Consider the following 57,671-nt stretch of genomic DNA (forward strand, 5'->3'; position numbering starts at 1 on the left):
TGATACGGATTTCGAGGAGGTGCCCCGGCCCGGCACCGACCAGGCACAAGCGGCACCCGCAGACGACAAAACACCCGCACGGGTGGGCGGGCGGGAAAAGGAGGCAAGACACGAAGGGCGGAGGCGGGTTCGTTAGGGTGCGGGAAGGGGGTGAGGGGCGGTGGTGGACGGTGGAACCGTCGCAGGAGTCGCCGCGTCCACCGCGGCGCTGCTGACGCTGCACCTGCTCGCCAGCCACCGCACCGCCGGCCTCGCCGCCGCCGCCGCGGCCGGCGCCGTCGCGATGGCCACCGCCACCGCCGCCGCGGCCGGCCTGAGGCCGTGGAACGTCGCGGGCACCGCCCTCGTGGCGGCGGGCGCCGCGGCCGTCGCATGGGCCCTGGGCCGCTCGCGGAAACGCAGGCGCGCCGAGCGCTCGGCCCTGGCCGCGTACCGTACCGGCGCACCCCAGATCCCCCGCTTCGCGGCCCTCGCGGAACGCGACCGGCTCGCGGTCGAGTTGCACGACGTGGCCGCCCAGCGCCTGACGGCGATCGTGGTCTCCGCCGCGGCGGCGCAGCGCCTCGCCGACCCCGAGCGCACGGCGGCGGCGCTGCGCCACGCGGGCACCGCCGCCCGCCAGGCGATCGCGGAACTCGACGTCCTCACCGACCACGCGGACGAAAGGGCGGCGGACCTCGACGCCGTCGCGGCCCTCGCCGCCGAGGCCGGCGCCCATTACGAGTGCACCGCCGCGGCGGTCCCCGCGCCGACCGCCGCCCTCGCGTACCGCGTCGTGCGCGAGGCCCTGACCAACGCGGCGCGCTACGCCCGCGGTTCGGCGATCCGTATCGCCGTCGAGGCTGCCCCCGGCGTGGTCACGGTCACGGTCGGCGACAGCGGCGGCACGGCGCTCGAACCCCGCCTCGGCACGGGCCACGGCCTGGCCGGTCTGCGGACGACCGTGGCCGCCGCCGGGGGCACGCTCCGTTACGGCCCGGACGGCCCCGGCTGGACGGTGCGGGCCGAACTCCCGGTCGCACAAGCCGCGTCCGGCCGGACGCCCGGCGGGACACCCGACCGCCGCCGCCCCCTGTGGCGGGGTCCCACCGCGCTCGACTGGGCGCTGGTCGTCCTGGCCGTCGCGCTGTCGCTCGGCGCGAGCCTGCTCTCGGACGACGTGCCCGACTCGTTTCGCGGGCTGCTGCCGAGCGTGTCGGTGGTGGTCCTGTCCGGGCTGCACGCGGTGCCGTTGGGGTGGCGGTCGCGGGCGCCGGGGGCGGGGCTGGTGGCGGTGCTGTCGGCGCTGGTGCTGTGGTGGGGGTGCGACAGGGCCGGGTGGACCCGGCCGCCGGTCAGTGACATTTTCCTGGTCTATTGGTGGGTCGAGCTGACGTTCGTCTTCAGCGCGGGCGCGTATCTGGCGGTGCGGCGCGGGCTGATGGCGCCGGTGGCGGTGGCCGTGACCGGCGGTCTCGCGCTGGCCAGCGCGGACGGCATCACCGGCAGCAGGACGGCGGCCTGGGCGGCGCTGACCGGGCTGCTGGCGGTGCCGTCGTTCGCGCTGTGGTGGCTGGGTCTGGCCACCGCCCGGCGGCGGGAGCGGCGCGGGGCGGTGGCGGCGCGGGGGCGGGAACGGCTCGAACGGGACGCCGACGCCGCCGTACGCGACCAGCGCCGCCTGATCGCGGCGGGCCTGCTGCGTACCGCCCGGCAATACGCGGCGAATGTGGCGGACGCGGCCGACGCGGGACGGCTCGACACCGTTCTCGACGAGGCGCGCGCGGCCCTGGGCGCGCTCCGCGAACTCCTGCGTGACCTGCGCGGCCGGGACGGCGTGAGCACTCCGCCGCCAACGGTGGCGGGGATCGCCGCACTGGCGGGCCGGTACGGCGCGACCGTCCGCTACCGGGGGCCGCACCGGGCGGTGACCGTCGTCGTGGGGGTGGCCGCGTACCGGGTCGCGGCGCTGCTGCTCGCCGAGGGCGTCACCCTCACCGTGCTGCGCCTGGACGCGGGTGTCGAACTCACCGCGCCGCCGCCCGGCGGCCCCGGCGCCCTGCGCCGGGTACGGGCGGTGGCCGACGCGGTGGGCGGTACGCTCACCAGGACCGACGACGACGCGGTGCGCGTGTGGCTGCCGGAGGTGTTCCCATCACGATCAGGGTGACGGTCGCCGACGACCAGGCGGTCGTACGCGCGGGCATCGCGGCGATCGTCGACGCGGAGCCCGGCCTGTCGGTCGTCGGCCAGGCCGACGACGGGGAGTCGGCGGTGGCGCTCGCTCTCGAACTGCGCCCGGACGTCGCGCTGATGGACATCAGGATGCCCGGCACCGGCGGTCTGGCCGCCACGGCCCGGATCGTCGCGGGCGCCCCCGCCACCCGTGTCATCGTGCTCACCAGCTTCGACCTCGACGAGTACGTGTTCGCCGCGCTGCGCGCCGGGGCCGTCGGCTTCCTGCTCAAGGACGCCGAGCCGGAACGGGTCGTGGACGCCGTACGGGTGGTAACCGGCGGGGCCGCCCTGCTCGACCCCGCGGTGACCGGACGGCTGATCGAGCGGTACGCCGCCGGGCCCGTCCCCGCCGACCCGGCGCGGCTGGCGCGCCTCACCCCGCGCGAGACCGAGGTCCTGCGGCACGTGGCGCGCGGCCTGGCCAACGCCGAGATCGCCGCCGTCCTGGGCATCAGCCCGGCCACCGTCAAGGACCATGTCGCCGTGGTCCTCGGCAAGCTGGGCGTACGCGACCGGGTCCAGGCGACGATCGCCGCGTACGAGACGGGTCTGGTCCGCCCCGGAGCCGGCTGAATCCGCCGCCCCCGCCCCCGTACGAGACAGATCTGAGCCGCCGCGGCCGGTCGGGCCCCCCGCCGCGCGGCGGGGGTCGGGACCCCGCCGACCAGCGGATTTCGCCGAACGCCGGTCGTCCGGGCGCACGACGACCGGGTGACCCGCGCGTACCTAGCCTCGGCGGCATGGCACTGAGACTTCCCCCGCTTCCCGCGCTTCCCCCGCTCGCCCGCCGCATATTCGGCGGCGTCCTCCTCGTCGTCACCGTGGCGCTGACGCCCGTCACCGCGACCGCCGGTTTCTTCGCGGCGGCGTTCGCGACCGCGAACGTCCCGTTGCTCGCCCTGTGCGGCCTGGTGGTCGCCGCGGGGACGGCCGCGGCGCTCGGCCGAGGGGCGTTCGCCCTGCTCGGCAAGGGCGGCCTGCGGGCGACCTGCGTCCTCACCGGCGTCCTGCTCCTCGGCGTCTGCGCGCTCGCCGCCGGTACGGTCTTCCGCCCGATGCCGACCTCCGCCTCGGCCCCGGTCCCGGCGGACGTCAGATTCTGGAATCTGCCGACCGGCTCACGGATCGCCTATGTGCACGCACCCGCCGTCGGCACCCCGAGGCCGACCCCGGTCGTCTTCCTGCACGGCGGCCCCGGCACCCCGTCTGAGGGCATCCCCACCGGCGGCCGGGAGTTGGCCGCGGACGGCTTCGACGTCTACGCGTACGACCAGGTGGGCGCCGGACGCTCCACCCGGCTCTCCGACGTCACCGGGTACACGGTGGCGCGCCAGGTCGCGGACCTCGACGCGATCCGCCGCACGATCGGGGCGGACCGGATCATCGTCGTCGGCCAGTCGTGGGGCGGTTCGCTGGCCGCCCAGTACCTGCTGGCGCACGGCACGCACGTCGCCAAGGCCGTGTTCACCTCGCCCGGCGCGCTGTGGGGCCACGAATTCCCCGGCTCCGCGGCGGGAGACCCCTGGGACCACCTGACACCGGCCCAGCGGGCGGCCCGTGACCGGCTGGACAGCAAGCCGCGGCTGATCGCCGCCAGTCTGCTGCTCCAGATCAACGCGCGCGCCGCCCACGCCCTGGTGGGCGACGGCGAACTCGACCACTGGATGCACGAGGTGGCCCTGCTCGGCAAGGACACCACCTCCTGCGCGGACGCCGCGGCCTCGGAGGCGCACGCCAACCCCCAGGGCTTCTACAGCAACCAGATGACCGTCAAGGACTTCGAGCAGCTCCCCGACCCGCGCCCGAGGCTGCGCGCGATCCGCGTTCCGTCCCTGGTCATGCGGGGAAGCTGCGACTTCATCAAGCCCGCCGTGACCGAGGAGTACCGGCAGACCCTCCCGGACTCCCGCATCGTGCACGTCAAGGACGCGGGCCACGCCATCTCCCACGACCAGCCCGCCCTCTACACCGCCCTCCTGCGGTCCTTCCTCCTGGACCGCCCCCTGCCGACGCCCGCCTCCTGAGCCGAGGACGCGGAGGGGACGGCGCGGGGCGCGGTCAGGGCGCGGTCAGGGCCTCACGCCAAGTGACCGGTGTCGTTCCAGCGCTCGATCGCCGGGGCGCCGTAGGCCCAGCCGAGGATGGACAGGGAGGCGGGGTCGAGGCGGAGGGCGCCGGCGAAGGACGGGGCGAGGTCGAGCCAGCGGGCCCCGAGGACGCGCAGGAAGTGCCCGTGGGCGAAGACGAGGACGTCGCGCTCGGCGGACCGCGCCCAGGAGACGACCTGGTCGGCGCGCGCGGCGACCTCGGCCAGCGCCTCGCCGCCCGGCACGCCGTCGCGCCAGATGGTGAAGCCGGGCCGCAGGTCCTGGAGCTGGGCGGGCGTCAGGCCCTCGTAGTCGCCGTAGTCCCATTCGACCAGCGCGTCCCACTCCTTGGCGGCGCCGCCGAAACCGGTGAGGTCACAGGTCTCGGCGGCCCGCAGCAGCGGACTCGTGCGGACCTCGACGTCGGGAAGTCCGTTCCAGGGCCCGCGCGCGAGCCGCTCCCCGAGGATCCGGGCGGTGCGCCGCCCCTCCTCGGTGAGGGGGATGTCGGTACGGCCGGTGTGCCGCCCGGACAGGGACCATTCCGTCTGGCCGTGTCTGACCAGAAGAATGCGCGGAGCCATGCGGCGGTGCCTTTCCTAGGAAACGGGCCCCCATCATCGCTCACGGCCCCGCTGTCCCCGCCCTCACGGCCCCGCCGTCCCCGCCCTCAGAGCCCCTGGCCGCCGCCGAGCAGACCCTCCAGCAGCCCTTCGAGGCCGAATTCGTACTGCGCGGACCCCTGGTCCTGGGCGCAGAGGAGTTCGGGCGCGAGGCTGACGAGGGCGGGGTAGACGTCGGGCGGCAGGGCGTCGATCTTGGCGCGGACCCGGTCGCGTACCCCGTCCTCGCACAGGGCGCGGGCCCGCCGGGTGTTCCACAGGGCGGAGCCGACGGTGTACTGCATGAGGGCCACGTGCGCGTGGGCCGCGTCGGCGCGGCCGAGCCCCGCGCGCCTGAGCAGGTCGAGCATGCGGTCGATGACGGCTATGGCGTCGTCGCCGCGCAGCGGCCTGATGGTGAGGAGCTGGAGCGCGGAGGGGTGCTCGGTGAAGAGCCCGTAGACGCCGCGGCAGACCTCCCGCAGCTCACCTCGCGGGTCGCCCGTGCCGGTGGGCGGAAGCTCTATCGTGTCCATCAGACGCTGTGCCACAGCGTCGCTGATCTCGTCCTTGCCCCGGAAGTGGGAGTAGACCGCCATGGTGCCGACGCCGAGTTCCTGGGCGAGCGCGCGCATGGTGAACGCCTCGGCGCCCTCGCGGTCGAGGAGGGTGATCGCGGCGTCGAGGATACGGTCGGGGTTGAGCGAGTTGCGGGGAGCGCGGCGCCGTGGGGAGCGGACCGGCTGGGTGACGGACATCCGATTCTCTTGTTTCTCGTACTCAGTCGTACTTCAGTCGTACAACAGTCACGCTGGGGTGCCTCGTGCGACGGGGTACGCCGAGGCCGGAACGTCGCCAACACGTCGAGGAATACGCCGAGGAAGGCAACCCGGAGAGCGGACCGGGCGTCCTCGACTGCACATACCCCTGCTACGGAACGTTGAACACCGTACGATGTCGGAGTTTCTTCCGTAGTTCTGGGCCGGTGTACGTGGCGTTTAGCGTACGTCGTACGGTAGAGGGTACGCGCCAAGACCATGACCGCCCGCCCGCGGCCTTCGGAGAACCTGGAGAGACGCCCGCATGACGATCACCGCCACCGCGCCGCGCGCCGCCGCCTACCGGGGGAAGCTGCGCTGGTGGACCGAGCTGCCGCTCATCGCGGTGATTTACGCGCTCTACTCCGGCGCCCGCCTGCTGGTCAGGGGGGATGTGGACGACGCCGTCGAACACGGCGCGGACATCCTGCACTTCGAGCAGCTCCTGCACATCGATCCGGAGCGCTGGTTCAACAAGCTCTTCACGCAGCACGCCTTCCTGGGCGTGCCCGCGGACTTCGCGTACGCGTCGCTGCACTATGTGGTGACGCCGAGCATCCTGATCTGGCTGTGGCGCCGCCGCCCGACGCACTACAGGGTGGCGCGCACGTGGCTGATGATCTCGACGCTGATCGGTCTGGTCGGCTTCACCGTGGCGCCCACCGCGCCGCCGCGGCTGATCGGCGGCGGGCACGGCTTCATCGACACGATGGCGCAGTACGGCTCCTACGGCTGGTGGGGCACCGACGCGAGCGCGCCGCGCGGTATGGGACATCTCACCAACCAGTACGCGGCGATGCCCAGCCTCCACGTGGGCTGGTCGCTGTGGTGCGGGATCATCCTGTGGCGCTACGGGCGGAACAGGGTGGTGCGCACCCTGGGCGTGCTCTACCCGGTGACGACGGCGTGTGTCGTGATGGGCACCGCCAACCACTATCTGCTGGACGCGGTGGCCGGTGTCGCCGTGATGGGCCTGGGCTATCTGCTGGCGAAGCCCGCGCTGCGGGTCGCCGACCGGCTGCTGGCGCGCGTGAAGGAAGCCCTGGGCAGGCAGACGGCCGAGGAGACGGAGCCGGTGTCCGGTGCGTCGTCCGCGGTGGTCGCCGCGCACGTCGCCAATACGGCGCAGGTCTCCAACGGCACTCACGTGTCCAACGGCACGCAGGTGTCCAACGGCGCGCATGCCACGGGCGTCAGCGGTGTCGCCGCGAGCATTCCGGCACCCGGCGGTGGCGCCTCCGTACCGAAGCCGCGGACCGTGTCCGTACCGCCCGGCGCGGACGGGCCGGACGACGCCGACGACCCGCGTGCGGCGGGCGAACACGCCGGACAGAGCCGGATGTCGTAGCCGAGTGCCACACTTTCGCGGGTGAGCACTACGCACCACCACCACTCGCTGCGGGAACGGCTGGCCGCGCTGCGCGGCCCCGACACCGCGCCACGGCCGCTCGACGCACGGGCGCTGGCCGCGCTGGCCGCCAACCCCGGCTGCCGCCGCCGCGCGCTGCTGGACGCCGCCGGGGTCGACAAGGGCGCGGTCGCCGAAGTGCTGGGCGCGCCCGCCCGGTTCGGCCAGTCCCGCTTCGCCTTCTCGCGCGGCCACGCCTTCGAGGCCCGCGTCAAACGGGACGGCTGCGCCGAGTTGCTGCGGCTGCTGGGCGCGGCGGAGACGGCGGCGGGGATTCCGGAGTCCGCCGAGGTCCCCGATCTGTCGGCGGCGGGGCCCGAGGGCCGGGCGGCCCGTACGCGGCTGGCGCTCGCCGAGGCACCGGCCGGTTCCTGGACGCTGCTCGACCATCCGCTGCTGGCCCTCGAGGTCGCGGGGTCGCTGGCGTATCTGGAGCCGGACGCGGTGGCGGTGCGGCCCGACGGGTCCTGGACGGTGGTGGAGATCAAGTCCTTCCCGATCCTGGACGGCGGCGCGGACGCGCTGAAGGTCGGCGCGGCGGCCCGGCAGTCCGCGGTGTACGTGCTCGCGCTCGACGAGGTGGCGGCCGGCCGGACCCGGCCCGACGTCCTGCTGGTCTGCCCGAAGGACTTCTCGAATCTGCCGACCGCCGAGTGGGTCGACGTCCGCAAGCAGCTCTCGGTCACCCGGCGGCAGTTGGCCCGGCTGACCCGGATCGAGGAGATCGCGGCGGCCCTCCCCGAGGGCACCACCTTCGACCTGCGGTACGGCGCGGACGGCAGTACGCCGACCCGGCCGCGGATCGACCTGACCGCCGCCGTGGACGCGGTGCCCGCCGCGTACGCGCCCGAGTGCCTGTCGACCTGCGAGCTGGCGTACCACTGCCGTGACCGGTCGCGGGCGGACGGCTGCGTGGAGTCGCTCGGCCGCAGTCTGCGCGGCGAGCTGGGCACCCTGACGACGGTGGAGGCGGTGCTGTCGGCCGCGCACGGTGAGGCCGGTGACCCGGCCGACCCGGCGGTGGCGGCCCTGCGCAGGGCGGCGGCCCTGCGGGCCGAGGCGCTGTCCGCCCGGGAAGAGGCACCCGCGCTGCCCGCCCAGGCGGCCGTACGGGACCAGGCACCGGACGACGCCGCCGTACGGGACGGTGCCGCATGTCGTTGATGAACACGCTCGCGCGGGCCGAGGCCGTCGCGACGGGCCGGGCCGTGCCCGCGGCGACCGTACGCCACCGGCACCTGGCCGAACGGCCGCTGGTGCTGGTGCCGTTGACGACGGCCGGTGAGGCGGGCGCGCCGCTGGGCGCGATGGTGGGCACGGACCGGGCGGCGCCCGAGCTGCTGGTGGTGCCGCAGCCGCTGGACCGGGAGCTGCGCTTCGGCTTCTTCGCCGGACTCGCGGGCGCCGTACTGCCGTTGATGGACGCGTACGCGGACGACGTCGAGGTGGAGCCCGCGACCCGCAACCGCGTGGGGGCACCTCCCAGCCGCCGGGCTGGGGGAGAGTCGGAGGTCTGCGCGGACGCGCCGCAGATCGTGGTGCCGAACAGCGCGGCGCTGGAGTACGTCCGCCTGCTCGGCCGGTCCACGCGCTTCCTGCGGACGGTCGAGGACCCGGACGCGCCGCACCCCGTCCCGGTGCCGGTGCCGCTGCTCGGCCGCTGGCTGACGCATTACGGGGAGCGGGCGCGTACGCCGGGCAGCGCGCTGCTGGTGGCCATGACGGAGCTGCTGACCCGGCACTGGGCGACCGGGCAGAGCTCGATGGAGGACCAGCACCTGGGCGGCCTGCTCGGCTGGATCGACCCGCCGGACGGGCTGGACGGGGCGGTCGCCGCCGAGCGCGCGCAGACCGACCGCGCCGCCGACGGGCTGCTGCTGAGCCCGCCCGCGGGTCCCGCGACCGACCCGGTCTTCGACAACCGTGTGCTGGCCCCCGCGATGGCCCGCTACGACGCGGCGCGTACGGCGGCGGAGGCCGACCCGGCCGGGGCCGCCGCTGAGCTGGCCGCGGCCGAGGCGGAGGTACGGCGGCTGGTCGGCTCCCAGCTCCGGCCGACCTGGGACGACGTGTGGCGCGGCCTCGACCTGCTGCGGGCGCTGCCCGAGGGCGCGCATGTGGCCGACCGGTGGAAACGCGACCGCTGGTCGTTCACCGGGCACCGCGACCGGCTGCGCGCGGGTGAGCCGCCGCAGCCCAAGCGGGACGGCGCCATCGCCGCCGCGCAGAAGCTCGCGGGCCGCGAGACGGCCCAGGCGCGGGTCTCCGCGCAGGAGGCGCTGGACGACCCCCTGACGATGGCGGCCAGGCGGCTGGCGGGCGAGGCGTTCGCGGGCGAGGTCATCGGCGTCGAGATGACGTACTCCGAGGGCAAGCGGCCGATGCCCCGCCCCCTCCTGACCATCCGCACCCACGACCTCCCCCAGGCCGAGCCCGGCACCAAGGCGTACCGCTCCGTGCCGGGCGCCAAGTCCGCGCAGAGCGCCGAAGTGGTCTCGGTGGCCCCGGACGGCAGCGGCGCCACCGCGCCGGGCGGCGGTCCTGCGGCCGGGCCGGAAGGCCGGTTCGTGGTGGTGGTGCGGCTCACCGGGGGGATGGGGAGCGGGCGGACGCCGAAGGAGGGGTCGGTGCCGGGGGCCGGTGACCGGGTGGACTTCACCTTCTTCGAGCACGATCCGCGCGGCGGCCCCGGCCTGCCGGAGCCGGAGCAGACACCGTGGACGCACGGCGGCCCGCCCGACGCCGGGACGCCGCCCGGCACACCGCCGACCGCTGACCCGCCCGACCCCGTGACCGCGGAGGACTACCTGTGACGCAGCCCGTGCGAGCCGACGGCCCGGACACGGACGGACACGTACCGGAGAGGTGGGACAGAAAGGACGGGTTCGACGCGGGCAGGGCCGCCGCCGAGGCGACGGCCGCGATCCTGGAGAGCACGCTGCACGGCACCGCCCGCGGGGTCGTGGTCGACTCGCCGCCCGGCGCGGGCAAGTCGACGCTCGTGGTGCGCGCGGCACGCGAACTGGCGGCGGCGGGCGAGTCGTTGATGATCGTCGCGCAGACCAACGCGCAGGTCGACGACCTCGCGGACCGGCTCGCCACCGCCGAGCCCGACCTGCCGGTGGGCCGGCTGCACGGCGCCGAGTCGCCGCCCGACAAGGCGCTCGACCGGCACCCGGCGCTGATGAAGTCCAGTTCGGTGGCGGATCTGCGGGCCTGCGAGGTGGTGATCGCGACCGCGGCGAAGTGGGCGTACGTGAAGGACACCGAGCCGTGGCGGCACGCCATCGTGGACGAGGCGTACCAGATGCGGTCGGACGCGCTGCTGCAAGTGGCGGGGCTCTTCGAGCGGGCGCTGTTCGTGGGCGACCCCGGGCAGTTGGACCCGTTCAGCGTGGTCGGCGCGGAGCAGTGGGCGGGGCTGAGCTACGACCCGTCGGCGAGCGCGGTGGTGACGCTGCTCGCGCACAATCCGGGGCTGCCGCAGCACCGGCTGCCGGTGTCCTGGCGGCTGCCCGCGTCGGCGGCGCCCCTGGTGTCGCGCGCCTTCTACCCGTACACCCCGTTCAGGAGCGGTACGGACCACGGCGACCGGCGGCTGGTGTTCGGGGTGCCGGGCGACGGCGGCGGGCCCGACCGCGTCCTGGACGAGGCGGCGGCCAGCGGCTGGGGGCTGCTGGAGCTGCCCGCCCGGCACACCCCGCGCACCGACCCTGAGGCGGTACGCGCGGTGGCCGCGGTGGTGCGGCGGCTGCTGGACCGCGGGGGTCTGACGTACTCCGCGCCCGATCCCGGCCCGGCGCCGCTGACCGCGGACCGGATCGCGGTCGGCACCGCGCACCGGGACCAGGCGGCGGCGGTGCGCGCCGCGCTGGCCGACGTCGGCGTCGCCGGGGTCACGGTGGACACCGCGAACCGTCTCCAGGGCCGCGAGTTCGACGTGACCGTGGTGCTGCACCCGCTGTCCGGCCGCCCCGACGCCACGGCGTTCCATCTGGAGACCGGGCGGCTGTGCGTGCTGGCCTCCCGGCACCGGCACGCGTGCATCGTGGTGTGCCGCGCGGGCGTGGCCGAACTCCTCGACGAGCACCCGTCCTCCGAGCCGGTCCAGCTCGGTGTCACGGTCAAGTTCCCCGACGGCTGGGAGGCCAACCACGCGGTCCTGGCGCACCTCGCGGAACACCGGGTGAGCTGGCGGCCGTGAGCGCGGTCGCTCACCCGAATGGAGGGGGTCTTGCGTGGGCGCGGGACAATGGTGTGCGTGATCGATTCCGGAGGTAGCCGTATGTCAGAGCCGCAGTCGGCTCAGAACGCGCAGGGCGGTGGGTCGCGGGAGGCGGCGCCGCGGCCCAGGCGGCCCGCGTCGCTGAGCTTCGAGCCTGCCGCGACGGTGGAGGATCCGGAGCACTTCTTCGACCTGGAGTCGATGGACGATCCGGGACGGATGCTGGCGCGGGCGACGGAGCTGGCGACGGCTTTCCGTACGGCCGCCGACCGGGCCACGGACTTCCAGGCGATAGCCGCCGCGCAGCTCACCGATCCGCGCCGCTTCGACCGGCTGACGTACGCGGGCCTGGCCGAGCGCGCGGGGTGGACCGAGGACTACGCGAAGCGGATGGTCGAGTACGGCGAGGGCCTGATCGCGGGCGGCGGCGCCCCCTAGCGCCTGATCGCGGGCGGCGGCGCCCCCTAGGACGTGTCCGCGGGCGCTTCCGGCTCCCCTGGCGGCTGCCGTGACCGTCACGCCGCCGGGGGCCGCCGCAACCGTGCCCCGCATATGCGTCGCGGCAAGGTACCCCCTCTCCCACCCTCCTGTCCCGAATTCGTCCGATTGCGCCGACCGCGCCGGAAGCGGCCGGTACCTGTAGATGCCATGGAAGAATGGCAAGGGACCGGAAGCATCGCGGCCGTGACGCATGCCGTCACCGAGGTCGTCACCGAAGCCCAGCGGCGTCGGCACACGTCGTACGTCACCCCGGAGGGCGCCGAGTGGCTGGCCTCGGCCAGCGCCTTCCCGCGCAGCGTGCGGGCGCTGTGGTCGGCCCGTCCGACGGCGCCGAGCGTGCTGCCGTGCGGTACGGCGTTCGATGTGGTGAACCTGTCGGCGCTGTTCGGCCGCAGACTCCTGGAGCAGTTATGGGCGTCGGGCCCCGGCAGCGGCCCGGTGGCCGTGCACCGCGGGCGGCTGCTGCTGCTCGTCGCGCCGGGTACGGCGCAGCGGCTGCCGTACCTGCTGGACTGGGAGGAGTGGGGCCAGGCGGTGCCGCCGATGCTCTGTCACGGCAGCGGCGACGCGGTGACCGTACCGCCGCTGTACGCGCCGCAGGACGGCGCCGAGGCCGGCCAGGACTCCGGTTGCGATCCGGGGGCAGGGCTGTCCCGCTGGCTGGTGGCGCCCGACACCCGGCACCCCTGGCTGCCGGGCGCGGACGTGGTCCTCTGGGCGTGCGTGCGGGCGGCCAGGTCGGCGCCCGCGAAGACCGTTCCCGCCCTGGTCAGCACCCCTGGAACGGCCTGAGTCATATCGATTTCCGCTCCCCGTGGCCGGATGCTAAGGTCTACGACGTCAGCAGGCGCCGCTAGCTCAGTTGGTTAGAGCAGCTGACTCTTAATCAGCGGGTCCGGGGTTCGAGTCCCTGGCGGCGCACAGACGGTCGAAGGCCCCTCGCGGAAGCGGGGGGCCTTCTTCGTATGAACGTCCAGGCATGCGGACGCGCCGTCCGGGTGGCCGACGGCCCGCACCACGACGACCCTGGAGCCATGGTGGACTGGCTGGCCGACGCGCACCGGACGCGGATCGCGGACACCGGCCGTGAGCCGCTCTTCCTGCTGCTGGTCGGACTGATCGGCTCCTTCCTGTTCATCCGGTTCAGCGTGCGGATGATCCGGCGCGGGGTGAAGTGGTGGCCGGGCAATGTGCAGCCCGGCGGCCTGCACATCCACCATGTGGTGTTCGGCCAGGCGATGATGCTGATCGGCGGCATCGGGTCGTTCGCCGTACGCGGCGGCCCGGCGGTGCACGACGTGCTCGCGCTGGTCTTCGGGATCGGCTGCGGCCTGGTGCTGGACGAGTTCGCGCTGGTGCTGCACCTGAAGGACGTCTACTGGAGCGAGCAGGGCCGCCAGTCGGTCGACGCGGTGATCCTCGCGGTGTCGGTGATCGGGCTGCTGCTGATCGGCCAGGCCCCGCTGGGCGGATTCGTCGTCGGGGAGTCGTACCAGCAGTATCTGAGCGCCGGGGTGCTGATCGGCTTCGTGGTGGTGTGCCTGTCCAAGGGCAAGGTCTGGACGGGGCTGCTCGGGGTGATGGTGCCGGTGCTGGCGATCGTCGGCGCGCTGCGGCTGGCCCGCCCGGCCAGTCCGTGGGCGCGCTGGCGGTACACCTCCCGGCCGCGCCGGATGGCCAGGGCCGAGCGGCGCGAGGACCGGATCCACCGGCGGATGGTCGCGATGAAGACGGCCATGATGGACGCGGTGGCGGGCGCGCCGCTGCCGTCGTCGACGCCCGCGCGCAAGCCCGCGCGGCGGCCGACGATCGTGGAGCTGCCGCCGTCCAGGATCGAGACGCTGCTGGCCCGCGTGCTGCGGCCGTTGCGGCAGCCGGGTGCGGCCTTCACCGTCTGGTACCTGCGGGTGGTGTGCGCGGTCAACGCGGTGACCGGGGTGATCGCGCCGTTCCGCGACCGGGTGCGGGCCGCCTCGAACGGCGAGTTCTTCACCGCCTTCCTGGTCAGCCCCGGTTTCACCGGCGCGGTGCTCGCGCTGGTGCTGTCGGTGAGCCTGCGCCGCCGCAAGCGGGCCGCCTGGATCGTCACGACCGTGCTGACCGGCGGATACACACTGCTGTGCCTGGCGGGTGTGGCGGCGCTGCCGGTGACGCGCGGGCATCCGTTCAACTGGGTGTCGCTGGGGGTGACCGGGCTGGTGCTGTTCGCGCTGCTGGTGTCCAGGACGGTGTTCAACGTGCGCGGCGAGCGGGGCAATGTGGCGCTGGGGCTGACGACCTTCGTCGTCGGCGGCGCGGTGGCGATCGGCCTGGGCACGCTGCTGGTGCACGCGACGGACGAGCTGCCGCCGCGCCAGTGGGGGGCCAGTACGCGGTACACGCTGGTGCGGGTGCTGACGGTGTCCGGTCTCTTCGACCTGCCCGAGATCCGGGTGCCCGGCTGGACGGACCTGGCGATCAACGTCCTGAGCGTCGCGCTGATGCTGCTCATCCTGCTCGCCTTCTTCCGCTCGCCGCGCGGCCGGGACCGGCTGCTGCCCGCGGACGAGCGGCGGCTGCGGGCGCTGCTGCGGGTGTACGGGCGGCGCGACTCGCTCGGCTACTTCGCGCTGCGCCGCGACAAGGCGGTGTCCTGGACCCCGGAGCGGGACGCGGCCGTCCTCTACCGCGTGGTGAACGGGGTCGCGCTCGCCTCCGGTGACCTCGTCGGCGACCGGGCGGCCTGGCCGCGGGCCGTCGACCACTGGCTGGACACGGCGCGGCGGCACGCCTGGGTCCCGGCCGTCACCAGCGCGGGGCCCGCGGCGGCCGTGGTGTACGAGGCGGCCGGTTTCCGCGCGCTGCCGTCCGGTGACGAGGCGGTGGTGGAGGCGGCCTCCTTCGCCGCCGTCTTCGCCGATACGGGCTCCGCCGAGCTGAGCGCGCTGCGGCAGGCGCACGGGGTGCTCGGCGGCGCGGGCTACTCGGTGGTGCTGCGCAGGCACCGGGAGATCGCCCCGGACGAACTGCGGCGGCTGGCGCATCTGGCCGACAGGTGGCGGCGGCACCCCGCCGAGCGCGGCTTCTCCGTGGCGCTCGGGCGGCTCGGTGACGCGGCCGACGGGGACTGTCTCCTGGCGGAGTGCCTCGATCCGCACGGGCGGACCTGCGCGATGGTCACGTTCGTGCCCTGGGGGCCCGACGGGCTCACCCTCGACCTCATCCGGCGCGACCGGGAGTCCGGGCGGGCCCCGGTGGATTTCCTCCTCACCGAGGTGCTGCTGCGCGCCGCCGCCGGTAGGGCTCCGCTGGGCGCGGTCACCCGCGTGTCCCTCAACTTCACCGCCTTCCGCGGCGCCCTGTCCTCGCGGCTGCGCCGCGCCCCGCTGCGGCTTCTCGCCCGCCTCGGGCAGGTCGCCGCCCGCGAGCGGGGCTACGCGGCGTTCGCGCCGCGCTGGCAGGCCCGCTATGTGCTCTTCGAGCGGAGAGCCGACCTTCCGCGAGTGGCTGCCGCCAATGCCATCGCCGAGGGGTTCCTCACCGGACCCCGTCTCCGCCACCGCGGCACCCTCCTCACCCCTGAGGACGGTGCTCCCTAGCCCGGAGCCGTACGCCTGGAGAGGCGCGTCCCGCCGGGTTGGGGAAAGCTGAAGGCGCCAGGTGCGTGGGAGGAGAGGCGGAGCCGATGCCCGGGAAGGTGGCGTGGGGGCGGGTGGCGCCCAGAATTCCGGGCTGGTTCGGAGAATTCTTCGGGATTCTGGCCCTGTTCTGCGCCACCCTGGCCGTCGTCTCCCCGTTGCGGCCCCTGCTGGACCCGGTGCGCCGGTGGGTGGAGATCCTGACGGTGCCGGCGTCGCCGAATCTGGCGTACGCGGCGTTCCTGGTGCTGCTGGGCGGCGCGATGGCGGCCCGCAAACGGGTGGCGTACTGGATCGTGGCGGTCTTCCTCGGTCTGACCGTGGTGGCGAATCTGGTGCTGATCGCGGTGCGCGACTGGAGCGCGATCCCGGCGCTGCTGATCACGGGCACGGTGCTGGGCGCGGTGATCGCCGCGCGGGGCGAGTTCTCGGCGCGGGTGCGCAAGGGGGCGTTCTGGCGGGCGCTGCTGGTGCTGGTGTGCGGGCTGGCGATCGGGGTGCTGCTGGGGTGGGGGCTGCTGACGCTGTTCCCGGGGACGCTGGAGGGCGGGAACCGGCTGCGGTGGGCGGTCAACAAGGTGGTCGGCGGGGTGAACGACCTGCCGGACATCGGCAGGCCGCCGTACTGGACGAATTTCTGGCTCGGCCTCTTCGGCGCGGCGGCCCTGCTGTGCGCGGCGGCGGCGCTGTTCAGGTCGCAGCGGATGGAGGCGGCGCTGCGGGGGGACGACGAGGACCGCATCCGGGCGCTGCTGGCGCGGTACGGGGACAAGGACTCGTTGGGCTACTTCGCGACGCGGCGCGACAAGTCGGTGGTGTTCTCGCCGAGCGGCAAGTCCGCGGTGACGTTCCGGGTGGAGGTGGGGGTCTGTCTGGCCAGCGGTGATCCGCTGGGCGACCCGGAGGCGTGGGGTCCGGCGATCGACGCGTGGCTGGCGCACGCGGGGGCGTACGGCTGGGTGCCGGCGGTGATGGGCGCGGGCGAGGAGGGCGCGAAGGCGTACGCGCGGGCGGGGCTCGGCGCGCTGGAGCTGGGCGACGAGGCGATTCTCGACGTGACGGACTTCGACCTGGCGGGCCGCGAGATGCGCGGTATCCGGCAGGCGGTGCACCGGGTGCGGCGGACCGGGGCGACCACCCGCATCCGGCGGCACCACGACCTGTCGCCCGAGGAGCTGCGGGAGGTCGAACGGCTGGCGGACGCCTGGCGGGACACCGACACCGAGCGCGGCTTCTCGATGGCGCTGGGGCGGCTCGGCGACCCGGCGGACGGCGAGTGCCTGCTGGTGGAGGCGCTGGACGACAAGGGGCGGGTGACCGCGCTGCTGTCGTTCGTGCCGTGGGGGCACGACGGGGTGTCGCTCGACGTGATGCGGCGGGACCGTACGGCGCCCAACGGGATCATGGAGTTCATGGTCACCGAGCTGGCCGCGGGCGCGGGCGCGCTGGGTGTCCGGCGGGTCTCGCTGAACTTCGCGGTGTTCAGGTCCGCTTTCGAGGAGGGCGCCCGGATCGGCGCGGGGCCCGTCCTGCGGATGTGGCGGCGGCTGTTGCTGTTCTTCTCCCGCTGGTGGCAGCTTGAGGCGATGTACCGCTCGAACGTGAAGTACCAGCCGCACTGGTACCCGCGGTACCTGTGTTACGCCGACGGCAAGGACATGGCCAGGATCGGCCTGGCCTCTGGCATCGCCGAGGGTTTCGTGGAGCTCCCGAGCCTGCGCTTCCGGCGCCGCCGCCGGTCCGCGGCGGGCGGTACCGGAGCGGGCGCGGCGGGCGGTACGGCGGTGGCCGGTGCGACGGCGGGCGTGGTGGGCGGTACGGCGGCGGGGATGACGACGGCGAGCGTGACGGCCGCCGCGGCCGAGCGCGGCCGTCACGCTCCCGCGGACCCGCACGGCCCCGCCGAGCAGGTCCGTGTGCGCCTGGCCAAGGTCGAGGGGATGCGGCGCGACGGCGTCGACCCGTATCCGGTGAGCGCGGGGCCGACGCACACGCTGGCGGTGGCGCGTACGGCGGGGGCGGGCAGCGCGGTGGCGGTCGCGGGCCGGGTGCTGCGGGTGCGCGACCACGGCGGGGTCGTCTTCGTGACGCTGCGGGACTGGTCGGGCGACCTCCAGATCATGCTGACCAGGGATCGTCTCGGACGGGACGGTCTGCGGGAGTTCGAGTCGGGCGTGGACCTCGGCGACCTGCTCCGGGTCGAGGGGGCGATGACGGTCAGCCGCGGCGGTGAGCCGACCGCGGAGGCGTACTCCTGGACGCTGACCGGTAAGTGCCTGCACCCGCTGCCGGACAAGCGGCGCGGCCTGACCGACCCGGAGGCGCGGGTGCGGCAGCGCTATCTGGCGCTGGTGGTCTCCCCCGAGGCGCGGTCCCTGCTCACCGCCCGCAGCGCGGCCGTCGGCGCGGTCCGTACGACGCTGGCCGACCGCGGCTTCCTGGAGGTCGAGACGCCGATGCTCCAGCCGGTGCACGGCGGCGCGAACGCCCGCCCGTTCACCACGCACATCAACGCCTACGACCTCGACCTGTATCTGCGGATCGCGCCCGAGCTGTATCTGAAGCGGCTGTGCGTCGGCGGGGTGGAGCGGGTCTTCGAGCTGGGCAGGACCTTCCGCAACGAGGGTGTGTCGTACAAGCACAACCCCGAGTTCACGATGCTGGAGGCGTATCAGGCGTTCGCGGACTACGACGTGATGCTCGATCTGGCGCGGGAGCTGATCCAGGCGGCGGCCGTCGCGGCGAACGGCGGGCAGACGGCCCGGCGGCCGGACGGCGCCGAGGTCGACCTGTCGGGGCGGTGGCCGGTGCGGACGGTGTTCGGGGCGATCTCGCTGGCGCTGGGCGAGGAGGTCGACGCGGGGACGCCGCTGGCGCGGCTGCGCGCGCTGTGCGACCGGGCGGGGGTGCCGTATGGCCCGGAGGACGGGCCTGCCGACGTGGCGCTGGAGATGTACGAGCGGCTGGTGGAGGAGCGCACCACCACGCCGTGCTTCTACAAGGACTTCCCGGCCGAGGTCTCGCCGCTGACCAGGCAGCACCGCACCGATCCGCGGCTGGCCGAGCGCTGGGACCTGGTGGCGTACGGCACGGAGCTGGGCACGGCGTACACCGAGCTGACCGATCCGGTGGAGCAGCGGGCCCGGCTGACCCGGCAGTCGCTGCTGGCGGCGGGCGGCGACCCGGAGGCGATGGAGCTGGACGAGGACTTCCTGACGGCGCTGGAGTACGCGATGCCGCCGACCGGCGGGCTGGGGATCGGGGTGGACCGGCTGGTGATGTTCCTCACGGGCCGGACGATCCGTGAGACGCTGCCATTCCCGTTGGTACGTCGCCGCTGACCGTGCCGCGCGGCGGGTCGCGGGGGGTGCGCGGCCGGATTCGCGGGGGCGCGGGGCGGGTTCCCCGGGGCCGGGCGCGGGGCGGGGGGCCTTGCATCACCCGTTCGGAGCATGTTTACGGTGGTCCGCATGACGTACAAAACCGGACGATCTGGGATGTTGAGCCGCACGGCCGTACGGCGGACCGCCGCCGCGGTGGCCACCGCGGCGCTCGCCGGGACCGCGCTCGCGGCGTGCGGCACACAGCACGGCGGGGCAGCGGCGAGCGGGGCGGACGACGCGCGGGCCTCGTCGCGCGCGCCGTCCTCGACCGCGTCGGGTGAGGCGTCAGGCCCGGCCGCGGGCATCCCGTCCCAGCGGACCTCTCCGCCGGGCGATCCGTCCGGCTCGCAGCCGTCCGGACCGGGTCCCGGTCAGAACGGTCCCGCACCGACCGGTCCGTCGCGGACGGGTCCCGTGCCCACCGATCCGTCCGGGACCGTCCCGTCGCAGACGGTCCCCGGGCAGCCGACCGGGCCCCTGGACCCCTCGGCCGGTCCCGCCGACCCCTCGGGGAGCCCCGCCACCGGCGCCCCGGCCGGCGAGTCGATCCAGCACTCCACCGAGGACGGCGGCAGGTCCGTCGCGCTGACCTTCGACGACGGCCCCGACCCGCGCTGGACCCCACAGGTCCTGGCGCTGCTGGCCGCGCACCACGCGAAGGCGACCTTCTGCGAGATCGGCCCCAACGCCGCCGCCCACCCCGACCTGGTCCGGCAGATCACCACGGCGGGCCACCGGCTGTGCGACCACTCCGTGCACCACAACGAGCGGCAGAGCAGCAGGTCCGCGGCGTACAACACGCACGAGATAGTCGACGCGCAGCGCGAGATAACCAAGGCCGCGGGCGCCGGCGCGAAGCTCTGGTACTACCGGGCGCCCGGCGGCGACTTCACCCCGACGATCCGTCACATCGCCGCCGGCCACGGGCTGCGCCCGCTGGGCTGGACGGTGGACTCCCGCGACTGGGAGCGGCCCGGCACCGCCAAGGTGCTGGCGAACATCGACCGTCAACTGCGCCCCGGCTCCATCGTGCTGATGCACGACGGCGGCGGCGACCGCGCCCAGACGGTGCGGGCGCTGTCGCGGCTGCTGGACAGGCTCGACGCGCAGGGCTGGACATACAGCTTCCCCGCGCGCTGATCGTGGCGCGCGCGAGGTAGCGTTCAGGAGGCGTTCCCGCCATCCGTCGGTACCTCTTGGAGGCTTCACCATGGCAACCACCCGCACCGCGACGACCCAGTGGAAGGGCCCGCTGATGGGCGGCGCCGGGACCGTCTCGCTCGACACCTCGGGCGTCGGCTCGTACGACGTGACGTGGGCCTCCCGCGCGGAGGAGGCGAACGGCAAGACCAGCCCCGAGGAGCTGATCGCCGCGGCCCACTCCTCCTGCTTCTCGATGGCGCTCTCGCACGGTCTGGCGGGCGCGGGCACCCCGCCCGAGTCGGTGCAGACGCAGGCCGACGTGACCTTCCAGCCGGGTGAGGGCATCACCGGCATCGTCTTGACGGTGAAGGCGCGTGTCCCCGGCATCTCCGCCGGTGACTTCGAGGCGGCGGCGCAGGGCGCCAAGGAGAACTGCCCGGTCAGCAAGGCGCTCGCGGGCACGACGATCACGCTCAACGCCGAACTGCTGGACTGAGCACGGTCTCTGACGCCTGATCAGCGGCGGGTGACGTGGATCTTCCACGCGCCCGCCGCTGTCCTTCCCAGCACCTTGAAGGTCAGCCCGGACGCCTTGTCGGTGGAGCCCTCGCCGACGCTGAAGGGCGCGTCGTTCAGGGAGTTGAAGGCGCCGCTGCTGAAGTCGCAGGCGGAGGTGCGGGGATGGGCGTCCACGACGGTCACCGGGCCCTTGCCCGAGTCGACGTCGGTGCGGACCCGGTAGGCGAGCACACCCGCGCGGCACGCGTCCTTGTCGTTGCCGAGCTGCTGCCTGGCCTCCAGGACGAAGACCCCGGTGCGGCTGTACGGGATCACGACGGCTTTGCGTCCGCCGGGGATCTCGACGGCGCCGAGTTCGTAGGTCGTGTCGGTGCGGCCGGTGACGCAGGCGATCTGGCTGTCGTCGAGCCAGCCGAGCTTCCACTTGTGCCAGGCGAACAGGTCGCCCTGCAGTCCCCAGTCGAGGGACATGCTGTCCCACTGCCCGGCGAGTGTGTCGGTGCGCGGGAAGTCGTCGGCGGCGTAGAGGTCGGGCAGGCCGAGCGCGTGGCCGTTCTCGTGGCTGAGGACGCGCGGGCCCGACTGGTCGTGGCCGTAGATGAGGGAGACCTTGTCGAGGTGGGCGCCGTCGTCGGTGGTCGCGGCGGACGCGCCGGTCCAGGTGACCGAGAGCACCGCCTCGTCGGCGGGCGGGCCCGCGTTGGGGGTGACGAGGATGTTGACCAGGTCGTAGCCGCGGAAGTCGATGGAGTGGTCGGCGACCTTGAGCAGGTCGCGCATCATCTCGGTGTGGGCGTCCCAGCCGTAGCCGCGGCCGATCCCGTACGCGCTGAAGGGCCGCGGCATCCGTATGTAGCGCAGCACCGGCGTGGACTCGTAGTCGAGGCGGCCGTACGAGCTGACGGCGTACCACTTCTTGACCGCGGGGAAGAACTCGCCGTAGCGGTCGGCGGCGCTGTACTGGGCGGGCGCGTCGGGGAAGTCGATCAGCAGGGTCAGGGCGTGCAGGGTGCCGGTGGAGGGGGCGAATTCGGCGTTGGGGCCGCGGCTGGAGCTGTCGGGGAAGCCCTCGGACATGGCGACGCCGGGGACGGCCCGCAGGGCGCAGGGCCGGGCGGCGGGCGGCGGCGAGGCGTTGAGCGCGGGGGTGCGCGGGCCCGCGGAGACGGTGCTGCCGACGGCGAGCAGCCCGAGCGCGAAGAGCGCGGTGCAGCGCAGTCCGGTCCGAGTCAGCCGGCGCGGCCCCGACCCCGTCGTGGCCGGGCGGCGCGGTCCAGACCCCTTGGTGGAGGCCATGGCGTTAGCTCCTGTGGCCGGTGTCGTCGCCGACGGGCGACCCCTCGACGATCTTGACCGTCCAGGTGCCGTCCGAATTGTGGGCGGAGACCGTCACGCGGGTGGAGCCGTCGGGTACGGCGTAGGACTCCCCCACGCCCAGCGGCGCGTCGGCCAGCGGCGGGTAGACGGAGGTGGCCCGGCACGCGGAGGTGTGCGGGTGGCCGTCGATCACCGCGATGGGTCCGTCGCCCGACTCGATGTCGGAGCGCACCTTGTAGAGCAGGACGCCCTGGCGGCAGGCGGCGTGGTCGTTGCCGGTGGCGGTGCGCGCCTCGATGGCGAGGGCGGTGTCGGGCCCGGTGCGTACGACGATCAGCTTGGTGCCGCCGGGGGTCTCGTCGGGGCTGAGGTCCTGGTAGGTGGTGCCCGCGCGGGTGACGCAGCCGACCTGGTCGGAGGTGATCCAGCCGAGCTTCCACTTGTGCCAGGCGAAGGGGTCGGGCGCGAGGCCGAACTGGCTGCCCATCAGGTCCCAGTCGCCGACGTGGGTGTCCCAGTCGGCGTTGCTGCCCGCGGGCGGCCGGTAGTACAGGTCGGGCAGGTCGAAGACGTGGCCGGTCTCGTGGGCGAGCACGTTGCGGTCCGGCGGGTGCCGTTCGAAGACGGTGACGAGCCGGCGCAGCGGGGTGCCGTCGACGGTGATCGGGGTGGAGAGGTTGACGACCTTGGTGGCGTCGGAGTCGACGCCGGGCGCGTCGGGGTCGGCGACGAGGTAGACGACGTCGTAGCCGTGGAAGTCGACCACCGGGTCGGCGGCGGCGATGGCGTCGCGCAGGTAGGCGGTGCGGTCGGCGGCGTTCCAGTCGCGGCTGATCGCGTAGTCGGTGGCCGGGCGCGGCATGCGCAGCCAGCGGGTGACGGGGTGGACGCCGAGGTCGAAGCGGCCGTACGAGGCGCGGTCGAAGAAGCGGGTGGTGGCCGGGAAGTGGTCGGCGGCGACCTGCTGGGTGGTGAGGTCGGGCGCGGTGCCGGGGAAGTCGAGGAAGACCATGAGGGCCTTCATGTGGCCGGTCGGCCGGGCGTAGCCGCTCTCCCAGGTGTCGACGCCCTCGGAGTGGTGGGCACCGGTGCGCGGCAGGAGGCAGGCGCTGCCGACGGCGGCGGACGCGGCGGGGCCGGTCGTCAGCGTCCAGGCGACCACGGCGCTGAAGACGCTGAGCGCCGCCGCGGCGGAGCGCAGGACACGCCGCCGCGCGCGGGGCGGTACGCCTATCGAGACGCCTGAGGAGCCTGACGAGCTGGCTGACCGCCGCACATGGACCTCCGGGGAGGATTCGTGAACCCGTTCGGGACACCTCCCCCACATTGCTATGGAATGTGACGATATGTCCTGTCCGACTGCTCCAGCCGGGCGGTGTGCGGGAGGCGTACAGGCGTCGCGCAGCGGTCACTACGGTGCGTAATGTCCCCGGGGATGCGATCACATGAGCGATCCGTTCGGACACGTTCGGTCGATCCGTCAGCACACGTGCGGAGAATCACCACCAGGGCGCTGGAACACCAACTCCGCCAGCCCATATGATCGCGATCGAGACGAGCGCGAAGCGGGGAGCGGGCCATGGGCGGACCCTCGGGCGGCCCAGGTGTCGAGCCCGAAAGCACAGCACAAGTCATCACGCACAGTCACACCTCTGCCCCACACTCCGGCGGCGGCGGGGAACCGCAGCCGGCCGGACGGACGGCGGGGCAGGGAAGTACGGCCGCGCGGCCGGGCGACGCCGACCTGCGCGACTACCGGGCCGCCTTCGCCATCGCCCAGACCGCGATGGCGCTGCTCGCCCCCGACGGCACGGTCCTGGAGGCCAACGGCGCGCTCGGCGCGCTGCTGGGCGCCTCGCCCGAGCGGATGAGCGCCACGGGCGCCGCCGCGCTCCTCGGCCTGAGCGGCGACCGGCACGCCCGCGCCGCCTTCCACGACGTGCTCACCGGCCGCCGCGAACGGCTGCGCTGCACGCGCGGCATCACCCGGCCGGACGGCAGCACCGTGCACGCCGAGATCACGCTCTCGCGCACCGGCGCGCGCCCGCTGCTGCTGTCCGTCGAGGACGTCGGCGAGCGGGACACCCTGCGCGAGGAGCTGCGGCACCTGCGCATGCACGACCCGGTCAGCAGACTGCCCAACCGCGCGCTGTTCTTCGAGCGGCTGTCGGCCGCCGTCGGCGACCACGGCAGCCGGACCGGCCGGATCGGCCTGTGCTATCTGGACCTGGACGGCTTCAAGGCGGTCAACGACACACTCGGCCACCGCGTCGGCGACGAACTGCTGGCCGCCGTGGGCCGCCGCCTGCTGGCCTGCGCCGAGCCCGGCGGGCACCTGGTGGCGCGGCTCGGCGGCGACGAATTCGCCCTGCTGGTACGGGACTCCACCGGTACAGGGCAGGCGACGGATCTGGCCGAGGCCGTACTGGCCGCGCTCCAGCCGCCGTTCGACGTGGGCGGCCACCGGCTCGCGGTCTCCGCCAGCATCGGCGTGGTCGAACGGGAGGCGGCGGGCACGTCGGCCACCGGTCTGATGCAGGCCGCCGACACCACGCTGTACTGGGCCAAGGCCGACGGCAAGGCGCGCTGGACGCTCTTCGACCCGGAGCGCAACGAGCACCGGATGACCCGTCAGGCTCTGTCCCGTACGCTGCGGCAGGCCGTCGAGCGCGGCGAATTCGTCCTGGACTACCAGCCGTTGGTCGCCCTCGACTCGGGCGAGCTGCGCGGTGTCGAGGCGCTGGTGCGCTGGGAGCACCCGCACTTCGGGCGGCTGGCGCCCAACCGCTTCATCGGTCTCGCCGAGGAGGACGGCTCCATCGTCCAGCTCGGCCGCTGGGTGCTCGCCGAGTCCTGCCGCCAGGCCCGCGCCTGGCAACTGGCCCACCCCGAGGCGCCGTTGGTGGTCAGTGTCAACGTGGCCGTACGCCAGGTCTGGGACTCCGACCTGGTCGCCGACGTCGCCGCGATCCTCGCCGACACCGGTCTGCCGCCGCGGCTGCTCCAGTTGGAACTCACCGAGTCCGCCGTGATGGGCTCCGCCGGCCGCCCCCTCCAGGCGCTGCACGCCCTGGACGAGATGGGCGTACGGATCGCCATCGACGACTTCGGCACCGGTTACTCCAACCTCGCCTACATGAGCCGCCTCCCGGTCTCGGCCCTGAAGCTGGACGGCTCCTTCGTGCAGGGCTTCCGCTCCGCGGAACACCCCAACCCGGCGGACGAGACGATCGTCGAGGCGCTGGTCGAACTGGCCCACCGGCTCGGTCTGACGGTGACGGCGGAGTGCGTGGAGAACGCGGAGCAGGCGGAGCGCCTGCGGCGGATCGGCTGCGACACGGGCCAGGGCTGGCACTACTCGCGCCCCGTGGCGGCGGCGGCGATCTCCGCGCTGCTGGACTGAGGCGGCACGCGCCGCGGGACCGGGGCGGTACGCGCCGCGGGACGGCGGCACGCGGAAGGGGCCCGCGTCCTTGGGGGGAGAAAGGACGCGGGCCCCGGGTCATGCGGTCAGGAGGTGAGCCGCGTCAGCAGGCCCCGAGGTCCTGCCACACGCCCCATTCCCCGGTCGTACCGGGCTCCTCATTGGTGGTCCACCACTTGGCGTTCCACTTGTGGCCCTTCCAGGAGACCTGGTTGCCACCGACGTAGACCGCGGAGGCGGACCAGGACGGCAGGGTGCAGGTGCCGCCCGGCGGGGTGGTCGGAGGCGTGGTGGGCGGGGTCGTCGGCGGCGTCGTGGGGGGCGTCGTCGGCGGGGTGGTGGGAGGCGTGGTCGGCGGGGTGGTCGGCGGGGTGGTCGGCGGCGTGGTGGTCGTGCCGCAGCCGGACGCGGACCCGTTGGTCGCCGTCACGATCTTGTTGAAGAGGGTGGCGGCGGGATCGAGGTCGAGCAGCGAGTACATCATCGAGCCGGCCAGGTTGTGGCAGTGCGCGTAGTCCGCCTTGGCCTGGATCGCCTGGGCGCCGAGGCCGGTCCAGAACTCGGTCCCGTTGTAGAACCAGTTGGCCTGGGTGCTCGGGTCGTAGAACGTCGTGGAGGCGTTGTCCACGAGCCCGGTGAGCTCCTTGTAGTACGCGGTGCCCGCGACCTGGCTGATGCCGCGCGCCGGGGCGGGGCCCGAAGCGGACTGGTACAGGCCGTGGTTGCTGCCCGCGGGTACGCCGGTCCAGCCGCGGTAGTACAGCGGGTAGCCCATGGTGATCTTCGTGGACGGGAAGCCGCCCGCGATGCCGTAGGCCGAATTACCGTTGATCCACGCGTTGATGGCGTGATCGGTGCTGTACTTCTCGGTGCCCGGCGGGATCGCCGTGGACGGGTCGGTCGGCGACTGGTACAGCGGGTCCTGGAGGTTGGTCGGACCGGTCGCGTCCCAGGCTCCGTGCATGTCGTACGTCATGATGTTCGCGTAGTCGAGGTACTGCCCGACCTTGTTGGTCTCGATCTGCGCGATCTTGTCCTGGCCGGCCGGGAGCGCGGCGGTCAGCAGCATCTTCTTGTTGCCGTTGGCCGTGCCGTACGCGTTCAGCTCGGTGCGGAACTCCGCGAGCAGCGCGGTGAAGTTGGCCTTGTCGTTGGGGCTGTAGTGGTTGCCCACGTGGCCGTTGGGCGAGCCGGGGTACTCCCAGTCGATGTCGAAGCCGTCGAAGATCCCGGCACCGCTGCCGGGGCCGCCGTAGCCGCCCTGCACGGGCAGATTGCCCTTGATGAACATGTCGATGCAGGAGCTGACGAACTTCTTCCGGCTGGCGTCCGTGGCCGCCACGTCGGAGAAGTACTTGGAGTAGGTCCAGCCGCCGATCGAGGCGACGATCTTCAGGTTGGGGTGCTTCGCCTTCAGCTTCTTGAGCTGGTTGAAGTTGCCGACGATCGGCTGGTTCCAGGTGTCGGCGACACCGTCCACGCTGATGTCCGCGCCGAACGACTTCTGGTAGTCGGCGAAGGAGTCGCCCGCGCCGTCACCGGCGTTGGGGTTGGACTCGTTCGTGGAGTCCGACGCCTTGGTGGCCTCGAAACAGGTCAGGTTCGAGGGGTCGATGTTCTCGAACGAGTAGTTGAGGATGTCGAGTTTGCCCGCCACCCCCGACGTGTCGAGGTTCTTCGGGTAGTAGGCGTTGCCGTACACGCTCCACTGGTCGTAATAGGCGATCTTCACGCCGCCGCTGCTCGCGGCGGCGGCCGCGGGCTTGGCGGCGGCGGTGGTGTCCGCCTGGGCTGTGCCCACTCCGGCGACGAGCGCGGTGAGCGCTCCGGCGGTGAGGGCGGCGGTCGTGACGGCTGCCACGATCGCTCTCTTCCTGGACTGCACGAGTACCTCCGGGGGGAGAGGGAGGAACAACAGGGGGCTGGTGAATGGATAACCCCTCGTCAAGTGCACGTCAATGGTCTGAACCAGACTTGGACTAGACCAATCCTGCGGAAGGCGACCGGCCGGTAGCGTTCCGCGACAACGGCAAAGCCGCTCGTCAACCGGGTGACAAGCGGCTTTAACGCTGACTTAAGGCTGGTCAGGGGCCGTCGCGCGACGTTGGACCACGCACCGGCCGGAAATGAGTCTTTAACCGGCGGCGACTTCGGAGGAGACGCCCGACGGGGCCTCGGCGGAGGCCGTCGCGATGTCCTTCGGGAAGCCGTACGCGTCCGCGATGAGGTCGTAGGAACGCAGCCGGACCGACGGCGTGTGCGCGTTGGCGGTGATCACCAACTCGTCGGCGCCGGTGCGGTCCACGAGCTGGTCGAGTCCGGTACGCACCGTGTCCGGGTCGCCGTGGATGATGTTCACCAGCCACGAGTCCACGAAGTCCCGTTCCGCCGGGCTGAATTCGTATGCCTCGGCCTCCTGGGGCGTCGGCACCAGGCCGGGGCGTCCGGTGCGCAGCCGCAGCATGCTCAGCGCGCCGGAAAGCACCTGGCGGCGCGCCTCGGCCGGGTCGTCGGCGGCCAGCGCGGCGACGCCGATCGAGGCGTAGGGGCGGTCCAGGATCTCCGAGGGCCGGAAGGACTCGCGGTAAAGGGCCAGCGCGGGAACGGTGTTGGCGGCCGAGAAGTGGTGCGCGAAGGAGAACGGCAGGCCGAGCGTGCCCGCCAGTCGCGCGCTGAAGCCGGAGGAGCCCAGCAGCCACACGCTCGGGCGGCCCGCCGACTGGACGCCGCCGGGCGCCGTGCCCTGCACCGGGCCGGGAATGGCGTGAATGCGCGCGTAGCGGTGCCCGTCGGGGAAGTCGTCGTCCAGGAACCGGGTCAACTCCGCGAGCTGCTGCGGGAATTCGTCCGCGCCCTCGTGCAGCCGGTCGGTGCGGCGCAGCGCGGCGGCCGTCGCGCCGTCGGTGCCGGGCGCGCGGCCGAGACCGAGGTCGATCCGGCCGGGGGCCAGCGCCTCCAGGGTGCCGAACTGCTCGGCGATCACCAGCGGCGCGTGGTTGGGCAGCATCACCCCGCCGGAGCCGAGCCGCAGCGTGCGGGTGTGGGCGGCGAGGTGGGCGAGGATCACCGCGGGCGAGGAGCTGGCGACGCCCGGCATCGAGTGGTGCTCGGCCACCCACATCCGGTGGTAGCCGCGGGTCTCCGCGGTCCTGGCGATCTCGACGCTGGTGCGCAGCGCGTCGGTGGCGGTGAAGCCGCTGCCGACGGTGGCCAGATCCAGTACGGACAGCGGTACGGGGGCGGTGCCGCGGACCGGGCCGCGGATGCCCCGGCCGCGGAGCGTACCGGTGTCGCCGTCCCGGCCGTCCGTACGGGACCGGCCGTCCGTAGCGGACCGCCCGTCCGTCCGTTCGCCCTGCTGTTCGCCCTGTCGTTCGTCACCCACGGCGGGCGCCTCCTCGATCGTCTCCGTGCCCATGTCTGCCCCACCCCTGCCCGACCGACAACCGGAGCCCGCGTCCGGTTATTCCCGGGCGCGGATTGTACGGTTCCCCCGCCGTTTCCTTTTCGGGTAATGACGTCGGCATATGCCAGGGTGGCCCCTTCCTGCATATACGCTTGAAGAGCCCCGGATAACCGGCCAACCGCCTCTACCTGAAACGGGATTGGGGCTATCGTGGAGACCGGCCCAGCCGCCGGGTCCGGTCGTCTCGGATACCCGTCCGTGACCGGCGGCGACAGCCAGGACGCAAACGGTCATACCTGCAGGGGGCTACCGTGGCGCTTGAACACCGACAGATCGAGCCGGTGTACGCGGTCCAGTACGCGCTGCGCGTGCTCGAATCCGTCGACACCCATCGGCACGGCGTCACCGCCGAACAGTTGGCCCGCGAAATCGGTGTGCCGCTGGACTATCTCTCCCATCTGCTGGCAATGCTGCGCCGCGAGCGTTATCTCGGATTTCTGCCCGGCGGCGGATATGTCATCGGCGAGTCCATGGTGCTCCTCGGCGCCGCCAACCGCGACCACGCCCTCGCGGAGAAGCTCCAGACGGTCCTGGCCGAACTGCGCGACGAAGTGGGCGCGGCCGTCTACTTCAGCCGGTACGACGACGGCGAGGTGCACGTCATCGACTTCGCCGACGGCCCCAACGCGCCGAAGGTCAACGAGTGGGTGGACTTCCGCTCCTCCGCCCACGCCAGCGCGGTCGGCAAGTGCCTGCTCTCGCAGCTCGACCACGACGGCCGGATGGAACACCTCTCGCGGCACCGCCCGGCCCGGCTGACCTCGCGCACCGTCGTGGACGACCGCGTCCTGCTGACCAAGCTCGAACGCCAGCCGACCTCGGTGCCCACCCTCGACCTCCAGGAATACGCGGTCGGCACCGTCTGTGCCGCGATCCCGGTCACCATCGGCAAGACGGTCGCCTGCCTCGCGCTGTCGATGCCATACGCCCAGGCCCACCGCCTCAAGCCCGCCGTGGACACCCTCCACACCCGCGCGGCCCCGGTCCTGCTCTCCTTCAGCATCTGATCCGCCACGACGAAGACCCGGCACGGCGAAGGTTCGGTACGACAAAGGCCCCCCGCGTGTACGGAGGGCCTTCGTGGGCATGTGCGCCGCCAGGGACTCGAACCCCGGACCCGCTGATTAAGAGTCAGCTGCTCTAACCAACTGAGCTAGCGGCGCCTGCTGACGTGGGAGATCGTACCCGATGGTCGGGGCCGGGCTCAAAGCGGCGGCGGATTGCCGCCAGGCGGAATCGCGCCACCGCCGATCCGTGCGGTGGCGGGCGTACGGCCGGTAGATCATGTGCATGACTTCGACTCGACGCCGGATCACCGTACCGGCGGGCACCACCGTGCTCGCCCTCGGTACCGCACTCCTGCTGCCCACGGGCCCCGCCGCCGCGGCGACCCCCGCGGCGGCCCCGCGGTCCGCGCCCTCGTCAGCCAACTCCACCCCCTCCGCCACCTCGACCACCGTCACCCTGCTCACCGGCGATGTCGTGCACATCGCCGACGGCCCCGGCAAGCAGGACACCGTCACCGTCGACCGCGCGCCCGGAGCGCGGGGGATCGTACGGATCCAGCAGTACGGCGGTGACACGTACGTCATTCCCGACGAGGCGGAGCCGCTGCTGGCCGCGGGGAAGCTGGACCGGCGGCTGTTCGACGTGTCCGCCCTGGCCGCGATGGGCTACGACGACGCGCACAGCGCCGGCCTGCCGCTGATCGCCACCTGGACCGACGCCGCCCGCACGGCACGGTCACAGCCCGCGGCTCCGGCCGGCGCGAGCACCGTACGGACGCTGCCGAGCATCGGCGGCGCGGCCCTGAAGGCCGACAAGAAGCGGTCCCGCGCCTTCTGGACCGGCCTGGCGGGCCCGGCGGGCAACGCCCGTTCGCTCAACGGCGCCACCGGCATCGACAAGCTGTGGCTCGACGGCCGGGTGACGGCCGACCTCAAGGACTCGGTGCCGCAGATCAACGCGCCGCAGGCGTGGGCCGAGGGCTACGACGGCGCGGGCGAGAAGGTCGCCGTCCTGGACACCGGCGTGGACGACACCCACCCCGACCTGAAGGACCGGATCGCCACCGAGCAGAGCTTCGTGCCCGGCCAGGCCGTCACCGACGGCAACGGCCACGGCACGCACGTCGCCTCCACCATCGCGGGCAGCGGCGCGGCCTCCGACGGCAGTTACAAGGGCGTCGCGCCGGGCGCGAAGCTGCTGGTCGGCAAGGTGCTCTCGAACGAGGGCGAGGGCCAGGACTCCTGGATCATCGCGGGCATGGAGTGGGCCAAGGCCCAGGGCGCCGACGTGGTGAGCATGAGCCTCGGCTCCTCGATACCCGACGACGGCACCGACCCGATGGCCCAGGCCGTCAACTCCCTGTCGGCGAACGGCGGTCCGCTGTACGTGATCGCCGCGGGCAACTCCTACGGCCCGGGCACCATCGGCGCCCCCGGCTCGGCGCGCGACGCGCTGACCGTGGCCGCCGTCGACAAGTCAGACCAGCGCGCCGACTTCTCCAGCATGGGCCCCCTGAGCGGCGGTTACGGACTCAAGCCGGACCTGTCGGCGCCCGGCGTCGACATCACCGCGGCGATGCCCGGCGGCGGCTACCAGACGATGTCCGGCACGTCGATGGCCACCCCGCACGTGGCGGGCGCCGCCGCCATCCTCAAGCAGCGGCACCCCGACTGGACCGCGGCGCGGCTCAAGGACGCGCTGATGAGCACGTCCAAGGTGCTCGCCGACTACACGCCGTTCGAGCAGGGCACCGGCCGGGTCGACGTACTGGCCGCGGTCGACTCCCCGGTCCAGGCCACCGGTTCGGTCGACACGGCCGTCTACTCCTGGCCGCACGACGGCGCGGCCCCGGCCACCCGCGTGATCACGTACCGCAACAGCGGCAAGGCCCCGGTCACGCTGGATCTGGCGACGGACACCAAGGACCCGGCGTACACGCTGTCGGCGCCGTCCGTCACCGTCGCCGCGGGCGGCAGCGCGGACGTCACGCTGACGCTCGACCCGGCCGGGGTGCCGTCGGCGACCACCTTCTCCGGCCAGGTGCTGGCGACCGACGCGGCGACCGGACACGTCGTCGCGCACACCGGCTTCGCGCTGGAGAAGGAACAGGAGCTGTACGACTACACGGTCAAGCTGCGCGGCCGGGACGGAAAGCCCGCCGCGGGCACCGTCGTGCTGGCGCAGGAGGGCAACCCCAACCCGTCGCCGGTCGCGGTCGACGGCGAGCGCACGCTGCGGCTGGCGCCCGGCACGTACATGGCGTACGCGGAGATCGACGTGGCAGGCGACGCCCCGGACTCGCTGGGCCTGGCCGTGCTGATCAACCCGGAGACGGTGCTCAGCAAGGACACCACCGTCACGCTCGACGCGAGCAAGGCGCGCAAGGTCAGCGCGGCCGTGCCGGGTCAGCGGACCCAGACGCGGCAGCTCCACGTGGACATCGCCCGCACCTTCGCCGACGGCGAGGTCGTCCGTGACGCGGCGGTCCTGCCGCTGACGTACGACACGCTGTACGCGTCGCCGACGGCCAAGGTCGGCAACGGCACCTTCGACTTCCTGACCCGCTGGCGGCTCGGCGAGCGGCAGGTCGCCGTCACCGGGCGCGGGCAGGACCTGGACACCACCCCGCAGCCCGGCGCCACCGTCACCGACGGCAAGGGCACGCTCCGCGCGGTCTACGCCGGGCAGGGCGGCGCGGCCGGCTACCGGGGTCTGGACGCCAGGGGCAAGGTCGTGGTGGTCGAGCGCTCCGACGCCGTCACGCCGGTCCAGCGGGCCGCGGCGGCGACCGCCGCGGGCGCGAAGCTGCTGATCGTCGTCAACGACGGCCGCGGCAGGCTGCTGGAGTCCTACGCCGACCCCGACAACGGCTACCAGGACACGCCGCTGACCGTGGTCTCCGTCCAGCAGGGCGCGGGCGCGAAGCTCGTCGCCGACGCCAAGGGCGGCAAGCTCTCGCTGAGCGTCGAACAGCGCGAGTACACCCGGGTCGTCTACGACCTGCTCGACCAGCACGACGGCACCATCCCTGACCGCTCCCTGGCCTACACCCCCGACCCCAGGCGCGACCTGGCCAAGGTCACCGCCACCTACAACGGCGACCGCGCCCGCGCGGGCGCCGGCTTCCGCTACGACATCCCCGCCTGGGGCTACGGCATCGGCTTCGCCGAGCAGGAGTCCTACCCGGGCACCCGTACCGAGTACGTCTCGCCCGAGCACGGCGCCGGATTCTGGTACGAGGACCACTCCGTCTACGACGCGGACTACAGCAACCAGCTCCTGGAGGAGCGCGGCGGCAACGACTCGTTCACACCGGGCCGTTCGTACGCGGTCTCCTGGTTCGGCGGGATCTTCCGGCCGCGCCTCGGCTCTGCCTTCTGGGGGCCGAACCGCTCGTCGTACAACGACATCCAGTTCAACATCACGCCGTGGACGGACGGCGGCGCGGGCCACTCGGGCGACATGCCCGCCGACGAGTACGACGGCCGCACCACCTACGCCGCCTACCAGGGCGACACCCTCGTCGCCCAGGGAGTCGGCCGGGCGGGCGGCATCTGGGACCAGCCCGCGAAGAAGCTGCCCTACCGGCTGGTGCTCGACTCGGCGCGGGACGCCAAGGAGTGGCGGACCTCGATCCGTACGCACACCGAGTGGAACTTCGTCTCGGGGCCGCTGCCCGAGGGCGTCGGCCAGGACGACGTCAAGCTGCTCCAGCTCGACTACGACGTGCCCACCGACACCGCGGGCGATGTGCCCGGCGGCCGGCTGATCCCGGTCGGTCTGGGGTCCACCACGCAGGAGTGGCTGGACGGCGCGACGAAGGCGGTTTCGGCGAAGCTGTCGGTCTCCTACGACGACGGCAGGACCTGGCTGCCGACGCTGCTGATCAAGGACCGCAAGGGCCACTGGACGACGCTGATCCGGACTCCGCGCGACCCCGGCGGCTCCGTGTCGCTGAAGGCGAGCGCGTCCGACGGCGCGGGCGGCTCGGTGAGCCAGGAGATCATCAGGGCCTTCGGCCTGAGGTGACCGGCTGACCCACCGGGCGGAGGGGATGGTCGGAGGGGGTGGTCGAGACCACCCCCTCCGACCACGTATGATGGTCCCCGCAAGCGCCGCTAGCTCAGTTGGTTAGAGCAGCTGACTCTTAATCAGCGGGTCCGGGGTTCGAGTCCCTGGCGGCGCACTTGCCCAGAAGGCCCTCCGCGCGAGCGGGGGGCCTTCTCCGTGTGCCCGCCGGTGTGCTCCGCACGGGTGGTCCTGGGCGGCGGCGGGCGCGGCAGGCGTACGGGGCGGGGCGGGCGGAGGAAGGTCGGCCCGTGCTGGGGCTGATCGTGGGTCATTTCGTGCTGGCGGGTTTCGCGGGGGTGTTCACGCGGTGGTGGGGCCGCCGGGCCTTCCTCGTGCTCGCCGCCGCGCCCGCCGCGACCGCCGTCTGGGCGGCCCTCCAGTGGAACGCGGTCGCGGACGGCCGGGTCCGGGAACAGACCTGGCACTGGGCCCCCGCCCTCGACCTGGAGATCGCGCTGCGCCTCGACGCGCTGAGCCTGCTGCTCGCCGTCCTCGCGGGCGGCGTCGGCGCCCTCGTCCTGGTCTACTGCGCCGGGTACTTCCGCGACGACGAGCCGGGACTCGGCGGCTTCGCGGGCACCCTGACCGCCTTCGCGGGCGCCATGCTCGGCCTCGTCCTGGCCGACGACCTGATGCTCCTGTACGTCTTCTGGGAGCTGACCACCGTCCTGTCCTTCCTGCTGATCGGCCACAGCGCCGAGAAGAAGGCCAACCGGCGCTCCGCCCTCCAGGCCCTGGTGGTCACCACCGCGGGCGGCCTCGCCATGCTCGTCGGGCTGCTGATGCTCGGCCACTTCGCGGGCACCTACCGGCTGTCCGCGCTGATCGCCCACCCGCCCGCCACCGGTCCCGCCGTACGCGTCGCCCTCGTCCTGGTCCTCGCGGGCGCCCTGTCCAAGTCCGCCGTGTGGCCCTTCAGCCTGTGGCTGCCCGGCGCGATGGCCGCGCCCACCCCCGTCAGCGCCTACCTGCACGCGGCGGCCATGGTGAAGGCCGGTGTCTATCTCGTCGCCCGCCTCTCCCCCGTCTTCGCCCCCGTCGGCCCCTGGCGCGCCCTCACCGTCGGCCTCGGCCTGGCCACCATGCTCCTCGGCGGATGGCGCGCCCTGCGCGAATTCGACCTCAAACGGATCCTCGCCTACGGCACCGTCAGCCAACTCGGCTTCCTCACCGCCCTGGTCGGCACCGGCTCCCACAACGCCGCTCTCGCCGGAGTCACCCTCCTGTTCGCCCACGCCCTCTTCAAGGCCGCCCTCTTCCTCGTCGTCGGCGCCGTCGACCAGACCACCGGCACCCGCGACATCCGCCGCCTGTCGGGCCTGGCCCGCACCTCCCCCCTCCTGTGCGCCGCCGCCACCCTCGCCGCCGCCTCCATGACCGGCCTCCCCCCCTTCCTCGGCTTCCCCGCCAAAGAAGCCGCCTTCGACGCCCTGACCCCCCTCCCCCTCTCCCTGTCCGTCCTCGGCTCCGCCCTGACCGTCGCATACACCCTGCGCTTCCTGTGGGGCGCCTTCGGAGGAAGCGCCACAACGAAGCCCCCTGCCGCCCCTCCCCCCGCGGCCCCCGACGCACCGAAGCCCCCCGCAGCCGCCGACGTACCGGAGGGGACGGGCCGGGGTGCCCCCGCAGATTTGCGTGCCGACAGGACGGCGACGGATGCGCAGGAGCAGGCAGCACGCAGCTCGAGGAGGTACCCCGGCCCGGGACCGACCCGCCCACGCACGGCAGGCGCCCACACGGCGAGCCCACGCACGGCAGGCGCCAGCGCACACACACCCCGCGCCCACACGGCAGGCCCACACCTGAAGGGCTGGGAAAAGGCGGTGCCCGTAGGAACGCTGGCACTCGCCGGGACGGTCCTCGGCCCCTACGTCACCCACCTCGAACCGCTGCTCGGGCAGTACGCCCACTCCGTACCGGAAGCGCACGGCGCCACGCCGTACCACCTGGCGCTGTGGCACGGCTGGGGCACCCCCCTGGCCCTGTCCCTGGTCGCCTGGGCCCTGGGCGCAGCCCTCTTCGCGGGGAACACCCCCCTGATCCGGCTCGCCCGGAAAACGGCCCTCCCCACCGCCGAAGCGGCCTTCGCCCGCATGATCCGCGGCACCGAATGGTTCGCCCTCCAGCTCACCGGCACGGTGCAACGCGGCTCCCTCGCGGTCTACTTGACCACCGCCCTCCTCGTGTTCACCGGCACCGAGTCGTACGCCCTGGTCCACGACGCCCCCTGGCCCACCCCCGGCGGCGGCCCCCGCCTGGCGGACGACGCGGCGCAGGCCGCCGTGGCGGTCGCGGTGATGGCGGCGGCGGTGCTGTGCGTGACGGCCCGGCTGCGGATGAAGGCGGTGGTGCTGGCGGGCACCACGGGCTACGGCACGGCGGTGCTGTTCGTGCTCCAGGGCGCCCCCGACCTGGCCCTGACGCAGTTCACCGTGGAGACGGCCAGCATCGTGGTGTTCGTGCTGGTGCTGCGCCGCCTTCCGGCGCGCTTCCCGCGCACGGCCCCGCGCCGCCGCGCGGCGAACTACGCGGTGGGCGCCGCCGCGGGCGCCCTCGTCGCGGGCCTGACGTATCTGACGGCGGCGGCCCGCCGGGCGAGTGACGCCCGCGCCGCGCTGATCGAGGCAACCGAGCACGACGGCGTGAAGAACGTGGTGGCGACGATCCTGGTGGATCTGCGCGCCTGGGACACGATGGGCGAGTCCGCGGTGCTGGCGGTCGCCGCGGTCGGCGTGACGAGTCTGCTGTTCCTGCGCCGCCGCGCGGGCTCGCTGCCACGGGCAGCGGACGGCGAGGAGCCGGGCACCGTATGGCGGGCGGGGCCGCGCGAGGCGCCGGGCCCGGCGTCACTCGCCCCCGAGCGGACCTGGCTGTCCGCGAGCGGCACCCTTGCGCAGGAGCGCCGCTCGGTGGTCTTCGAGGTGGTGGCCCGGCTGACCTTCCACCCGATCCTGGTGCTCTCCCTCTACCTGCTGTTCAGCGCGGAGAATCTGCCCGGCGGCGGCTTCACGGCCGGGCTCGTCGCGGGCCTGGCGCTGGTGGTGCGCTATCTGGCGGGCGGGCGGTACGAGTTGGCCGCCGCGGCCCCGGTGGACGCCGGTTTCCTGCTGGGCGCGGGCCTGGTCGTGTCGGTCGGTACGGGCCTGGGCGGGCTGGTGTTCGGGCGCGCGGTGCTCGACGCGGGCACGTACCACGCGCGGCTGCCGCTGTTCGGTTCGGTCCATCTGGCGAGCCCGGTGCTCTTCGACTTCGGGGTCTACCTGCTGGTGCTCGGCGTCGTCCTGGACGTGCTGCGCGGCCTGGGCGCCGAGATCGACCTCCAGATCGAACGGGACGGCCGCGGGGAGAGGGAGGTCACGTGAAGGCGACGATCGCGCTCATCGCGGTGGGCGGTGTGCTGTTCGGCTGCGGCACCGCGCTGCTGATGTCCAGACCGCTGACCCGGATCCTGCTGGGCGCGGTGCTGCTCGGCAACGGGGCGAATCTGCTGGTGCTCGCCACGTCGGGCAAGGCGGGGAAGCCGCCGCTGCTGTATCCGGGCACCGACCCGAAGGACGTCACCGACCCGCTGCCGCAGGCGATGGCGCTCACCGCGATCGTCATCACGCTGGCGCTGACGGCGTTCCTGCTGGCGATGGCGTACCGGAGCTGGCAGTTGTCGGGGAACGACGACGTGCAGGACGACGTCGAGGACATCCGGATCGCGCTGCGCGCCGAACACGAGGGCACGCGGGCGGAGTTGCGGGCCGTGCTGCGGGCGGACCGGGTGCGGCAGGCCCGCGCGGAGGAGACCGAGGACCTCGACGACGAGGTCTGGGACCACGTACTGGGGGCCGACCGGTGACCGCGTCCGACCTGCTGCCGCTGCCGGTGGCGCTGCCGCTGCTCGCGGCCGGGGTGAAGCTGGCGATCGGCCAACGGCTGCCGCGTACGCAGCGGTTCATCAGCGCGGGCGTGCTGTGCGCGGTGCTCGGCGCGTCGCTCGCCCTGCTGGTGGCCGCCGACCGGGACGGGCCGCAGGTCATGCACACCGGCACCTGGCCCGCGTCGGTCGGCATCACGCTGGTCGCCGACCGGCTGTCCGGGCTGATGCTGGTGGTGTCGGCCGCGGTCACGCTGTGCGTGCTGATCTACTCGATCGGCCAGGGCATGGCCGACCAGGACGCGGCGACACCGCTGTCCGTCTTCCACCCGGCGTATCTGATCCTGGTCGCCGGGGTCTGCGACACCTTCCTCGCGGGCGACCTGTTCAACCTCTATGTCGGCTTCGAGATCATGCTGACCAGCAGCTATGTGCTGTTGACGCTCGGCGGTACGGCGGCCCGCATGCGGGCGGGCGCCACGTACGTGGTGGTGTCGCTGCTGTCGTCGGTGCTGTTCCTCGTCGCGATCGGGATGGTCTACGCGGCGGCCGGGACGGTGAATCTGGCGCTGCTCGCCGGGCGGCTGGCCGAACTGCCCTCCGGCGTACGGCTGCTGCTGCAACTGGCGCTGCTGACCGTCTTCGGCATCAAGGCCGCCGTCTTCCCGCTGGCGGCGTGGCTGCCGGACTCGTACCCGACCGCGCCCGCGCCGGTCACCGCCGTCTTCGCCGGTCTGCTCACCAAGGTCGGCGTCTACTCGATACTGCGGACCCAGACGCTGCTGTTCCCCGGCGGGCGGCTCGCCGACCCGCTGATGCTGGTCGCCCTGCTGTCGATGGTGATCGGCATCCTGGGCGCGGTCGCCCAGACCGACCTCAAGCGGCTGCTGTCCTTCACGCTGGTCAGCCACATCGGGTACATGGTCTTCGGTATCGCGCTCGCCTCACGCGGCGGCATCGCGGGCTCCGTCTTCTACGTGGCCCACCACATCACCGTGCAGACCACGCTCTTCCTCGTCGCGGGGCTGATCGAACGGCGCGGCGGCACGACGGATCTGCTGCGGCTGGGCGGCCTGGCCCGGATCTCGCCGCTGCTCGCCGTCGTCTTCTTCGTCCCCGCCATGAACCTCGCCGGTATTCCGCCGCTGTCCGGTTTCCTCGGCAAACTCGGCCTGCTGCGCGCCGGCATCGCCAACGGGGGCGGCTGGGCGTACGTCCTGGTCGCGGGCGGCATCGTCACCAGCCTGCTGACGCTGTACGCGTTGGCGAAGGTCTGGAACCTGGCCTTTTGGCGTGCCGCCCCGCCCGATCTGTGCGAGGACGGCACCGTCCTGGAATCCGACGAGGACTCCGCCGACGCGGAGGAGGGCGGCTCGGGGCCTGTACCCGCGCCCCCGTCGCCCCCGTCGCCCCCGTCGCCCGGGGAGGACTCCGGGGCGACCGCCGTGCCGCTGCCCGCCGGGGCCGCCCACGCCGCGTCCCTCAGCGGGCGGCCCATCACCACCACGGCGGCCCTCCCCGCGCCGATGCTTCTCGCCACCTGCGCCATGGTCGCGCTCGGTCTGTCGTTCACCGTCCTGGCCGGGCCCCTCACCGGCCTCGCCGATCGCTCCGCGAGCGAGCTCCTGTCCCGAACCCCGTACGTCTCGGCGGTCCTCCGCCACTGACGGTCCCCACCGGCCGGTGGTCCGGAGACAACCGGACTGCCCGCCGGGGCGGGTGGTGACCCGCGGGAACGCGGTAGTTGAGCGCGCGGTTCCCCATGCCCCCGACGGGGCGCGTCCTGCCCCGGGCGTCAGGTCCAGTGGGCGGGGCGGGGCGGGCCACCTGGCGAAAGGACGGTGGTGGAGTCGCCGCGGGCGGCGGTGAGTTGGGGCGGGGTGAGGAAGAGGGCCCCGCGCAGATCCGCCCCGCGCAGATCGGCGTCGCGGAGATCGGCACCGATGAGATCGGCGAGGCGCAGGTCGGCCCGCCGCAGGTCGGCGGCGATCAGATAGGCCCCGCGGAGGTCGGTGCCGCGCAGGTCCGCCCCGCGGAACCCGCGGCCGATGAGGTCGGCGCCGCGCCGGTCGCGGCCGGGGGTGCCGGCGCGGGCCAGGGCGCTGGCGCGGAGCAGGATCTCGTTGACGGGCGCGCGCTCGGCGGCGACGTCGAGGGCGAGCAGGGCCTCGGGGGTGCCGAGGGTGAGCCCGGAGATCCGGGCGACGGCCGCCTCGGCGGCGGCGTGCACGGGCCGGGCGGACGGCAGCGCCAGTGTCTCGCCGAGGTAGCGGAGGAGTTCGTGGAGCTGCCGGACGACCGGCAGCAGCGCGAACATCGACCGCCCCCCGTCGGCGGCGTCGCGCCAGTCCTGCCCGCCGAAGGTGATCCGGGAGAGCTTCTGGCCCGCGCCGAAGCAGTCGTAGACGGTGCAGCCCCGGTAGCCGCGGCCCCGCAGTTCGCGGTGGATGCCGCAGCGGTGGTCGCCGCCGAGGTGCCCGCAGGGCTCCCCGGCGGCCTTGTCCGCGGCGAAGTCCGCGGAGCGGGTGAAGGCGAGGGCCACGCAGCACAGCCCGAAGCAGTCGCCGCAGTCGGCCCGCAGCTCACTCGTCTCACCCGTCGGCGTGTCCACCGGTCAATGGTGCCTCACGGCGCCGAGGGGAAGACGGCGGGCTTGGCGGCGGTGTAGAGCCAGGTCTGGAAGAAGGTGCCGAGGCGCTGCCCGGAGATCCGCTCCGCGAGCCGCTGGAAGTCGGCGATGGTGGCGTTGCCGTAGCGGTGCAGGGCGGGCCACGCCTTGAGCAGGGTGCGGAAGTCGCGGTCGCCGATGGTGTCGCGGAGCGCCTGGATGGCGACGGCGCCGCGGTCGTAGACGGCGTCGTCGAACTGGTTGTCGGGGCCGGGGTCGCCCGGCTTGACCGTCCAGAACGGGTCGTCGGCGGGGTGCGCGTCGTAGATGTCCCGGGCGAGCTGCTGCGGGGTGCCGGTGCCCTCGTGCTCGGCCCACAGGAACTGGGCGTAGCTGGCGAAGCCCTCGTTGAGCCAGATGTCGGACCAGCGTTCCAGCGACACGTCGTCGCCCCACCACTGGTGGGCCAGTTCGTGCGAGACGACGTTGGTGTTGGCCTTGGTGGCGAAGGAACTGGGGCTGTAGAACACGCGGGTCTGCGCTTCGAGCGCGAAGTGCGACGTCACGTTGGGCACGTAGCCGCCGGCCGCGTCGAAGGGGTAGGGGCCGAACCAGCCGCTGAGGAAGTCGACGATCTCGGCGGTCCGCTCCACGCTGGCGCGGGCGTTGGCGGCGGTGGCCGCGGGGAGGTCGGCGCTGTACGCGTTGATGACCGGGACGCCGGTGCGGGTGCGGCTGTGCGTGATGTCGAAGTGGCCGACGGCCAGCGTGGTGAGGTACGTGGCCTGCGGCTTGGTCTCGCGCCAGTGGTAGCTGGTCCGGCCGTCCTCGGACTTCCGCGAGACCAGCAGCCCGTTGCTGATCGCCTGGTCGCCGTCGGGGACCTTGACGCGCACGTCGTAGGTGGCCTTGTCGGCCGGGTGGTCGTTGCTGGGGAACCACCACCACGCGGATTCGGGTTCGTTGGCGGCGACTGCGCCGTCCGGGGTGCGCTGCCACGACGTGAAGCCGTAGCGCTTCACGGTGGAGGGGACGCCCGAGTACGTGACGGCGACGGTGATCCGGTGGCCCTTGGCGATCGGCCTGGCGGGGGTGATGACCAGTTCCTGCTCGCCGCTGGTGGCGAAGGCGGCGGGCTTCCCGTCGACGGTGACCCGGCTGACGGTCAGCGCGAAGTCCAGGTCGAAGCTGGTCAGTCCCTGGGTGGCGGTCGCCGTGATGACGGCCGTGCCCGACAGCAGGTCGGTGCTGGGCTGGTAGTCGAGGTTCAGGTCGTAGTGGGAGACGTCGTAGCCGCCGTTCCCGTAGGTCGGGTAGTACGGGTCGCCGATGCCGGGCGCGCCCGGCCCCGTGTCGGCAGCGGCCGCCGGGATCGCCAGCAGCAGGCCGAGGGCGGCGGCAGTGGACGCGATGACTCTCTTACGCACAGGGGTCCTCCAGCACGGTGAACGACAAGCGGCAGGTGCCAAGTGGCCGCCGCCGCGAGGCGGGTGGCGGCGGCCGAGTGGCAGGTACACGGCGACCCTAAGGAGCCCCAACCGTCCCAGCCACCCCTGTACTCACTGCTGTCGCAGAACGTTCACCCGGCGCAACACAACGGCCGGAACGTGACACCCGTGTCGTAGGCGCGTCACACGTGTCCGGTCTGCGAGCATTCGGCGGGTGCGTACCCTGCGGAGAATCCAGTGGCCGCTGGTGCTCTGGCTGGCCGTGGTCTGGGTGCTGCTGTGGGGAAAGGTCACCGCGGGCAATGTGCTGACCGGCCTGGCCGTCGGCGTCGTGCTCTGCCTGGCCTTCCCCCTCCCGCCGCTCGAACTCGAACTGCGGCTGCACCCGGTGGGCCTGGTCCGCTTCGCCGCCTACTTCCTGGCCGATCTGACGGTGGCCGGGCTGCGTACGGTCTGGCAGATCCTCACCCCGTCGCCGCTGCCCTGCGCGGTGCTCGCCGTACCGCTGCGCTCCCGCAGCGACTTGATGCTGACCGCGACGGCCGTGGCGGTCTGCGCGGTGCCGGGCAGCGCCGTACTGGAGATCCAGCGCTCCACCGGCACCCTCTTCGTCCACGTCATGGGCTCCGACAGCGCGGGCACGGACCAGGCCCGCGCCGAGGTCAGACGCCTGGAGCAGCTGGTGGTACGGGCGTTCGGCACCCGCGCGGAGATCGCGGACCTGACGGCCCCCGAGCCGGGTACGGGTGCGCCGTGAACTGGGTGACGGGGGTGGTGCTCGCGCTGCTGGTCGCCTCCGGCGTGATGGTCTTCGTCCGCCTGGCGCGCGGCCCCTCGATGCTGGACCGGGCGGTGGCGGTGGACGCGCTGCTGGCGGTCGTGGTGGCCGGACTCGGCGCGCGGGCCGCCGAGGCACGCACCCCGTACACCCTGCCGGTGCTGCTGGTCCTGGCCTTCCTCGGCTTCACCGGCTCGGTGGCCAGCGCCCGCTTCATCGCGGTGCGCGGCGCGGAGCCCCCGGAGCGGCCGGGCGGGCAGGAGCCGGCGGGGGCAGGGGAGCCAGGAGGGCCGGGGGAGCCGGTGGAGCCGGTGGAGCCGGTGGAGCCCGAGGGGGCCGAGCGGCCTGAGCGGCCTGAGCGGACCGAGCGGACCGAGCGGCCGAAAAGGGATGACGGCCGGGAGGGCACGGCCGCTGACGGTGAGGAGACGGGCGGATGAGCTGGACCGCGGTGGGCGACTGGGCCGCGGCGGTGTGCCTGCTGCTCGGCGCGGGGCTGAGCTTCGTGGCCGGGGTCGGGCTGCTGAAGCTGCCCGACACCCTCACCCGTATGCACGCGGCGACCAAGCCGCAGGTGCTCGGGCTGCTGTTGGTGCTGCTCGGGGTCGCCCTGCGGTTGCGTTCCTGGGTGGATCTGGGAACGCTGGTACTGATTGGCACGTTTCAGCTGATGACTGTGCCGGTCGCGGCTCATATCGTGGGCCGCGCGGCGTACCGCACGGGCCAGGTGGACGGCGACCGGCTGGTCCTTGACGAGTTGGACGAGCGGCTGACCCGGCCGGAAAGGCCAGATAGGTTCACCGTGTGAAGAATGTCCGCGTGGTCAGGGCGCTACAGCATGTGGAGGACGAATACCTGTCACGTATGGGTATGTCGCTCCCCCTGCTGGTCATCGCGCTGGTCGTGATCGCCGATCTCGCGGCGGGCCGGGACCACTTCATCACGCCGGGCATCGTCGCCGCGCCGCCGCTGGCCGCGATCACCGTCAACTGGCGGCGGACCCTGTTCATCGGCGTGCTGGGCCTGATCGTCCAGGCGGCGCTCGCGCCCTACGACGGCATCGCCGAGATCCCCGATCACGACGTGTTCTTCGGCCAGGTCTTCGCGTACGGCTCGGTGACCCTCTTCAGCATCTACATCGCCTGGCGCCGCGAGACCGGCGCGAAGGCGTTCAGCGCCATCACCTCCGTCGCCGAGGCCGCCCAGCACGCCCTGATGCGCCCGCCCGCCCCGCGCGTGGGCGGTATCCAACTGGCCGTGCGGTACGTGTCGGCGGCCGACGCGGCGCAGATCGGCGGCGACCTGTACGCGGTGCTCGACACCCCGTACGGCGTGCGGGCGCTGATCGGCGACGTGCGCGGCAAGGGCCTGGGCGCGGTGCAGACCTCGGCCGTGGTGCTCGGCGCCTTCCGCGAGGCCGCGTTCGACGAGGGCGGCCTCGACCGGGTGGCGCGCCGGGTGGACATCAGCGTCGGCCGGCATGTGACCGGCGGGGACTTCATCACGGCGCTGTTCGCGCAGTTCGACAAGCCGGACAGCGTGGAACTGCTGCACTACGGCCATGTGCCGCCGCTGCGGGTCTCGCGGGACGGCGAGGTGGAGACGCTGTACCCGAACGAGCCGTGGCTGCCGCTGGGCCTGGCCGACATGGTGGCCGAGGGGCCCACCCCGTGGCGGGTGCCGCTCATGCCGGGCGACGTGCTGGTGCTGTGCACCGACGGGGTGATCGAGGCGCGCAGCCCGCGGGACAACTCCTTCTACCCGCTGGCCGAGCGGGTCGGCCGCCTGGTCGCCGGTGCCTCGTACGACCTGGACGACGCCGTGGAGCGGGTCTACAGCGACCTGCTGGAGCACGCGGGCGGCTCGCTCACCGACGACGTGGTCCTGCTGCTGCTCGCGCCCCAGCAACGGCCCCTGCCGGCCCACCCGCAGGACCCGCCGCTCAATCCGGTGTGACCGCTGTCGTCGTGTCCCGGGCGTCCGGCGCGGGCGCCGCGTGGGTGACCGGCAGGCCGCGTGTCGCGCGGTCCAGCGCGATCAGCACCGACTCGTACGCCTCGCCCGTGGCGTGTTCCATGCCCAGCTCGCACATCCGGTTCGCCGACAGATACGCGTCGTAGCCGCGCGCCGCGACCTCCTCGGCCTCGGGGCGCGTCGCGGCCTCGGTCAGCTCCTCGTGCAGCATCCCGCGGTCGCCCGCGAAGGCGCAGCAGCCCGCGTCGTCGGGTACGACGACCTCGCGGGCGCAGGCCCGCGCGACGGTCTCCAGCGCGCCGGTGTCGCCGAGGTGCCGCATCGAGCAGGTCGGGTGCAGGACGGCGGACGCGACGGTGTCGGTGACCGTCAGCCGCGGCAGCAGGTGCTCGGCGGCCCAGACGACGGAGTCGATGACGGTCAGCTCGCCGTGGAGTTCACGGTTGGCGTCGGAGAGGTACGGCACGACGTCGCGGGCCAGGCCGAGCGTGCAGGAGCTGGCGTCGACCACGATCGGCAGCCGTCCGCCGCCGGTCCACAGCCAGGCGGCCTCCACGATCCGGTTGGCCATCACCGCGTTGCCCGCCAGGTAGCCCTTGGAGTGCCAGATGGTGGCGCAGCAGGTGCCCGTGACGTCGTCCGGGATCCACACCGGGCGGCCGGCCCGCGCGGAGACGCTGACGACGGCCTGCGGCAGCGACCCGTACCGGGTGGCCGGGACGCCGAAGACGCGGTTGACGCACGCCGGGTAGTACACGGCGGTCGCGCCGTCCTTCTCGGTGCGGGGCAGCCGGGGGGCGGCGCCGGGGATCTCGGGGAGCCATTCGGGTATCAGGTCCGGGCGTACGGCCCTGCGGGCCAGGCCGGTGCCCGCGGTCAGCGGGCGGTCGCCGACCCGGTCGCGTACCGCGTCGGCGGCGGCCACCGCGGCGCGGGCGGCGCGTTCCGCGGCCTTCCAGTGGGTGGCGACGGAGGCGGCGACCCGCTCCTCGGTACGGGAGTGCCCTGCGTGCCGGAAGTCCCGCATCATCGCGCCGGTGTCGATGCCGACCGGGCAGGCCAGCGCGCAGGTGGAGTCGCCCGCGCAGGTGTCGACGGCGTCGTATCCGTACGCGTCCAGGAGCGCCTGGAGGACCGGGGAGCCGGGCGGCTGGCGGAGCATCTCGCGGCGCAGCACGATCCGCTGCCTGGGAGTGGTGGTCAGGTCGCGGCTGGGGCAGGTGGGCTCGCAGAAGCCGCACTCGATGCAGGCGTCGGCGACGGCCTCGATGGCCGGGATCGTCTTGAGGCCGCGCAGGTGGCCGCGCGGGTCCAGGTCGAGGACGACGCCGGGGGCGAGGACGCCGTCCGGGTCGAGCAGCCGCTTGACCCGCCACATCAGGGCGGTGGCCTTCGCGCCCCACTCCAGTTCGAGGAAGGGCGCGATGTTGCGGCCGGTGCCGTGCTCGGCCTTCAGCGAGCCGTCGAAGCGCTCGACGACGGTGTGGCAGAAGTCGTCCATGAAGGCGGCGTAGCGCTCCACGTCGGCGGGTTCGGCCGCGTCGAAGGTCAGCAGGAAGTGCAGATTGCCGTGTGCGGCGTGGCCCGCGACGGCCGCGTCGAAGCCGTGCCGCTCCTGGAGTTCCAGCAGCTCGGCGCAGGCGTCGGCGAGCAGCTCCGGCGGTACGGCGAAGTCCTCGGTGATCAGCGTGGTGCCCGACGGGCGGGCGCTCCCGACGGCCGCGACGAAGGCTTTGCGGATACGCCACAGGCCGGCGATCCGCGCCGGGTCGCGGGTGAAGGCGTTGTCCGCGGACGGTACGGGCGTGACCAGGCCGAGGTCGTCGCAGACCCGGACGGCGGCCCGCTCGTACGCGGCCAGCTCCGTGTCGTCGGCGGCCCGGAACTCCACCAGCAGCGCGGTCGTCTCGCGCGGCAGCACGGCCCACTCCCCGGGCACCTCGGGCACGCCCACGGCGGCCCGCAGGGTGTTGCCGTCCATCAGCTCGACGGCCTCGGCCCCCGCCTGGTTGAACAGCGGCACGGCCGCGGCGGCGGCGGGCAGCGTCGGGAAGAACAGCAGGGCGGCGGTGGCCGCCGCGCGTATCGGCAGCGTCTCGAAGACGGCCTCGGCGACGAAGCCGAGAGTGCCCTGCGAGCCGACCATCAGACCGCGCAGGATCTGCGCGGGCGTCTCGGCGTCGAGGAAGGCGTCGAGCCGGTAGCCGTTGGTGTTCTTGATCGCGTGCTTCGCGCGAATCCTGGCGGTCAGCTCCTCGTCGGCCTCGATCTCGTCCCGCAGGTCGAGCAGGCCCTGGCACAGCTCGGGCTCGGCGGCGGCCAGCGCCGCGTCGGCGTCGGGGTCGCCGGTGTCCACGAGGGTGCCCGACGGCAGGACGACGGTCATCGAGGTGACGGTGCGGTACGAGGTGCGGCTGGTGCCCGCGGCCATCCCGGACGCGTTGTTGGCGACGACTCCGCCGACCGTGCACGCGACGGCGCTGGCCGGGTCGGGGCCGAGCACCCGGCCGTGCCGGGCCAGGGTGGCGTTGGCCCGCGCGAGTACGGTGCCGGGCAGGATACGGGCCCGCGCGCCGTCGGCCTCGACCTCGACGCCGCTGAAGTGGCGGCGCACGTCCACCAGGATGTCCTCGCCCTGCGCCTGGCCGTTCAGGCTGGTGCCCGCGGCTCTGAAGACCAGGTGGCGGCGCTCGCGGCGGGCGTAGGCCAGCAGCCTGACGACGTCCTGCGCGCTCTCGGGCAGCACGACGGCCTGCGGCACGAAGCGGTACGGGCTGGCGTCGGAGGCGTAGCGCACGAGGTCGGAGACGCCGGTGAGGACCTTGTCCGCGCCCAGCAGCTCGGTCAGCGCGGCCTTGAGGCCCTGCGGTGTGCCGGTGGCCCGCGACTCCTCCACCCGGTCGGGCGCGGCGCTCGCGGGCGGCACAGGGCGCAGTGCCTCGCCCTTCGGATCGGGCACGGGCATCCGGACCTCCTCGGGCGGACCGTGGGACGTGGTGGCTTCCGGTTCTCGGTCGTGGGCGCTGGGCTCGCGGCGGTTCTCGGGCCGGCGGCTCCGGGTGCTCGGTACTCGGCTCTCGGTGCTCGGGAGGAGCCCACCGATTGCCAAGGTATGACGGACTCCGCGTTCCCGCTCGCCCCGCGGGCCCCGCGCTGCTCCGCCGTCTCCGACCTACGGCGGAGGCGCCGCGCCGACCCGACGGCGGATACTCGGCTGCGAGTCCGGCAACGGGGGCCGGGCACGAACGGGGAGCAGCGAGAATGAGCCACAGCGCGCCAGGTGATCCTTCCGGCCCTCCCACGAAGGGTCCCGCCACGAGCGGCCCCGCCTCGAACGGCCCCGCCTCGAACGGTCCCGCCACGAGCGGCCCTTCCGGTGTCCGGCCCGGCGCTCCCGCCGACTCCCCGGCGCCCGAGCCGTACGCCGCCGCGCTCGGGGCGGCCTTCGTGGCCGTGGCCGACACGCTCGACGGGGGCGGCGCGGTCGGGGACGTGCTGGTCGGGCGGTGTGTCGGGGTGCTCGGGGCGGCGGCGGCCGGGCTGCTGCTGGTGGCGGAATCGCGCGGGAGCGCGGAGCCTGAGGTGGTCGCGGTCACGGACGAGGCCGTACGGGCGCTGGTCGCCGCCGAGGGCCCGGGCCGGGAGTGCCACCGCGCGGGCGCGCCGGTGCGCGCCGACGTGCTGGGCGCGGCGGCGGGCCGGTGGCCCGATTTCACCGGGGCCGCGCTGGCCGCGGGCTACGGCGCCGTCCTCGCCGTCCCCATGCGCTGGCGCGAGGAGACCATCGGCGCCCTGACGCTGTTCCGTACGGCGCCCGGCCCGCTCCCCGACGGCTACGCCGAGCTGGCCCAGGCACTCGCCGACGTCACCACCATCGGGGTGCTCCAGCGCCGGGTCAGACGGCAGCGCGAACAGCTCGCCGACCAGCTCCAGTCCGCGCTGGAGAGCCGGGTCCTGGTCGAGCAGGCCAAGGGGCTGCTCGCCGAGCGCTGGCAGGTGAGCGTGGACGCCGCCTTCACCGCGCTGCGCAGCCACGCCAGGACGCGCCGCATCCGGCTGTCCGACCTGGCGCAGGGCCTGCTCGACAGCACGGTGGACGCGGCGGAGCTGCGCGGGGGCCCCGGCCGGTGACGCCGCCCATGCCGCGGCCGGTGACGTCGCATTGCGTAGAGAACGTGTAACCAACCGTCATATTCCCTCTGGTGCACGGGAGTTCGGTGTTCTAGGGTGTGGGGCACTTCGCGGCCCGCGACCCCGGTCGCGGCGCTCAGACCCGTACTCTCCCGTCCGCTCAGGCACGGCCCGACGACGCCAGGACTTGGTTTGCCCATGGTCAAGCTCGCGGCATCCGCGTACCTCCCCCCACGCGAAGCCGACCGCCCGGTGCTCGACGTGTCCTGGACCTTCTCCGTCGGCCGCCTGCCCGGCAGCGACGAACTGGCGGCCCGTATGACCCGCGCCGCCCTCGACACGCTCGGCGGCCCGTACGGCGGGATCGGCGCCCTGATCACCGACGCCACCTCACTGGCGTGCGCCTACCTGGTCGCCCACAGCCTGGCCCGGCGCTACCGCGTCACCCTGGGCGTGGACGGCGGGCACTGCGCGGTCGCGGTCACCGACTACGGCTACGACCACGGGCTGCCCGGCGACGGCGCGGAGCCGGTGCCGGAACCGGCCCGCGACGAGGCCAGGGACCTGTGCAGGCGGCTCGCCGAGGCCGCGGCCCACCCGGTGACGATCGACGGGGTCCAGGTGCACCACGCCGTGGACGGCGCCGTGCTCATCCGCTTCAGGACCCAACTGCCCCACGCCCCTACGGTTCCCCCCACTCCCCCGGCCGCGCCGGACGCCTCCCGCAGTCCAGGCGCCCGAGGGTGAGGAGCGCCCGGCCGGGCGGCTTCGCGGGGGAGGCGAGCCACCGGCCGGGCGCGGTACGCACCCCGGGAGGGATGCGGGTCTCGACACGCGCGTCAGGCCGTCCGCGTGCCGGGCCGTCGGCGTGCCGGGCCGCACGTGCGTCAGGCGCACGCGCCTCGGGCCGTACTGCGTGCGTCAGGTCGTACTGCGTGCGTCAGGTCGTGCGGTTGCCGGTCAGCGCCGCGAAGACCACGACGTTCGCCGAGTACGCCTGCTTCTCCTTGTCGAAGGAGCCGCCGCAGGTGATCAGCCGCAGCTCCGGGCGCCCGGAGGACCCGTACACCCGGTTGGCGTCGAAGTGGTCCTTCTCCACCACCTCGACGCCCTCGACGGAGAATTCGGCGACCGTGCCGTCCGCGCGGGTCACCTCCACCAGCGCGCCCGGCTCGACGGTGCTCAGCCCGTAGAAGACGGCCGCGCGGGTCTCGGTGTCGACGTGGCCGACGATCAGCGCCGCGCCCGCCGTTCCCGGCGACGGTCCGTCGCGGTACCAGCCCGCGACGTCCGGGGTGGCGTACGGCGGCGGGTCGACCGCGCCGTCCTTCAGGCCGCGGCCGACGAGCTTGGCGTGCAGCCCGATCGAGGCGATGTCGATGCGCAGCGGCGTGGAGGCGGGCATCGGCAGGTGGGGGGCGTAGACCTCGCGCGGGCGGTCGGCAGCGGCGGCGGCCAGCGCCCGGCCGCCGGGGGTGGCCTCCGTGCCGCTGCCGCCGCCGTCGTGCCCGAACAGCCAGGCCGCGAGCAGCACGAGGGCGACGGCCGCGGTCGTCCAGGTCCTGTTGTCGGGCCGTGGACCGTCCTCGCCGCCGCCCGCGGCCTCCGCCCCTTCCGCCATGCCGGTCAGCCGCGGTCGGAGCTGCGGCGCCGGTGGATCACGAGGCCCGCCAGGCCGATGGCCGCGAAGCCGCCGGTGACCAGCAGCGCGCTGGTGTCGGAACCGGCCGTGCCGGGCCCGGCCGCGAGCTGCGCGGTACCGCCGCCGCCCGCGGGGACGGGCGCGATCGGCAGCGAGGTGCTGGCGCCGGTGACCGTCACGGACGCGGACGCGGAGCTGGAGGAGCCGTTGCACTCGACGGAGATCTCGTACGAGCCGTCGACCGCGTCGGACTTGATGAACGCGGTGCCTTCGAGCGAGTGGGAGCCGTCGCTCGCCGGGGCGAGGGTGACGGTGTCCACGAAGACCTCGGCGCTGGCGCGGGCCTTGCCGCCGGACTTGCAGGAGGTCTCCAGGTGCAGGCTCACGACACCACCCGGCGCCACGCTGGCGGGCGACACGTCCATCGAGTCCGAGGAGCTGGACGACGAGGACGAGGACGACGACGAGGAGGAAGAGGACGACGATCCCCCTCCGCCCGAGTCGGCGATCGCCTGGCTGGGCAGCCCCGAGGCGCCACCGAGCGCGAACACTCCGGCGGCACCGGCTGCGGCGATGACGGGCAGTTTCAGACCGAACATGGAGACCTCCGCTCGTCCGGGAGCGGGGACTCGCGCCCGGTGCTTACGAACATCCCTGCGACGGCCGCCGCCCGCACCCCGAGGGGCGCCTCAATCGTCCATCAGAGTGAGGGACGCTCTACGGAGAGTGACGAATCGGTGTGTCGGCTCGGCTTTCCCGGGCCCGGGGCTCCGAGGGCCGCGCGCCGGCTCGGGGGCCGGCGCTGGGGGCTGCGGGCCGGGGCTCAGATCTCCGACACGAGGTCCGCGATCGAGTTCACGACGCGCGAGGGGCGGAAGGGGTGGCGGTCGATGTCGGCGGGCCCGGTGAGGCCGGTCAGCACCAGGAACGTGGTCATGCCGGACTCCAGGCCGGCCAGCACGTCGGTGTCCATCCGGTCGCCGATCATCGCGCTGGTCTCGCTGTGCGCGCCGATCGCGTTGAGCCCGGCGCGCATCATCAGCGGGTTGGGCTTGCCCACGAAGTAGGGGTCCTTGCCGGTGGCCTTGGTGATCAGCGCGGCCACCGAGCCGGTCGCGGGCAGCACGCCCTCGGGGGACGGCCCGGTCTCGTCGGGGTTGGTGCCGATGAAGCGGGCGCCGTTGTTGATCAGCCGGATCGCCTTGGTGAGCGCCTCGAAGCTGTAGGTGCGGGTCTCGCCGAGGACGACGTAGTCCGGGTCGGTGTCGGTGAGGATGTAGCCGACGTCGTGCAGGGCGGTGGTCAGCCCCGCCTCGCCGATCACGTACGCGGTGCCGCCGGGACGCTGGTCGTCCAGGAACTTGGCGGTGGCCAGCGCGGACGTCCAGATGTTCTCGACCGGTACGTCGAGGCCCATGCGGGTCAGCCGGGCGTGCAGGTCGCGCGGGGTGTAGATGGAGTTGTTGGTGAGCACCAGGAAGGGCTTGCCGGACTCCTTCAGCCCCTTGATGAAGGCGTCGGCGCCCGGGATGGGCGTGCCCTCATGGATCAGCACCCCGTCCATGTCGGTGAGCCACGACTCGATGGGCCTGCGTGTCGACACGGGTTCCGCTCTCCTGTTCCTCGCACAGCTCGCGCCCGGGGCATCCGCTCGCGGCATCCGCGCGCCGCTTCCGCGCACGGCTTCAGCACGCCGGCTTCAGCCCACGGCCTCAGCACGCCGGCTTCTGCCCACGGCTTCACTCACCAGCGTAGCCGGGGCGGATGGCACCCGCCCCGGCCGTCTCGCGTGCTGGTCGGCCGCCGCGTCACGGAGGTCCCCCGGTCAGCCAACGGCCGGCTGACCGGTGACCTGCCGCTCGGCCAGGAGTCAGCTTCCGGTGGCGGTCTTCCACGCGTCCACGTAGTCGGTCAGGTGGGCGTCGATGTCGGACCAGTCGGGGGTGAAGACGTCCACGCCCGACATGATCTGCTTGAGCTTGGCGGCGTTGGCGTCGGTCGCGGTCACGTCGGTGCGGGCCGCGAAGCCGCCGCCGATCGAGGAGACCTGCTGCTGGACCTCGGTGGTCAGGAAGTAGTCGAGCAGCTTCTTGGCCGCGTCCTCGTGCGGCGCGTTCTTCACCAGCCCGGCCGCGTACGGCAGCGCGAAGGTGGTCGGCTTGCCCGAGGCGTCGGCGGCCGGGAAGAAGATGCCCTGGTGCGGCATCGTCGCCTGGTCCGCGTAGTTCATCTGCACATCGCCGTTGGCGACCAGCAGTTCGCCCTTGTCGACCTTGGAGGCGAGCTGGCCGGTGGACGCGGACGGGCCGACGTTGTTGGCCTGGAGCTTCTTCAGGTACTCCATCGCCGGGGCCTGGCCGCCGAAGTCGTGCATGGCCTTGATGACGACGGCGGTGCCGTCGCCCGCGACACCGGGGGTGGAGTACTGGAGCTTGTTCTTGAACTTGCCGTCCAGCAGGTCGTTCCAGGTCTTGGGCGGGGTCGGCAGTTCCTTGGTGTTGTAGATGAAGCACAGGTAGTTGTTGACGATCGAGGTCCAGTCGCCGTCCGCGCCCTTGTCGGCGGCGTCGACCTTGTCGGAACCGGCGGGTTTGTACGTGGTCAGCAGCCCCTTGGCGTCGGCCTGCTGGATGAAGGGCGGCAGCGTGACGATCAGGTCGGCCTTGGTGTTGGACTTCTCGCGGATCACGCGCTGCACGACCTCGCCCGAGCCGCCCTCGACGTAGTTGACCTTGATGCCGGTCTTCGCCGTGAAGTCCTTGAACACCTTGTCGTAGAAGCCGTCCCCGGCCTCGTTGTGCAGGCCGTCGGCGCTGTAGACGGTGACCTCGGTGGACGCCTTGCCGTCCGAGGAACCGGAGCCGGAGTCGGAGGAGCCGCCGCAGGCGGCGAGGGCGAGACCGAGCGTGAGGGTGCCGGCGACGGCGGTGAGCGGGGTGATGGGGCTGCGCTTGCGCATGGCAGGTCGAACTCCTTGCTGGGTGTGGTCAATCGGGAAGGAGAAAGGGGAAAAGGGGGGGGCAGCGGTAGGAGGCCCGGGTGCGGACGCGGGACATCCCGAGCAGGACGAGCAGGGTCGTCACCATGAGGACGACGGCCAGGGCGGCGCCCGAGTAGAGCGAACCGCGGTTCGTCGCGCCGTAGATCTGGACCGGCAGCGGCAGCCAGTCGGGCGGGTAGAGCATCATCGTGGCGCTCAACTCGCCCATGGACAGGGCGAAGCAGAGTCCGGCGGCGGCGGTGAGCGAGGGCAGCAGCAGCGGAAGCCTGATCCGCCACAGCACGTACGCGGGCCGCGCGCCCAGGCTCGCGGCGCTCCGCTCGTACGCCGGGTCGAGGCGGACGAGCGCGGCGCTCACGGACTGGTAGGCGAAGGCGGTGACCAGGACGGTGTGGGCCAGGATCACGATCTCGCGGGTGCCGTTGAGCAGCAGCGGGGGCTTGGAGAAGGCGACCAGCAGGGACAGGCCGACCACGACGGACGGCACGGCGACGGGCAGCATGAACAGGGTGTCGAGCAGGCGCCGTTGCCAGCCGCGCAGGCGTTCGGCGGCGAGCGCCGCCCAGCCGCCGACGAGCAGGGCCAGCACGCTGGCGGCCAGCGCCGTCCACAGGCTGGTGGTCAGGGCGTGCGCCGAGTCGCCCTTGGTGATGTCCTGATAGTGCGTCAGCGTCGGGTGGGACGGGAAGGCGCCGCTCCAGTTGGTGGCGAAGGACGCCATCAGCACGACGAGGAAGGGCAGCGCGAAGACCGGCAGGAACAGGACGAAGAAGACGGCCCAGGCCGTCCAGCGACCGCTGCGGCTATGCACCAGCACGGCGGGCACCTCCGGTGAAGCCTCCTGCGAGGGTGGTGGTACGGGCCACGACGGCCCGGTAGAGGCCGTAGAGCGTCACCGACAGCACGACGGCGACGACCGCGACGACGCACGCCCCCGGGTAGTCGCCGTCGAGGATCGCCTTGCTGTAGACGAGCATCGGCAGGGTGGTGACGCCTTTGGCGCCGGTGAAGAGCACGATGCCGAACTCGTTGAGGCACATGACCAGGACGAGGCTGCCGCCCGCCGCGAGCGACGGCAGCGCCTCGGGGAGGATCACCTGCCGTACGATCCGCGGCGCCCGCGCGCCCAGCGACGAGGCGACCTCCAACTGGGCGGTCTCCACCTGGGAGAAGGCCGCGAGCAGCGGGCGCATCACGAAGGGCGTGAAGTACGTGATCTCCGCCAGGAGTACGCCCCACGGCGTGCGCAGGAAGTCGATCGGGCCGCTGCCGCTCGCGCCGCCCGTCACGTCCGTCCACAGGCCGTTGGCCATGCCGACGGTGCCGTAGAGGAACAGCAGCGCGAGGGTGATCAGGAAGGAGGGGAAGGCCAGGAAGATGTCGATGAAGCGGCTGAGCGCCTTGCCGCCGGGGAACGGCACGAAGGCGATCACCAGGGCCAGGACGAAGCCGAGGACCAGACAGCCCGCGGTCGAACCGACCGCGATCCACACGGTGTTCCACAGCGCCTTGCGGAACGACTCCTCCGTGAACACGTCGGTGTACGCGGACACGGAGTGGCTGCCGCTGTCCGGTGAGAGGGACTGCTTGCCGACCAGGAAGAGCGGATAGAGGAAGAAGAAGCCGATCGCGGCCAGGGGCGGCAGGGCCCAGAGCGGGCCGGGCACGGTCAACCGCCGCGAACCGCCCTTGTCCGCGGCGGACGTGGCGGTGCGCGCGGCCGGTGTGGCGTCCGGTGTGGCGTCCGGCTTCGCGTCCGGTGGGGCGCCCGGTGTGGCGTCCGGCTTCGCCTCCGGTACGAGCGGCGCCTGCGTCGTCCTAGCCAACGCCGACACCTCCCGCGCCGAGCCCCGCGGGCAGCAGCACCGCGTCCTCGGCCGCGAAGGTCAGCCCGACCTCGTCGCCCGCCCGCGGCGGCTGCCGCAAGTCCCCTACGTCGGCGCGCAGTTCGTGCCCGTACGCCGCGACGAGCAGCCGGTGCGTGTGGCCGCGCCACTGCACGGCGGTGACGGTGCCGCGCAGGACGTTGCCGCCGCCTTCCTCGGATGCGGCGGCCAGCCGCAGCGCGTGCGGGCGGACGCACAGCGTCGCCTCGGCGCCAGGCGCCGGGCCGTCCGTACCGCTCGCGGCCACCTGGAGGGTGGTGTCCGCCAGCCGTACGGCGCCGTCCTCCCCCGCGCTGACGTTCAGCAGATTGGCGTTGCCCACGAAGGAGGCCGTGAAGGCCGTGCGCGGGTGCCGGTAGAGGTCGTGCGGGGTGCCGCAGTCCCGGAGCCTGGCCTTGTCCAGGACGGCGATACGGTCGGCGAGCGTCAGCGCCTCGATCTGGTCGTGGGTGACGTACAGGATCGAGACCTCGGGCAACTCGCGGTGCAGCCGGGCCAGTTCGGTGAGCATCCCGGAGCGGAGCTGCGCGTCGAGCGCCGACAGCGGCTCGTCGAGCAGCAGCACCCCCGGCCTGATCGCCAGCGCGCGGGCGATGGCCACGCGCTGCTGCTGCCCGCCGGACAGCTCCCGCGGATAGCGCCGGGCGTACGCGGCCATACCGGTCATCTCCAGCGCGTCCGCCACCCGCCCGGGCACCTCGCCGCGCGGCACCTTCTGCGCCTTGAGCCCGAACGCCACATTCTGGTCCACCCGCAGATGCGGGAAGAGCGCGTACTGCTGCACCACCATCCCGATGCCCCGCCGGTACGGCGGCAGGTCCGTCACGTCCCGTCCCCCGATCGCCACCCGCCCGCTGACCGGCCGCACGAACCCCGCCACCGCCCGCAGCGCCGTCGTCTTCCCCGACCCCGACGGGCCGAGCAGCGCCATGACCTCCCCGCGCTCGACGGTCAGGTCGAGCGAGTCCAGCACCGTCTGGCCGTGGTAGGCGACGGTCACCTGCGCGAACCGGATGCCCGCGGGGCCGGTCGTGCCCGCGCGCGGGGGCGCGGGCGTCGGCTCCGCCGCCGGGTGGTCGGCGGCGGTCATCGCGGGGTCTCCCGGCGGGCGACGGCGGCGGGGAGTTCGGCGATCGAGGCCAGGACGTGGGTGGCGCCCGCCGCGATGAGCTGAGCCTCGGTGTGAGCGCCGGTCAGGACGCCCGCGACCAGCGGGGCGCCCGCGCGGACGCCGCTGAGCATGTCGTAGGCGGTGTCGCCGGCCACCGCGACCTGGCGGACGGAGTCGGTGCCGGTGCGCAGCAGCGCGGTGAGCACCATGTCGGGGTAGGGGCGGCCACGGCCCGCGTCGGCCGGGCACAAGGTGAGGTCGGCGACATCGCGCCAGCCGAGCGCGTCGAGGATCGCGTCCTGCGTGACGCGGGAGAAGCCGGTGGTCAGGACGACCTTGCGGCCCGCCTCGCGCAGCGCGTCGATCGTCTCGCGCGCGCCGGGCAGCGGCGCGCACCGGCCGCCGTCGACGAGTGCGGCGTACGCGGTCTCGAACGCCGCGTTGCCGCGCCGTGCCGCCCGCTCGTCACCGAACAGGGCGCGGAAGACGGTGATCTTGGACTCGCCCATCGTGGCGCGTACGTAGTCGAGTTTGGCGCTGTGGTCCGCGCTGCCGGGCTCGACCCCCAACTCCTCGGCCGCCCGCGAGAAGGCCAGTTCGACCAGGCCGTCGTCGGCGACGGTGGTCCCGGCCATGTCGAGGACGACAAGCCGCAGGTCGGACGTATCGCCTGGGGCGGAGGCGGAGGCGGCGGGTCCCGGCTCCGTGGGTGCGGGGGCGGCGGCAGCCGCCGTGGTCTCGGTCATGTCGTTCACCAGCCGATCTCGTTCGCGGTGTCCTCGCCGATCGCCGGGGAGCAGGTCATGCCGCGACCGCCGGGGCCGGTGACCAGCCACACGCCGTCGCGTACCTGCTCGCGGTGGACGACCCGGGTGGTGTCGGCGCACTGCGCGTACACCCCGGCCCAGCGGCGGCGGATCGTGGGCAGGGGGCGGCCGAGGAGTTCGGCGGCCCGTTCCAGCAGGTGGTCGTACGGGTCCTCGATCACGTCGAAGGCGAAGGCTTCGTCGTATTCGTGGGTGTCGCCGATGGTGAGGCCGCCGTCGAGGCGCTGGACCATGAGCAGTTGCATGCGGTGCTCGGCGGCGACCGGCGGCTGCGGCTGGCCCGCGCGCAGGGCGTCGAGCGCGGCGCCGTCGTAGGCGGGGTAGTAGCGGAAGCTGTCGGCGTCGGCGACGGAGGTCGTCAGCGGTTCGCCGAGCGGGTCGGTCTGCGCCATCTGGAGCCGGACCCTGCGTACCGGCAGGCTCGGCGCGAGTTCCTTGACGAGACCGGTCAGCCAGGCGCCGGTGGCGACGACGACGCTGTCGGAGGCGTACGACGTGCCGTGGTCGTCGCGGACCAGGCCGGTGTCGACGTCGCGGACCTCGCGGCCGGCCACGAAGGTGTAGCGGCCGGTCGCTTCGAGGTGGGCGCGCAGGGCG

The 57,671-nt window shown here is 73.4% G+C and carries 43 protein-coding genes and 3 tRNA genes (1 of these 46 running past the window's edge); 27 read left to right on the forward strand and 19 right to left on the reverse strand.

Annotated elements, in window-relative coordinates:
* Positions 1 to 163 precede the first annotated feature (163 nt).
* From ACIO6U_RS30685 to ACIO6U_RS30695, 3 genes are all read left to right on the forward strand, one after another.
* The gene (locus ACIO6U_RS30685; RefSeq protein ID WP_401724051.1) at positions 164 to 2,149 is read left to right on the forward strand and encodes a histidine kinase; all 1,986 of its coding nucleotides are present in this window, start codon (positions 164 to 166) and stop codon (positions 2,147 to 2,149) included.
* On the forward strand, positions 2,146 to 2,790 hold the full coding sequence (locus ACIO6U_RS30690; protein WP_401724054.1) for a response regulator: 645 nt from the start codon (positions 2,146 to 2,148) through the stop codon (positions 2,788 to 2,790). The genes ACIO6U_RS30685 and ACIO6U_RS30690 overlap by 4 nt, the downstream gene beginning before the upstream one ends.
* A 167-nt stretch (positions 2,791 to 2,957) precedes the next feature.
* Complete coding sequence (locus ACIO6U_RS30695) at positions 2,958 to 4,241, forward strand: alpha/beta fold hydrolase (protein ID WP_401724057.1); 1,284 nt, start codon at positions 2,958 to 2,960, stop codon at positions 4,239 to 4,241.
* 53 nt (positions 4,242 to 4,294) lie between these two features.
* On the opposite strand, the gene ACIO6U_RS30700 is transcribed toward ACIO6U_RS30695, so the two are convergent.
* Both ACIO6U_RS30700 and ACIO6U_RS30705 read right to left on the reverse strand, forming a co-directional pair.
* The gene (locus ACIO6U_RS30700) at positions 4,295 to 4,888 is read right to left on the reverse strand and encodes a histidine phosphatase family protein (protein ID WP_391047011.1); all 594 of its coding nucleotides are present in this window, start codon (positions 4,886 to 4,888) and stop codon (positions 4,295 to 4,297) included.
* 86 nt (positions 4,889 to 4,974) lie between these two features.
* On the reverse strand, positions 4,975 to 5,664 hold the full coding sequence (locus ACIO6U_RS30705; protein WP_355343253.1) for a TetR/AcrR family transcriptional regulator: 690 nt from the start codon (positions 5,662 to 5,664) through the stop codon (positions 4,975 to 4,977).
* A 325-nt stretch (positions 5,665 to 5,989) separates the two neighbouring features.
* Here ACIO6U_RS30705 and ACIO6U_RS30710 point away from each other — a divergent pair, with 325 nt between their 5' ends.
* The 11 genes from ACIO6U_RS30710 to ACIO6U_RS30760 all read left to right on the forward strand — a co-directional run bounded on the left by ACIO6U_RS30710 (position 5,990) and on the right by ACIO6U_RS30760 (position 20,497).
* The gene (locus tag ACIO6U_RS30710) at positions 5,990 to 7,072 is read left to right on the forward strand and encodes a phosphatase PAP2 family protein (RefSeq protein ID WP_401724060.1); all 1,083 of its coding nucleotides are present in this window, start codon (positions 5,990 to 5,992) and stop codon (positions 7,070 to 7,072) included.
* Between the two features lie 21 nt (positions 7,073 to 7,093).
* Complete coding sequence (locus ACIO6U_RS30715; protein ID WP_401304852.1) at positions 7,094 to 8,296, forward strand: hypothetical protein; 1,203 nt, start codon at positions 7,094 to 7,096, stop codon at positions 8,294 to 8,296.
* On the forward strand, positions 8,287 to 9,945 hold the full coding sequence (locus ACIO6U_RS30720; protein ID WP_401724063.1) for a hypothetical protein: 1,659 nt from the start codon (positions 8,287 to 8,289) through the stop codon (positions 9,943 to 9,945). Before ACIO6U_RS30715 ends, ACIO6U_RS30720 begins: the two co-directional genes overlap by 10 nt.
* 110 nt (positions 9,946 to 10,055) lie before the next feature.
* On the forward strand, positions 10,056 to 11,336 hold the full coding sequence (locus ACIO6U_RS30725; RefSeq protein WP_401724274.1) for an AAA domain-containing protein: 1,281 nt from the start codon (positions 10,056 to 10,058) through the stop codon (positions 11,334 to 11,336).
* An 81-nt stretch (positions 11,337 to 11,417) separates the two neighbouring features.
* Entirely contained in the window at positions 11,418 to 11,795 is a 378-nt protein-coding gene (locus ACIO6U_RS30730; protein WP_355343241.1) for a hypothetical protein, read from the forward strand.
* Positions 11,796 to 12,041: 246 nt separating this feature from the next.
* On the forward strand, positions 12,042 to 12,650 hold the full coding sequence (locus tag ACIO6U_RS30735) for a bifunctional DNA primase/polymerase (RefSeq protein ID WP_391047021.1): 609 nt from the start codon (positions 12,042 to 12,044) through the stop codon (positions 12,648 to 12,650).
* 55 nt (positions 12,651 to 12,705) lie between these two features.
* A tRNA-Lys gene (locus ACIO6U_RS30740) sits at positions 12,706 to 12,779 on the forward strand.
* Positions 12,780 to 12,823: 44 nt separating this feature from the next.
* Positions 12,824 to 15,436 (forward strand): phosphatidylglycerol lysyltransferase domain-containing protein, encoded by a 2,613-nt coding sequence (locus ACIO6U_RS30745; RefSeq protein ID WP_401724067.1) that lies wholly within the window; start codon positions 12,824 to 12,826, stop codon positions 15,434 to 15,436.
* 86 nt (positions 15,437 to 15,522) lie between these two features.
* Entirely contained in the window at positions 15,523 to 18,816 is a 3,294-nt protein-coding gene (gene lysX / locus ACIO6U_RS30750) for a bifunctional lysylphosphatidylglycerol synthetase/lysine--tRNA ligase LysX (RefSeq protein WP_401724070.1), read from the forward strand.
* 129 nt (positions 18,817 to 18,945) lie between these two features.
* Positions 18,946 to 19,998, forward strand: a complete 1,053-nt coding sequence (locus ACIO6U_RS30755) for a polysaccharide deacetylase family protein (RefSeq protein WP_401724073.1) — start codon at positions 18,946 to 18,948, stop codon at positions 19,996 to 19,998.
* Positions 19,999 to 20,068: 70 nt separating this feature from the next.
* Positions 20,069 to 20,497 carry an OsmC family protein gene (locus tag ACIO6U_RS30760; protein WP_355343227.1) on the forward strand — a complete coding sequence of 143 codons (429 nt, stop codon included), beginning with the start codon at positions 20,069 to 20,071 and terminating at the stop codon, positions 20,495 to 20,497.
* Between the two features lie 20 nt (positions 20,498 to 20,517).
* Here the strand turns inward: ACIO6U_RS30760 and ACIO6U_RS30765 are convergent, their stop codons facing one another.
* The gene (locus ACIO6U_RS30765; protein WP_355343224.1) at positions 20,518 to 21,816 is read right to left on the reverse strand and encodes a M6 family metalloprotease domain-containing protein; all 1,299 of its coding nucleotides are present in this window, start codon (positions 21,814 to 21,816) and stop codon (positions 20,518 to 20,520) included.
* Between the two features lie 4 nt (positions 21,817 to 21,820).
* Positions 21,821 to 23,164, reverse strand: a complete 1,344-nt coding sequence (locus tag ACIO6U_RS30770) for a M6 family metalloprotease domain-containing protein (RefSeq protein ID WP_401724077.1) — start codon at positions 23,162 to 23,164, stop codon at positions 21,821 to 21,823.
* 252 nt (positions 23,165 to 23,416) lie between these two features.
* On the opposite strand from ACIO6U_RS30770, the gene ACIO6U_RS30775 reads away from it, so the two are divergent.
* Complete coding sequence (locus ACIO6U_RS30775; protein ID WP_391047035.1) at positions 23,417 to 25,240, forward strand: EAL domain-containing protein; 1,824 nt, start codon at positions 23,417 to 23,419, stop codon at positions 25,238 to 25,240.
* 124 nt (positions 25,241 to 25,364) lie between these two features.
* Here the strand turns inward: ACIO6U_RS30775 and ACIO6U_RS30780 are convergent, their stop codons facing one another.
* Together ACIO6U_RS30780 and ACIO6U_RS30785 are read right to left on the reverse strand one after the other, a co-directional pair.
* Positions 25,365 to 27,125: a glycosyl hydrolase family 18 protein gene (locus ACIO6U_RS30780; protein WP_401724277.1), complete on the reverse strand. Its 1,761-nt coding sequence runs from the start codon at positions 27,123 to 27,125 to the stop codon at positions 25,365 to 25,367.
* Between the two features lie 270 nt (positions 27,126 to 27,395).
* A complete protein-coding gene (locus ACIO6U_RS30785; protein WP_355343215.1) occupies positions 27,396 to 28,679 on the reverse strand; it encodes an LLM class flavin-dependent oxidoreductase in 1,284 nt (427 codons plus the stop codon).
* Between the two features lie 299 nt (positions 28,680 to 28,978).
* On the opposite strand from ACIO6U_RS30785, the gene ACIO6U_RS30790 reads away from it, so the two are divergent.
* Entirely contained in the window at positions 28,979 to 29,734 is a 756-nt protein-coding gene (locus tag ACIO6U_RS30790) for an IclR family transcriptional regulator C-terminal domain-containing protein (protein WP_355343212.1), read from the forward strand.
* A gap of 82 nt (positions 29,735 to 29,816) precedes the next feature.
* Here ACIO6U_RS30790 and ACIO6U_RS30795 read toward each other — a convergent pair.
* Positions 29,817 to 29,890, reverse strand: a tRNA-Lys gene (locus tag ACIO6U_RS30795).
* Positions 29,891 to 30,017: 127 nt separating this feature from the next.
* Here ACIO6U_RS30795 and ACIO6U_RS30800 point away from each other — a divergent pair.
* From ACIO6U_RS30800 to ACIO6U_RS30820, 5 genes are all read left to right on the forward strand, one after another.
* Positions 30,018 to 33,764 (forward strand): S8 family peptidase, encoded by a 3,747-nt coding sequence (locus ACIO6U_RS30800; protein WP_401724082.1) that lies wholly within the window; start codon positions 30,018 to 30,020, stop codon positions 33,762 to 33,764.
* 83 nt (positions 33,765 to 33,847) lie between these two features.
* Positions 33,848 to 33,921, forward strand: a tRNA-Lys gene (locus tag ACIO6U_RS30805).
* 133 nt (positions 33,922 to 34,054) lie between these two features.
* Positions 34,055 to 37,168, forward strand: a complete 3,114-nt coding sequence (locus ACIO6U_RS30810; RefSeq protein ID WP_401724085.1) for a Na+/H+ antiporter subunit A — start codon at positions 34,055 to 34,057, stop codon at positions 37,166 to 37,168.
* Positions 37,165 to 37,650: a Na(+)/H(+) antiporter subunit C gene (locus tag ACIO6U_RS30815; RefSeq protein ID WP_355343203.1), complete on the forward strand. Its 486-nt coding sequence runs from the start codon at positions 37,165 to 37,167 to the stop codon at positions 37,648 to 37,650. The genes ACIO6U_RS30810 and ACIO6U_RS30815 overlap by 4 nt, the downstream gene beginning before the upstream one ends.
* On the forward strand, positions 37,647 to 39,335 hold the full coding sequence (locus ACIO6U_RS30820; RefSeq protein ID WP_401724087.1) for a Na+/H+ antiporter subunit D: 1,689 nt from the start codon (positions 37,647 to 37,649) through the stop codon (positions 39,333 to 39,335). Before ACIO6U_RS30815 ends, ACIO6U_RS30820 begins: the two co-directional genes overlap by 4 nt.
* Positions 39,336 to 39,463: 128 nt before the next feature.
* On the opposite strand, the gene ACIO6U_RS30825 is transcribed toward ACIO6U_RS30820, so the two are convergent.
* Entirely contained in the window at positions 39,464 to 40,279 is an 816-nt protein-coding gene (locus ACIO6U_RS30825; RefSeq protein WP_401724090.1) for a pentapeptide repeat-containing protein, read from the reverse strand.
* Between the two features lie 14 nt (positions 40,280 to 40,293).
* On the reverse strand, positions 40,294 to 41,703 hold the full coding sequence (locus ACIO6U_RS30830; RefSeq protein ID WP_401304875.1) for a M1 family metallopeptidase: 1,410 nt from the start codon (positions 41,701 to 41,703) through the stop codon (positions 40,294 to 40,296).
* A gap of 235 nt (positions 41,704 to 41,938) precedes the next feature.
* Here ACIO6U_RS30830 and ACIO6U_RS30835 point away from each other — a divergent pair, with 235 nt between their 5' ends.
* From ACIO6U_RS30835 to ACIO6U_RS30850, 4 genes are read left to right on the forward strand one after another with little or no spacing between them, the layout of a single operon-like run.
* Positions 41,939 to 42,481, forward strand: coding sequence for a Na+/H+ antiporter subunit E (locus tag ACIO6U_RS30835; RefSeq protein ID WP_355343191.1), 543 nt, complete (start codon positions 41,939 to 41,941; stop codon positions 42,479 to 42,481).
* Positions 42,478 to 42,942: a monovalent cation/H+ antiporter complex subunit F gene (locus tag ACIO6U_RS30840; protein ID WP_401724094.1), complete on the forward strand. Its 465-nt coding sequence runs from the start codon at positions 42,478 to 42,480 to the stop codon at positions 42,940 to 42,942. Before ACIO6U_RS30835 ends, ACIO6U_RS30840 begins: the two co-directional genes overlap by 4 nt.
* Positions 42,939 to 43,310, forward strand: coding sequence for a monovalent cation/H(+) antiporter subunit G (mnhG, locus tag ACIO6U_RS30845; protein ID WP_355343185.1), 372 nt, complete (start codon positions 42,939 to 42,941; stop codon positions 43,308 to 43,310). Before ACIO6U_RS30840 ends, mnhG begins: the two co-directional genes overlap by 4 nt.
* The gene (locus ACIO6U_RS30850) at positions 43,307 to 44,458 is read left to right on the forward strand and encodes a PP2C family protein-serine/threonine phosphatase (RefSeq protein ID WP_355343183.1); all 1,152 of its coding nucleotides are present in this window, start codon (positions 43,307 to 43,309) and stop codon (positions 44,456 to 44,458) included. Before mnhG ends, ACIO6U_RS30850 begins: the two co-directional genes overlap by 4 nt.
* Here the strand turns inward: ACIO6U_RS30850 and ACIO6U_RS30855 are convergent.
* Positions 44,445 to 47,441: an FAD-binding and (Fe-S)-binding domain-containing protein gene (locus ACIO6U_RS30855; RefSeq protein WP_401724097.1), complete on the reverse strand. Its 2,997-nt coding sequence runs from the start codon at positions 47,439 to 47,441 to the stop codon at positions 44,445 to 44,447. The two genes, ACIO6U_RS30850 and ACIO6U_RS30855, sit on opposite strands and share 14 nt — an antisense overlap.
* Positions 47,442 to 47,737: 296 nt before the next feature.
* Here ACIO6U_RS30855 and ACIO6U_RS30860 point away from each other — a divergent pair, with 296 nt between their 5' ends.
* Together ACIO6U_RS30860 and ACIO6U_RS30865 are read left to right on the forward strand one after the other, a co-directional pair.
* Complete coding sequence (locus ACIO6U_RS30860) at positions 47,738 to 48,607, forward strand: ANTAR domain-containing protein (protein WP_401724100.1); 870 nt, start codon at positions 47,738 to 47,740, stop codon at positions 48,605 to 48,607.
* Positions 48,608 to 48,805: 198 nt separating this feature from the next.
* Positions 48,806 to 49,354, forward strand: a complete 549-nt coding sequence (locus ACIO6U_RS30865; protein ID WP_355343174.1) for a hypothetical protein — start codon at positions 48,806 to 48,808, stop codon at positions 49,352 to 49,354.
* Positions 49,355 to 49,547: 193 nt separating this feature from the next.
* Here ACIO6U_RS30865 and ACIO6U_RS30870 read toward each other — a convergent pair whose 3' ends face one another.
* The 9 genes from ACIO6U_RS30870 to ACIO6U_RS30910 all read right to left on the reverse strand — a co-directional run.
* Complete coding sequence (locus ACIO6U_RS30870; protein WP_188283612.1) at positions 49,548 to 50,228, reverse strand: class F sortase; 681 nt, start codon at positions 50,226 to 50,228, stop codon at positions 49,548 to 49,550.
* Positions 50,229 to 50,233: 5 nt separating this feature from the next.
* Complete coding sequence (locus ACIO6U_RS30875) at positions 50,234 to 50,848, reverse strand: hypothetical protein (protein ID WP_401724103.1); 615 nt, start codon at positions 50,846 to 50,848, stop codon at positions 50,234 to 50,236.
* 224 nt (positions 50,849 to 51,072) lie between these two features.
* Complete coding sequence (locus tag ACIO6U_RS30880; protein ID WP_401724106.1) at positions 51,073 to 51,852, reverse strand: HAD-IIA family hydrolase; 780 nt, start codon at positions 51,850 to 51,852, stop codon at positions 51,073 to 51,075.
* A 267-nt stretch (positions 51,853 to 52,119) separates the two neighbouring features.
* Entirely contained in the window at positions 52,120 to 53,208 is a 1,089-nt protein-coding gene (locus ACIO6U_RS30885) for a 2-aminoethylphosphonate ABC transporter substrate-binding protein (RefSeq protein WP_401724109.1), read from the reverse strand.
* Between the two features lie 28 nt (positions 53,209 to 53,236).
* Positions 53,237 to 54,067 carry an ABC transporter permease gene (locus ACIO6U_RS30890; RefSeq protein WP_401724111.1) on the reverse strand — a complete coding sequence of 277 codons (831 nt, stop codon included), beginning with the start codon at positions 54,065 to 54,067 and terminating at the stop codon, positions 53,237 to 53,239.
* Positions 54,054 to 55,076: a 2-aminoethylphosphonate ABC transporter permease subunit gene (locus ACIO6U_RS30895; protein ID WP_401724114.1), complete on the reverse strand. Its 1,023-nt coding sequence runs from the start codon at positions 55,074 to 55,076 to the stop codon at positions 54,054 to 54,056. Before ACIO6U_RS30895 ends, ACIO6U_RS30890 begins: the two co-directional genes overlap by 14 nt.
* On the reverse strand, positions 55,069 to 56,226 hold the full coding sequence (locus ACIO6U_RS30900; RefSeq protein ID WP_401724116.1) for an ABC transporter ATP-binding protein: 1,158 nt from the start codon (positions 56,224 to 56,226) through the stop codon (positions 55,069 to 55,071). The genes ACIO6U_RS30895 and ACIO6U_RS30900 overlap by 8 nt, the downstream gene beginning before the upstream one ends.
* Entirely contained in the window at positions 56,223 to 56,993 is a 771-nt protein-coding gene (locus ACIO6U_RS30905) for a phosphonatase-like hydrolase (protein ID WP_355343155.1), read from the reverse strand. Before ACIO6U_RS30905 ends, ACIO6U_RS30900 begins: the two co-directional genes overlap by 4 nt.
* Before the next feature lie 5 nt (positions 56,994 to 56,998).
* Positions 56,999 to 57,671: the 3' portion of a TIGR03364 family FAD-dependent oxidoreductase gene (locus tag ACIO6U_RS30910; protein WP_401724119.1), read on the reverse strand. It continues 446 nt past the right edge of the window; 673 of the gene's 1,119 nt are visible here — the last part of the coding sequence; the start codon falls outside the window, past its right edge; its stop codon occupies positions 56,999 to 57,001.

This window comes from Streptomyces sp. NPDC087422 (assembly GCF_044744145.1).
Taxonomy (GTDB): domain Bacteria; phylum Actinomycetota; class Actinomycetes; order Streptomycetales; family Streptomycetaceae; genus Actinacidiphila.

Excerpts from the sequence above, each read along its gene's own strand:
- ACIO6U_RS30760 (WP_355343227.1), top strand. The coding sequence starts at position 20,069 with ATGGCAACCACCCGCACCGCGACGACCCAGTGGAAGGGCCCGCTGATG.
- ACIO6U_RS30900 (WP_401724116.1), bottom strand. The coding sequence starts at position 56,226 with ATGACCGCCGCCGACCACCCGGCGGCGGAGCCGACGCCCGCGCCCCCG.
- lysX (WP_401724070.1), top strand. The coding sequence starts at position 15,523 with ATGCCCGGGAAGGTGGCGTGGGGGCGGGTGGCGCCCAGAATTCCGGGC.
- ACIO6U_RS30775 (WP_391047035.1), top strand. The coding sequence starts at position 23,417 with ATGGGCGGACCCTCGGGCGGCCCAGGTGTCGAGCCCGAAAGCACAGCA.
- ACIO6U_RS30865 (WP_355343174.1), top strand. The coding sequence starts at position 48,806 with ATGGTCAAGCTCGCGGCATCCGCGTACCTCCCCCCACGCGAAGCCGAC.
- ACIO6U_RS30870 (WP_188283612.1), bottom strand. The coding sequence starts at position 50,228 with ATGGCGGAAGGGGCGGAGGCCGCGGGCGGCGGCGAGGACGGTCCACGG.
- ACIO6U_RS30770 (WP_401724077.1), bottom strand. The coding sequence starts at position 23,164 with ATGTGGGGGAGGTGTCCCGAACGGGTTCACGAATCCTCCCCGGAGGTC.
- ACIO6U_RS30785 (WP_355343215.1), bottom strand. The coding sequence starts at position 28,679 with ATGGGCACGGAGACGATCGAGGAGGCGCCCGCCGTGGGTGACGAACGA.
- ACIO6U_RS30855 (WP_401724097.1), bottom strand. The coding sequence starts at position 47,441 with ATGCCCGTGCCCGATCCGAAGGGCGAGGCACTGCGCCCTGTGCCGCCC.
- ACIO6U_RS30705 (WP_355343253.1), bottom strand. The coding sequence starts at position 5,664 with ATGTCCGTCACCCAGCCGGTCCGCTCCCCACGGCGCCGCGCTCCCCGC.
- ACIO6U_RS30730 (WP_355343241.1), top strand. The coding sequence starts at position 11,418 with ATGTCAGAGCCGCAGTCGGCTCAGAACGCGCAGGGCGGTGGGTCGCGG.
- ACIO6U_RS30695 (WP_401724057.1), top strand. The coding sequence starts at position 2,958 with ATGGCACTGAGACTTCCCCCGCTTCCCGCGCTTCCCCCGCTCGCCCGC.
- mnhG (WP_355343185.1), top strand. The coding sequence starts at position 42,939 with ATGAGCTGGACCGCGGTGGGCGACTGGGCCGCGGCGGTGTGCCTGCTG.
- ACIO6U_RS30765 (WP_355343224.1), bottom strand. The coding sequence starts at position 21,816 with ATGGCCTCCACCAAGGGGTCTGGACCGCGCCGCCCGGCCACGACGGGG.
- ACIO6U_RS30745 (WP_401724067.1), top strand. The coding sequence starts at position 12,824 with ATGAACGTCCAGGCATGCGGACGCGCCGTCCGGGTGGCCGACGGCCCG.
- ACIO6U_RS30885 (WP_401724109.1), bottom strand. The coding sequence starts at position 53,208 with ATGCGCAAGCGCAGCCCCATCACCCCGCTCACCGCCGTCGCCGGCACC.
- ACIO6U_RS30720 (WP_401724063.1), top strand. The coding sequence starts at position 8,287 with ATGTCGTTGATGAACACGCTCGCGCGGGCCGAGGCCGTCGCGACGGGC.
- ACIO6U_RS30700 (WP_391047011.1), bottom strand. The coding sequence starts at position 4,888 with ATGGCTCCGCGCATTCTTCTGGTCAGACACGGCCAGACGGAATGGTCC.
- ACIO6U_RS30710 (WP_401724060.1), top strand. The coding sequence starts at position 5,990 with ATGACGATCACCGCCACCGCGCCGCGCGCCGCCGCCTACCGGGGGAAG.
- ACIO6U_RS30800 (WP_401724082.1), top strand. The coding sequence starts at position 30,018 with ATGACTTCGACTCGACGCCGGATCACCGTACCGGCGGGCACCACCGTG.
- ACIO6U_RS30905 (WP_355343155.1), bottom strand. The coding sequence starts at position 56,993 with ATGACCGAGACCACGGCGGCTGCCGCCGCCCCCGCACCCACGGAGCCG.
- ACIO6U_RS30755 (WP_401724073.1), top strand. The coding sequence starts at position 18,946 with ATGACGTACAAAACCGGACGATCTGGGATGTTGAGCCGCACGGCCGTA.
- ACIO6U_RS30860 (WP_401724100.1), top strand. The coding sequence starts at position 47,738 with ATGAGCCACAGCGCGCCAGGTGATCCTTCCGGCCCTCCCACGAAGGGT.
- ACIO6U_RS30875 (WP_401724103.1), bottom strand. The coding sequence starts at position 50,848 with ATGTTCGGTCTGAAACTGCCCGTCATCGCCGCAGCCGGTGCCGCCGGA.